This is a genomic window from Novosphingobium olei, assembly GCF_012927405.1.
Taxonomy (GTDB): domain Bacteria; phylum Pseudomonadota; class Alphaproteobacteria; order Sphingomonadales; family Sphingomonadaceae; genus Novosphingobium; species Novosphingobium olei.
Genome location: NZ_JABBGM010000002.1, coordinates 1 through 57,671, shown reverse-complemented (window position 1 = coordinate 57,671; position 57,671 = coordinate 1). Strand labels below are relative to the sequence as shown.

Genomic DNA, 57,671 nt, shown 5'->3' with positions numbered 1-57,671 from the left:
CGGTCCGCGGCGCGCGCCGCCTCTAGAGCGCCTTCGGGATCAAGCCGGACGACGGCGTTGAGAGCGGAATGTCTCGTCGCCGCTTCGAGCGCGGACGACGTTGCGGCCTCTGCCGTCACGTCTCCCGCGGCGATGGCATCTGCCAGCGCGACCAGGTCGAGGTCCGCCAGCGCGTCGCTCATCGGCGGACGAGCCCGTCGAACAGGCGCTGGGGCCGGTCGAAGAACGAAGGCGCGCCATCGCTTCCGGCTGCTTCGAGCGCCCGGGTGACGAGCGCCTGATCGGCCTGCCAATGCAGCCGCAGGCGCTCTTCGTCGCCGGGAAGCGCGGTTATCCCCAACGCTTCGACAAGCCAGGTCTTCGGTTCGGTCACGCCCGCATGCCCTTCAGGCTTACGAGGTACTTCCACGCGGCCGTAATTTCGTTGAGCGGATCGACCGGCTGGTCGAATTCGACGAAAGCATGCTCGATGCCGGCCTTCTCGCTCGCCGCGATGAGGCGGGGAAAATTCTCGACCCCGGTGCCTGGGATCGCGATCCGGCCGTCCGCCGTACGGTCCTTGAGGTGGGTCATCCGGTAGCGCCCCGGGAACCGCTCGAGATAGGCGACCGGGTCGGCCCCGGCGGCCGTCATCCACATGAAATCGAGCTCAAGCTTGACGAGGTCGGGGTCGGTTTCGATCACCATGCGGTCGTACCCGGGCATGCCGTCGATGACCGCGAATTCGAGGTTGTGGTTGTGGAACGCGAACTGCAGACCCGCGCTCCGGCACAGCGCCCCCGCCCTGTTGAACGCCGCAATGTGCTGCTTCAGTTCGGCAAGGCCGTATTGCTTCTGCCAGTTGGTCTGCCACGTGATGTATCGCTGGCCGAGCCTGGTGGCCCGCTCGATGGCCTCGGCGATGAAGCGGTCGACCTGGGCGAAGTCGAACGCGATCGCAAAGCGCCGGACGATCTCGTCCCACGACAGGCCGCCGCGATTGTAGAGCGAGAAGTCGCGATAGAGGTTACCCGGCATGAGGTGCTGGGAGGGCGTGGTCAGCCCGTGCCTTGCCAGCGCGTCGGCGACCTGGGCGGGATCGCGGTCAAATGCGCCGACCGTCTCCACTTCGCGGTAGCCGATCGCCGCAACCGCCGCGAGTGTTCCATCGAAATCCTGATCGAGGAGTTTCATCACCGTAAACAGCTGAAGCCCCGGACGCATCGGCGACGGCGCCGGCCCCGCGCCACCGGAAACAGCGGGCAAACTTGCACAACCGGGCAGCAGCGACGCCGCAGCCAAGGCAGCGCCGGATTGACAGGACAACGACAGGAAACGACGACGGTGCATGCAAACCCTCAAATGGAAACGTTTTCATTTTGAGGGTTGGATCGGTCAAGTCAAGGGCAATACGCGAGCGTCTTTAAAAGGGTTGGCCGGCAACCAACTTGTCGGCTGGCTCACATGCGAGGGGTTGGCGCGGCGGTGCTCCCCCGAACGATCAGCCGGTGCGGCACCACGACCTCGCGCCGCGCGCCGTCCGGATCGATCGCAAAGTCCAGCATAAGCCGCATCGCTTCCTCGCCGATCTGCTCGTTCGGCAAGGCAATCGTCGTGAGACCGGGATTGGCGAATTCGGCAAAGCGCAGGTTGTCGATGCCGGTGACGCTTATATCGTCCGGAACACGCAGGCCGCGGGCCGCGATCGCGTGGATCGCCCCAAGCGCCATTTCATCGTTCTCGCAAAGAATCGCCGTGAACTTGCGCCCGGAATCAAGCAGGGCGTTTGCGCCCGCGACGCCCGACCGGAGCGAGTAATCGCCCCCGACGACAAGTGCGTCATCCTCTTCGATCCCGGCGCGCCGCAATCCCAGCCGGAAACCGCGCTGGCGATCGCGGCTCATTCGCTGTGCCGATGGCCCCGACAGAATGGCGATCTGGCGATGGCCGAGCGATGCGACATGTGCCGCGATTTCGGCCGCGGCCTCGAGGTCGTTCACCCTGACGCGCGGCTGGTCGACCGCGCTGTCGTATTCGCAGGCAAGAACGATCGGCAACGGGTCGTCGCCCGGTGTCTGTCCTGCAAGGGCCGAAGGCGAGATCACGTCAAGCAGGATCAATCCATCCGCCTGCTTGCCCGCGATCATTTCGTAATGCCGGTCGAGCAGATCCTGCCGCCCTTCGGTCAGCGCGAGCAGCACTTTGGTGCCATTTTCGCGCGCGACGTTCTCGACACCCTGGACGAAGGCCGATGTGAACGGATTGTGGATGCTGGGCACCGCGATGATCACGGCATCGGCCTTCTGTCGCCGCAACGACGCGGCAAGCATGTTCGGCTTGTAATCAAGAGCTTCGATCGCATCACGGATCTTGAGCGCGGTCTTTTCCTTGACGAGATTGGGCTGGCGAAGGGCCCGGGAAACGGTCGCGATCGAGACACCAGCTTTGGCAGCAATGTCCTTGATGTTGGACATGCGCAGTCCTTCACATGAGAAAACGGAACTTCACCTTGCCGATTGCCGCTCGCCCCGCAAGCCTGCCGTGATCCGAAAAAGGAGGGAAGAACCAGGAATGAAAATGTTTACATTGCAGTTTTCCGGCCATAGCTTCGGCTCGCCATGACAAGCGTTGCCACTTCTGCTCCTTCGCCAGCTCATTCGCTTTCCCGCCGCGAATTGCTGTGCGGCACCGCGGCTGTTGGCGCCCTTGCCCTCGCCACGCCCCGAATCGCGCAAAACGCCGCGATCGATCCTGCCGATCTCACGCCGCTGATCGACGAAGTCTCCGATCTCGTCCTGCCCGGATCGCGGGTCGCAAGACCGGGCGCATTCATCGCTTCGGTCTTGCCCTCGCGCTGGCGCGGCCTGACCGTCGACGATGTCCAACGCGTAGGCAGGTGGCTTGATCAGGCCGTGCAAGGGCAGTTCCTGAGACGTGATCTCGCTCAGCGCTACGCCGCGCTGGCGTCGCTTGACGCCGCAGCCTTCGGAAGGGCGCCCGCGGCAAGCCGCGCGGTCGATGCAGAGACAGGGCAGTCCTGGCAGACCTTGAAGCGTGCCGTGCTGACGGCATGGTACACCTCCGAAAAAGGTGGCGCCGGCGATCTTGCGTTCCAGCTTGTCCCGGGCCGCTGGGACCCGGATTTGCCGATCGGCGATCATCCCCATCCTCTTTCCAACGACTGGCTGGCGATCTGGTTTTCATGACCGACACATTTGACGCGATCGTAATAGGCTCGGGCATCTCCGGCGGCTGGGCCGCCAAGGAGCTGACCGAACGCGGCCTGAAGGTGCTGATGATCGAGCGGGGCCGTGCCATCGAGCACCAGGCCGATTATGCAAACGAGCTGAAGGCGCCGTGGGAGATGCCGTTCCGCGGCTATGGCGATCAGGACCTTCTGGATCGTGAATATGCGGTGCAGCAGAAGGGCACCAATTTCGACGAATACACGATGGACCACTTCGTCAACGATGCGGACCATCCCTACCAGACCAGCAGCGACAAGCCCTTCCAGTGGCGGCGCGGCTACCAGCTGGGCGGGCGCTCGCTCACCTGGGGACGGCAGTGCCAGCGCTGGAGCGACTACGACTTTTCTGCCAACGCGCGCGATGGCCACGGCACGGACTGGCCCATCCGCTATGCCGACATCGCGCCGTGGTATGATCATGTCGAGCGCTACATCGGTGTGAACGGCAGCCACGAAGGCCTGCCGCAGCTTCCCGACGGGGAATTCCAGCCGCCCATGCCGCTAAGCGCGGGCGAGAAGGCTCTCGCGAGCCGGATCGCCGCAGCCTACCCCGACCGTCGGCTGATCCCGGGGCGTTCGGCCAATCTAACCGTCGCGAAGGAGGACGAAGGCCGCGCGCAGTGCCAGTACCGCTACCTCTGCGCGCGCGGCTGCAGCTATGGCGCCTACTTCTCGACGCAGAGTTCGACCCTGCCGGCGGCACGCAAGACCGGACGCCTCACGCTTCAGACCGACATGATCGTGGAACGGATCGAGCATGATCCGAAGACGGGGCGAGCGGTGGCGGTTCACTGCATCGACGCCCGCACGCGCGCGCGCCATCGCTATGCGGCGCGAATCTTCTTCCTCAACGCCTCCTCTTTCAACTCCGTCGGCGTGCTGCTGCGTTCGTCGAGCGAAGGCTTTCCGCAAGGGCTTGCCAACCGCAGCGGCGTGCTGGGTCGCTTCATCATGGACCACGCGACGGCCGTGGCCGGGATCGCGACGGCGCCGGGGCTCGAGGACAGGACGTACTTCGGCAACCGGCCATCCAACTTCGTGATCCCGCGTTTCCGCAACCTCGACACCGCCGATCCCCGCTTCGTGCGCGGCTACAGCTACCAGGGCGTCGGCATCCGCGCCAACTGGCCGCGCGGCGTGCACCTGCCCGGCGTCGGACCGTCCCTGCGGCGCGAGCTGGCGTCACCGGGTGAATGGCGGATCTTCATGGTCGCCTTCGCCGAGTGCCTGCCGCGCGCGGACAACCGGGTGACGCTGTCGAAGGCGACCGATGCATGGGGCATGCCGCAGCTCGATATCCGCCTGCACCAGGGCGAGAACGAACGCGCGCTTCTTTCCGACGCCGCGAGCGAGGCACGCGCGATGCTCGGCCTGCTGGGTGGCAGCATTCTCGCCAGCGTTGCCGAACCGGATCTTGCCGGGTCCGCCGTCCACGAGATGGGTGGCGCGCGCATGGGCCACGATCCGGCGACCTCGGTGCTCAACGCGCACAACCAGGCGCACGACGTGCCCAACCTGTTCGTCACCGATGGCGCAATGATGGCCTCGTCGGCCTGCCAGAACCCGTCGCTGACGTACATGGCGTTGACCGCGCGCGCCGCAGCGTACGCGGTCGAACAGATGCAGGCTGGCAGGTTGTGATCGCGCGCCCGTTCAAACCCTTCGCAAGAGCAGCCGGATGACCAGCATCGACCAGGCCTTCAAGCTCGCGATGCGGCGCCTTGCCGCAAGCGTGAACATCGTGACCATGGCCGGACCGCAAGGCCCGCTGGGAATGGCGGCGACGGCGGTCTGTTCGCTTTCGACACAACCCGCCAGCCTGCTCGTCTGCGTCAACACGTCGGCGTCGATGCACGCCGATCTGACGGCAACCGAGGCTTTCCGTATCGCGATCCTGCACCAGGATCAGCAGGCCATCGCCGGTGTCTTTGCCGATCCCGACCGCAAGGCGGAGCGCTTCGCCGGCCCCCATTGGCGCTTCGACGCAGCAGGCATCCCGCTACTCGAAAATGCGCAAGCTTCGATCCTGTGCAAGCGCGATGCGACTTTCGCCTATGGCACGCACAGCATCATCGTGGGACGCGTTGATTCTATCGAAATGCGGGACGATGTCTCGCCGCTCGCCTGGTGCGATGGCCGCTTCGCCACCGTCCACCCTGTGCATCCATAACGGCGCGACATTTCAGACATAGCCTGTCGCGGGGGCGAGCTTCGCTACGCTCGAAACTCTGTCCAGATCGAAGACAGCCGCCATCACAGGCATCTGGCGTCATGAGGCGCGCTCCCCAGAATCGAGCGGCGAGCAGTATGGGGGACCTGCTCGCCGCTGTCTGGCCGTCGGCCCACTCGTGCCGGGAGAGAAGCACGAGCGGGCCGTGGCCAGGAACCGTAATCAGAAGGCGTAGGAAAGCCGTACGCCCCAAGTCCGCGGATCGGCGAACTGCACCAGGTAACCACCGGCATAGCCGGCTTCTTCCGACGTCGTCAGGATAACCGAGTCCTCGATGTTGCGGACGTAGGCCGAGACCGACAGCCCCTTCTTCGCATCCGGCGTGTAGGTCAGCATGAAGTCGGTCTTGGTGTAGCTGTCCTGCTTCTCGGTCTCGAAGTTGCGGAAGGTGAAATACGACTTCGACTGGTAGCGGCTCTGAATGCGCGCGGTGACCTTGCCATCGCCGATATGGAAGTCGTGGCTGTAGCCGCCCGACAGCGACCACTTCGGCGCCTGTGGCAGGACGTTGCCCGCATACTGGACCCCACCAGTGTAGAAGTCCTTGTACTTCGCGTTGAGGTAGGCGGCCGTCAGGTCGATCTGGTCGTCTGGCGTCGCGCGCCATGTGGTTTCGAGCTCGCCGCCATAGATCCGGGCCTTGCCTGCGTTGAAGACGCGCGAGATCGCCGTGACGGGATCGTTCTGCTGCACCTGCAGATCGACGTAGTTGTACAGGAAGCCCGACAGGTTCACTTCGAGCGTGCGGCCGAAGAAGCGGTTCTTTACGCCAGCCTCGAACGCGCGAATGGTTTCAGGGCCGAAGGTGAAGCCGTTCTGGAAACCGCCCGCCTTGAAGCCAGTATCGTACTTGGCATAGACGAGATTGTCCGCCGTCGCCTGCCAGTTGATGCCGATGTGGTAGGTGTCCTTGCCGCCTTCATACTTCGCGTTCACCGCGGTGTAGGTTCCGGCAATGATGTTGTAGCCGACCTGGCTCTTCTTTTCCTTGGTGTAGCGCGCGCCCGCTTCGATCTTCAGCCCCGGGGTGATCTCGTACCAGGCCTGGCCGAATGCGGCATAGGACCGCGAGCCGGTGTCATAGTCGAATGTGTAGAAATTGAAGGGCGTCGCCCCGCCGAGGACCTGGAAGTAGGTCAGCGCCTGACCCTGCTCCTTGAAATAGTACAGGCCAGTCTGGAAGCCGAACGGTCCCGACAAATTGGAGGCAAGGCGCAGTTCGTGGTTCTGCGTTTCGGTCTTGCCGTCGGTCGGGAATGCATAGTTGAATGCCGTGCCGCCATCCTGATCGTTCGACCGGCGCAGCTTCTGGTCGCGATAGCCGCCGAAGTAGGACAGCGTGACCGGGCCCGCGTCATAGTTGAAGTTCCAGCGCGCATTCTTGATCGTCAGATCGATGTAGCCCTGGTTGTTGAGCTCCCACTTGCGGTCCGACCCGATCTTGAGTTCGCCATTCACCACGTCGCTGTACGGCACGCCCTTCAGCACCGCCCCTACCCCGCCGACGTGTGTGTATTCGCCGGTCAGCAGCGCAGTGAATCCGGTGCCGGCAGGTTCATAGGCGAGGTGGACGCGCGCGGCCTGGCTCACGTCGTCGTTGCCGCCCTTGGTCACCACGCCGCTGTTGGAACGCAGCGAGCCGTTGTCGCGGTAGGGATCGCGCTGGTGCACCGAGAAGGCGGCGCGCAGCTTCAGCGAGTCCGACAGCGGCAAGTTGATCATGCCCTCGCCGATCAGCAGATTCTTGTAGCCGTATTCCAGCGCAACATTGCCCTCGAGCTGGTCCTTCGGCTTGGCAGTCTGGATGTTGATCGCACCGGCAGTGGCGTTGCGACCGTAAAGGGTGCCTTGGGGGCCCCGCAGCACTTCGATCCGTTCGAGATCGAAAAAGCCGACGTTGAGTGCGGTCCCGTTCTGAAGATAGAAATTGTCGATACTGAGCGCGACGGCGGGATTGCCGGTCTCGGTGTAGTCGCGGCTCGAAACACCGCGGATCGTGATCAGCGTGTTCTGGTTGTTCTGCGCGATGTTCAACGTGGGCGCGACATTGGTCAGGCTGTTGACGTCCGACACGCCGTTCGCGGTCAGCTGGGCGCCGGTCGCCACCGTCATAGCGATCGGAGTCTTCTGCGCGGTGCTCTGCCGCTTTTCGGCAGTGACCACGATTTCACCCAGACCACCCTCGGAAGCGCCCACGGCTGCCTCCTGCGCGTGAACGGCAGGTGCGGCGAGCACGAGGGCTGCGGCCACTGCCGCTACCGACACGCTGTTTCCAACGAGAATTCTGGCAACCATCTTCGAGACCCCTTCTTCTCACGCGCAGCCAGCGCGCCCCTGCCTGTCTTGGCTTCACAATCGTCGTAAAACGTTTTTACCGCTTTATTTGACGCCGCCCACGGCGGCTGGCCAAACAGAGCTCATTGCCCCGAACGCATCCGCAATAACGCTGGCTCATCCGCGGCAATGTTCGATGATAACGTTTTCATTCTTGAAGCTATCGCGTTTGTGACGGATTGCAACATCCAATTTGGGGGACCTGCCACCCTTTTTATGTCGCTTACCTGCCCGAACCACTGGATGGGCCGCTTTCCATGAGGTCGCGCAGGTCGGTCGCGGTTGACAACGTCGAATTATGTAAACATTTACATCAAAACACTTCGGATGAGGGAACCATGCCACGCCAGCGCCTGTTCAGCCTGTCATTCGCGGCGATCACCGCAACGTCGTTCTGCTTCATCCTGCGGGCGCTGGTCGTCGACCAGTGGGGTAGCGCGTTTGCCCTGAGCGAGACGCAGAAGGGCGAGCTGCTCGGCGCGGGTCTGTGGCCCTTCGCCATTACCATCGTCCTGTTCAGCCTCGTCATCGACCGGGTCGGCTTCAAGGCGACCTTCTGGTTTGCTGCCCTGTGCCACGCAGGCGGACTGCTCGTCCTGCTAACGGCGACTGGCTACGGTCGGCTCTATCTGGGCACGTTCGTGATGGCTTTGGGCAACGGTGCGGTGGAAGCCGCGGCCAACCCGCTGATCGCGACCCTGTTCCATGAGGACAAGCCTCGCTGGCTCAATCGCCTCCATGCAGCATGGCCCGGCGGGATGATCGCGGGGGGCGTGCTCGCCATGGCTCTGGGTGACGCCACCGCCTGGCAAGTGAAGGTCGCGCTGATGGCACTGCCGGTCCTTGCCTATGCTGCGATGCTGCCATCGGCCCGCTTTCCATTGAGCGAGCGAGTCGCCTCGGGCGTATCCTATCGCGAGATGCTGGCAGAGGCCGGATGGGGCAGCGCCCTCGTGATTGCCACGCTGATCATGCTGGAGATCGGCCGCCTGCTCGCGCTCTCGCCCTTGGCCGTGCTGGCGGCAGTCGCGGTGCTAACCGGGGCGTTCGCCGCCTTTGCCCGCAGTGCCGGACGCCCGCTCTACATCGTGCTCGTGCTGCTGATGATCCCCCTCGCAATTACCGAGCTTTCGACCGACAGCTGGATCAGTTCGCTGATGGAGCCGCAGATGCACGCCCTTGGCCTTCAGGCCGGCTGGGTTCTCGTCTATGCGTCGCTGGTCGTGTTCGGCATCCGCCTCATTGCAGGCTCGGTGATCGCGCGCCTCACCCCGCTGGGCACCCTTGCGGCAGCTTCTGCGGTCACGGCCGTCGGCCTGCTTCTACTCGCGGGCGCGAACGGACCGGCGCTCCTTCTGGCGGCCACCGTGTACGGCATCGGCAAAAGCTTCTTCTGGGGGACCAGCCTTGCCATTTCCTCCGAGCAGTTTCCGCGCGGCGGGGCGGTGACGATGAACATCGTCGCCGGCGCCGGCATGCTTGCCGCCGGGATCATCGGTTCTGCCCTGCTCGGCACAGTGCAGGACATCGGCACCGCACGAGCGATCGAAGCTCACGATCTCGCGCAGGGAACCGCGCTGTCGCATCGATACCTCACTACCCGCGCCGGCGCGCTCACGGGAAGCTACCGCGCGCTAGACCCGACCGCTGCCGCGGCGGCACCGCCTCCCGACGCGGAACTGCTGGCGTCGATCGGCGGCGCGGCCAAGAAGGACGCGTTGCGCACGGTCGCGGTTCTCCCGGCCTTCATGCTGGCTAGCTATCTCGGCCTCATCCTGCTGTTCCGCCGCCGCGGCGGCTATCGACCGGTCGTCCTGCCCGCGAACGCGCCGGAAGCCGGATGATGACGGTACCGCCGACCTCTGGCCTTTCCGCGCCCGTCCGCCTCGCGATGGTGGGCGGTGGTCCCGGCGCCTTCATCGGCCCGGTCCATCGCATGGCCGCGGAGCTGGATCGCAAGGTCGAACTGGTAGCCGGTGCCTTCAGCCGCGATCCTGACCGATCCCGCGCTGCCGGCGCTGCCTGGGGACTTGATCCCGCAAGGTGCCACAGCGACTACCGCGCCCTTTTCGCGGCCGAGGCAACGCGACCGGACGGCGCGGAACTGGTCGCAATAGTCACGCCCAACGCAACCCACTTCGCCATCGCCAGCGCCGCGCTGGAAGCAGGCTTCCACGTCCTTTCCGACAAACCGGCGACGGCCACGCTCGATGAAGCGATCGCGCTGCGTACCCTCGCCGCACGCGCTCATGCGCACTACGGCCTCACCTTCACCTACACCGGATACCCGCTTGTGCGGAGGATGCGCGAACTGGTGGCGCAAGGCGCCATCGGCGCGGTGCGCAAGGTCGTGGTCGATTACACACAAGGCTGGCTGTGGCGCCCCCTCGAAGCAGAGCAGGACCAGAAGCAGGCAGGTTGGCGCACCGATCCCGGCCAGGCGGGCGTCGGGGGATGCGTCGCCGACATCGGCGTCCACGCATTCAATCTTGCCGAGTACGTCGCGGGGCTGTCCGTGACCGACCTGTGTGCCGACCTGTCCAGCATCGTTCCCGGCCGCACGCTCGATGACGATTGCAACGTGCTGCTGCGTTTCGCCAACGGTGCGCCCGGGGTGCTCCATGCATCGCAGGTCGCTACCGGTGCGCGCAACGGCCTAACGCTCAAGGTCTGGGGTGAAACCGGGGGGCTGATCTGGCGACACGAAGCCAGCGAGGAGCTCGTGCTCGAGCGGCCCGGGGAACCGACGGCGACCTATCATGCCGGCGAAACCAGTGCCGGCCTTGCCAGCCCGCGCCTTCCTGCCGGGCATCCGCAGGGCTTCATCGAGGCGTTCGCCAATATCTACAGCGATTTCGCTGCTGGCATTCGCGCGGGCTTACCCTCGCCCGACGTCCCGGGCATCGTCGATGGCGTGCGCAGCATGGCTTTCATTGCCAAGGCGCTTGAAAGCGCTCGCGCCCGTGAATGGCGCGCCCTGAGGGAGGACTGATGCGCACGATCAAGGGCCCCGGCATTTTCCTCGCCCAGTTTGCAGGCGATGCGGCCCCGTTCAATTCGCTCGACGCGATTGCCGACTGGGCTGCTGCGCTTGGCTACAAGGGTCTGCAGCTGCCATCGAACGATACGCGCCTGTTCGATCTGGCGCTGGCCGCGCAGAGCCAGGACTACTGCGACGAAGTGACGGGCAAGCTCGCCGCCAAGGGCCTTGCCATCACCGAGCTGTCGACCCACCTACAGGGCCAGCTGGTGGCGGTGCACTCTGCCTACGATGCGCTGTTCGATGGCTTCGCCGCTCCCGAAGTGCGCGGCAACCCGCAGGCGCGGCAGGCCTGGGCGGTAGAGCAGATGGGCCTTGCCGCCGTTGCAAGTCGCCGCCTTGGCCTTACCACCCACGCCAGTTTCTCGGGCGCGCTCGCCTGGCCCTATTTCTATCCCTGGCCGCAGCGCCCGGCGGGGCTGGTGGAGGACGCGTTCGACGAGCTCGCGCGGCGCTGGAAGCCGATCCTCGATGTGTTCGATGAAAACGGCGTCGACATCGGCTTCGAGATCCATCCCGGCGAGGATATTCACGATGGCATCACCTTCGAGATGTTCCTTGCGCGCACCGGCAACCACCCGCGCGCCAACATCCTCTACGATCCCAGCCACTTCGTGCTGCAGCAGCTCGATTACCTCGCCTTCATCGACATCTACCACGAACGCATCAAGTGCTTCCACGTGAAGGACGCCGAGTTCCGCCCCTCGGGCCGCATCGGCGTCTATGGCGGTTACCAGAACTGGGTCGATCGTCCCGGCCGTTTCCGCAGCCTGGGCGATGGGCAGGTCGATTTCGGGCAGGTCTTCAGCAGACTCGCCCAGTACGACTACGCCGGCTGGGCCGTGCTCGAATGGGAATGCGCACTCAAGCATCCCGAACAGGGCGCGGCCGAAGGCGCGCCGTTCATCGCACGCCACATCATCCGCACCACGGACCGCGCCTTCGACGATTTCGCCGACAGCGGCTCGTACCGCGCGCTCAACCGCAAGCTGATGGGCTTCTGATCATGGCTGTCGACTAGCCAGACAGCTTGCCCCTTCTCGCACAGGCGGCGCTCTGGCCTGATGCCACAGCAGTACCTCATGGTTGCGGCCCCGTGCGATCTGAAACCGCACGGGGCCGCAATATCCGCTGTCGTGGTCGGAGCCCTAGATCGCGGGAAAGTCCACTTCGGTTTCGGCCACATTGTTGATGAGGTTGGTGAAGAAGTTCTCGGCGACGACCGCCACGATCTCGACGATCTGCGCGTCGCTGAACCCGGCATCGCGGATCGCTGCGAGGTCATCGGCAGTCACCTTGCCCCGGGCCTCAGCCACCTTGCGGGCGAAGGCAGCAGCGGCCGCGGCGTGGGGATCATCCGACATGCCTTGGCGCGCAAGCTCCACTTCCTCCCGGCTCAGCCTGGCGAAGGTGTGGCCGGTGAAGGTGTGGGCTGCATCGCAGTATTCGCAGCCGTTTACCGCCGCCACGGCCAGGGCAATGCGTTCGCGGGTCTTGAGGTCGAGCGCCTTGCCGAGGCCCTGGTTCAGCGCTGCATGGGCAGTGATGACGGCGGGGCTGTTGGACAGTACTCGAAAGAAGTTGGGCACCCGGCCGAGCTTGGCGTTGATGGCCTCAAGCGTGGCTTGCGATCCTGCTGGAGCCGCAGCCGTTTCGGGGATGACGATACGGGACATGATGATTTCCTTTCGATTTTGGTGGAGCCGCCCGCCACTCAGGCGCCGGTCGGGATGGGGTTTTCGACAAGGCTCTGGTTGAAGGCTTCGAACAGGGCGTGCTCGCCCGCTCCGGGGTTGTCCCGCATCGCCTTGATGCCATCGACGATCACCTCGGGCGCATCGGTTGCCAGCGCTACCAGTGTCTGCTCGATGAAATCAGGCAGCGGCATCGCGCGCGGATCGCCGCTCCTGTAGATCAGGTCGGTATCGACCCACGGCGGTGCGATCTCCTGCACCCGCACCCCGGTGCCGCGCAGCTGGAACCGCTGCGACAGCGCGTAGGAATGGAGCGCGGCCTTGGTGGCGGAATAGATCGCATTGCTGGCGATGGGCACGAAGGCAAGCACGCTGCTGGTATATAGCACGGTCGCTTCCGCCTTGGTCTTCAAATGCTCGATCAGGGCGGAGGTCACCCGGATCGGGCCAAGCAGGTTGGTGGTAATCAGCTCCTGCGCCAGATCGTCGTCCACCGGCCCGCTCACGTCGTCGAACGGCATGAAGCCTGCGTTGTTGAACACGACGTTGAGGTCGGGGAAACGACGGGTCAGCTCGCTTGCGGCGTCCCGGATGCTGTCGAGGCTGGTCACGTCCAGCTGGATCGAGGCCATGCCCGGGTTGGCGGCGGTCACCTCGTCGAGCAAAGCGGTGCGGCGGCCCGAGATGATCACCTGGTTGCCGAGCTTGTGGAGCGCCTCGGCCAGGCCGCGGCCGATACCGCTGGTGCCGCCGGTGATGAAGATGGTGTTTCCGGTGAGTTTCATGGGATTGGACCTTTGATTGGGAGAGGATGACAGGGGGGAGGGATCAGGCCGCGACGCCGAAACGCGGGGCGGACCGGGTGGCGGAAAGCTGAGGGCCGAGCGCGGCGCGGGCAGCCTCGAAGGCGTTCCACAGTTCGATGTCGCGCAGCGCCGGGATCGTGGCGATCTCGCCCTGATCGAACCCGGCCAGCGCCGCATCCACCATGTCTTCGGCGTCCATGACGATCTCGGTCGGCAGATGCTCGACCGGCAGCCCGCCAAGCGCCCAGAAGTCAGTGCGGGTGGCGCCGGGCAGCACGGCCTGTGCGCGGATGCCCTTGTCGGCCAGTTCGTGGTTGAGCGAGGTGGTGAAGGCCTGGACGAACGCCTTGGTGCCGCCATAGACGCCGTTGAGCAGCTCGGGAGCGACCGCGACGATCGAGGCGATGTTGATCACCGCGCCGCCGCCGCGCGCCACGAAACCCGGGACCACAGCGTAAGTCAGCCGCATCAGCGCCGTGACATTGAGCTGCACCATCGCCGCCATCTTCTCGACATCGCTTTCCAGCAGCGTGGTGTGCGTGCCGATCCCGGCGTTGTTGACCAGCGCGGTCACGCTGGCATCTTCGCGCAATACCTTTTCCACCCGGGCGAGATCGGCTGCATCGCCGAGGTCAGCGGCCAGCACTTCGACCGATCGGCCGGTCTTGTCCGAAATCTGTGCGGCGAGCGCCTGCAGCTTGTCCTTGTTGCGGGCGACGAGGATGAGGTCGTAGCCGCGGGCAGCGAGGCGGTCGGCATAGATCGCGCCGATGCCGGTCGATGCGCCGGTGATGAGAGCGGTTCCCTTGGAAGCAGTGGTCATTTTCGTTGTCCTTTTTGGTGTCGGGGAGAGCACCATCGCTCTCGACACGAACCTTATGGACGCGAACCGTCATGGCTGATATGACGTATAAGCTACGTTTTTAGGACATTACGCACGGAGGTCGCATGCCACACGTTTCCATGGTGCTCACCCCCGGCTTCCAGTTCCTGGCATTGGGCGTGCAGGCCGCATTCGAACTCGCCAATGTCGTCAAGGGTGAGCCCTACTACACCCTGTCGATCGCTTCGGTCGCAGGCGGCCCGATCACCTCGTCCAGCGGCTTTGCCGTGCCCACCGTGCCACTGGCAGATGTCGGGCAGGTCGATACCCTACTGCTGCTCGCCGGCCTGCAGCCGCCGCCCCGGCAAGACGAAGCCACGCTTGAAACCCTGCGCACCATGGCACGCGAATCCCGGCGCGTGGCAGGGCTTTGTACCGGCGCCTTTCTGCTAGGACAGATGGGGCTGCTCGATGGCCGCCGCGCCACAACGCACTGGTCCTATGCCCGCCAGATGCGCGAGGACTTCCCCAACGTGCGCGTCGAGGACGATCGCATCTTCGTCAACGAGGGCTCGGTGTGGACCTCCGCAGGATTGACGGCGGGGCTCGACCTAGCTGTCGCCCTGATCGAGAAGGATCTGGGGCGCGACGTGGCCGGTGCCATCGCCCGCCGCCTTGTCATGCACCATCGCCGCGCCGGGGGCCAATCGCAGCACTCCGAGCTGCTTGAACTGGCCCCGAGCAGCGACCGCATCCAGAAGGCCGTGCTCTTTGCCAAGGCTCACCTTGCCAATCCGCTGACGGTGGAGGAACTGGCCGAAGTCGCGGCGCTATCCCCGCGCCAGTTCGCCCGCGCCTTTCGCGCGGAAACCGGGCAAACGCCGGCCAAGGCTGTCGAGCAGATGCGGCTCGAGGCTGCGCGCCTGATGATCGAGGAAACCCGCCACCCGATGGACCAGATCGCGCGCGAGGCCGGCTTCGTCGACATCCGCCGCATGCGCGAGGCGTTCATGCGCCAATATGGCCAACCACCGCAGACCCTGCGCCGACAGGCCAAGGTGGCTTGAACGGGCCTTGCCCTGTGCGGACCTGTCATCCGACAGGAGTAGGAAGGAGCGAGCGTTCGGGCTGCAGCCAGGAAGCTCGGCCGGGAAAGAGAGCTCACGGCGCACGTCCAGGAACTAGACTTGCGCTCCCCGGATTCAGGCCACGACAAGCCATCCGGCAAAGGGACATCGTGTTCGCCCAAGCACCCAAAGGTGCCCGAAGGCAAAGATCAGTGTTTCGTGCTGACTGTCTGGTGCGCGACGCAGTCTGTAGCGGACCGATCTCAGACGGCAAATTCCCTGATCTAGCGAAAGTTGCAGGGAATTTTCGGATTTTGCTGCTTTCGATCGGTCGAGCGGCATAACGCGCCCGCAGAAAACTGCAGCCTCAGCATCAAAATTCCCGCGATTGCGGCTAGGGAATTCGGCGCTCACTATAGGGAAACAGCACGTGCGGTAACGTCTCTTCTTCAAGCGCAATGGAGGGCCCGAATCTCAGCAATTGACGGAGACGTGGAAACGTGAGAGGCTAAATGTAATTCCACATTTGGAGCCGCGCGTGCCTCAGACCTTGCCCGATCTTGATTTGTCCTACGGCCAAATGCTCTGGGCGATCGGCGAAGGTCAGGAGCCAGACTCTGTTCGGCGCGACCAGTCACGCTATCTACGCCGGTTAGGGATACCATCAAGCGCACAAACCCCGAGCGGGTCGGGGTATCACCTGCGGTACAATTTCTACGACTTGGTCGAGACGGCTGTTGCTTTACGGGCGCTGAGCCTTCGCTCCCGGCCCAAGGACATAGCAGCTGTTCTTGTCAACGAGCGCGAAGAATTCCGCAAGAATGTCAAAAAGGCTTGGTTCAACCTCCCCGATAACGTGCTGAGCCAGCCCTGGGTCAAAAGCCGTGGCAAGCAGCGCCCATTGCTCGGGGATAGTTACTTTGTGCGGGTGCACGATCGGCGTAGCGAAAAGTGGGGCAAACTCGATGTCGCCTGGTTGGATGATAAGGCCCTTAAGGTGGAGCTCTTCGATCCAGTCGAACGATTTCCCGATGGCGAAAGTCGAGCTTTGATCCCGCTGAGCCGGCTGATGATCGTGTGTACCGCATGGGCCCTCGAGGTATCCAACAGCTAGAAAGATAGATCTATCCGCCGCCAGGACCGAGAGGCTTTGCACATATAAATGTAATTTTACACAAGGAGCACCGACTGTGATTTCTGCAGCATTCTCTGAGCTTCGGCAGAAGATTGAATATCTTCCCTTAGCTTCCCTAAAGCCCGATCCCCTCAACCCTCGCCTTCATCCTGCCAGTCAGATCAAAGCTCTTGCTCGAGCGATCGCCAAGTTTGGATTTCTCGGTCAGATCCTCGTCGATGACGAAAACACCATCATCGCGGGACACGGCAGAGTTGAGGCGGCGAAGTCGATCGGGATGACAGATGTCCCGACCGTGCGAGTCAGTCACCTAACGCCGGGCGAGCGCCGTGCATTCATGCTGGCTGACAACAAGCTCGGCGAGATGAGCAATTTCAGCGAAGACCTGCTGATCGAGAACTTCAACCTTTTGCAGCTCGAGCCAGACGTTTTTGATCTTGAGCTGACCGGCTTTTCGGTCGGGGAGATCGACGTCTTGCTCGATCAGCCAGCAGCCCCTGATGCGGCTGACCCGGACGACGCGCTGACAGATACCAAGCCAGTCTCACCAATTAGTCAGCTGGGCGATCTGTGGCAGCTTGGCGCCCATCGTCTCGCGTGCGGCTCAGCCCTTGAAGCGGACACCTGGACCAAGCTCATGAACGGCGAAAAGGCGGTCATGAGCATATCGGACGTTCCGTATAATGTACCGATTGCCGGGCATGTGTCCGGGCTCGGAAAAATTCGGCACGGCGATTTCGTTATGGCCAGCGGCGAGCTCGACAGCTCCGGCTTTCAAAGCTTTCTGGAAACAAGCTTTCACCACCTCGCAAAGAACTCTGTGTCCGGTTCGATGCACTACACGTTCATCGACTGGAGAAGCCTGGGAGAAATGCAAGCAGCCGGCAACGCAGCGTTCACCGAACTCAAAAACATGGTGGTTTGGGACAAAGGTGTTGGCTCGATGGGCTCGCTATATCGCTCCGCTCACGAGCTCATCTTCGTATGGAAATCTGGACGCGCCAAGCACATCAACAACGTAAAGCTAGGCAAATTTGGCCGAAATCGTGAGAACGTCTGGCGGTATCCAGGCATACGGTCCTTCCGTCATTCCGACGAAGGCGACCTCCTCGCGCTGCACAGCACGCCAAAACCTGTCAGAATGATTGCCGATGCAATCTTGGATGTGTCGAAGCGTGGCGATCTCGTTCTTGACGCCTTTATGGGCTCGGGCACGACCATCATAGCCGCCGAGCGCGTTGGTCGGCGCTGCTACGGTTGCGAGCTAGATCCCGCCTATGTCGACACAATTATGGCCCGCTTCCAACGTCACAGTGGCGAAGACGCGATCCACATCCCGACTGGTCTGACTTTCCAACAAGTCACTGCTGAACGTCGCTCGATCAAAGCTGGAGAGCAAAACCATGTCAGTCAGTGAACCTTACGCGGTGGGCTACCGCAAACCGCCCCTTCACACCCGCTTTCAGAAAGGAACCTCGGGTTTCAAAGGACGCAAACACCGGAAAAAGGCCTCGCTCGCAGAGCAGCTTGACGAGCTGCTAGCAGAAACGTTGGTGGTCAACGAAGGAGGAAAATCTAAGCGTATGACCACTGGGAAAGTCTTTCTTCGACTGCAAATGAAGAAAGCACTTTCGGGTGATCGTCATGCTGCAGCGCTGATCTTTGCCTTTATGCGTGAGCAGAGCAATGGGTCTTTCGATGTAGCCCAAGCAAGCTCGGTCGATGATCACTTGATGAGCGAGCTTATTCAGATGCTCAACCAGTCCGCTGAAACGGATCAAGATGGCTGCGCCTGATCTGAACCTTGCAACGGAACACCTGCGCGCTTTTTCGCGCAGGTCGTTTCCCTTCTTTTGTCGGGGCGCGATGAAGGCATTGCTCCCAACGACGACCATTCTTTGGCACCCTTATCTGGACCTCATTGCATCGCGTCTGCAGGACGTCATCGATGGAAAACGCCGACGACTGATCATCAACGTGCCGCCGCGATACGGCAAATCGTTGGTTTGCTCTGTAGCTCTCCCCGCCTTCTTGCTTGGTCGCAATCCGCACGCCCAAATCATCAATGCCACCTATGCCAATGATCTCTCCAAGAAGATGTCGCGTGACACGCGCAGACTGATGGAAACAGCCTGGTACCAGGAAACTTTTCCCACCCGCCTTGCCAGCAAGCGCGAGAGCCTTGGTGAACTGCAGACGTCCTGCGGGGGATCTCGGCTCGCCACGTCGGTCGAGGGGACCTTAACTGGCCGCGGTGGCAACCTAATCATCGTTGATGATGCCCTCAAACCGAGTGAAGCGCGTTCCTAGGCGCGGCGCCGATCAACCAACGATTGGTTTGATGGCACAGTTACCTCGCGGCCCAACAACAAGGAAACCGATGCAATCGTCGTGATCATGCAGCGCCTCCATGAGAACGACCTGGTTGGCCACCTGCTGGAACGCGGTAACTGGGAGATACTGTCTCTGCCCGCTATCGCTGAGGAGGACGAGGAGTGGGTCTACGATATTGGATTGGGGCCATGCACGTGGCGGCGCCAAACCGGCGAAGCTCTCCATCCGGCACGCGAGTCTCTGGCAACGCTTGCCGAACAGCGCGCCAGCATGACGAGTTATGACTACGCTGCGCAATACCAACAACGACCCGCACCCGCCGGCGGCGGAGAAATTCGGCCCGAGTGGTTCGGCACTTACAGCTTACAGAGCCCTCCCCCATTTATCCGCAAGATCCAGTGTTGGGACACAGCAGCAACGGATGGCGCTCGTTCTGACTATTCGGTGTGCGTGACCTTGGGAGAAGCGCGCGATCGCCAGTTCTATGTTGTGGACCTGTATCGCGGCCGGCTGCTCTATCCCGAACTTAAGCGCAAGGCACGTGAACTCGCCGAGCTCCACAGCGTTGACCAAGTCGTCATTGAAAAGTGCGCCGCCAGCGAGGCGCTCATCGAAGAATTACGCCGCGAAGGATACCAGCGGATTCACCCCGTCAAGCCCAAAGGCTCGAAATACGAACGGATCCTGGCACGCACGGCACTGATCGAGGCTGGCCGCGTTTGGCTACCCCAGCATGCCCATTGGACTGCTGATTTTCTACACGAGGCTGCCATGTTCCCTCATGGAAAGCACGACGACCAGCTCGACGCGCTAGCATACGGGCTTCAGTGGCTTACGGAATATTCAGGGGCAGCTCATTGGCTCGCAACCATGGAGGAAGTTGAAAGGCGCCGCGCAGAGCAGTGGTAGCAACCTATCTCTGCCACCTTCACTATTAACACAAATTTCACCGCACGAAAAGACGCGAATTACTTAACGACTAGATTTCGGAAGTAAAATTCATTTGCTAGTACATCGCATGTTTTAAAAAATACATTTTTATCGATTGAGCCTTACGCTTTTCCTTCCAAATTAAGTTTTATCCTTCAATACCAGCAGATGTGTCCCATTTTGGAACAGATGAAATTATCGGGCAAGGTGTTGGATCTTTTTGCAATTAATGCTTTTCTTGCCGCTTGAAGCTTGATCTGGAACGGCCCGACGCCCGCTCAAGGTCAACTTTAGAATGTTCTGTGGGGGCCTTCATGATATGGGCATTTAGGCGCATAGCTGCGCAGTTTCTGTTGTGCTCGATTTGCGCAGCGCCGTTTGCTGCCTACGCAACCCCCTTAACGCTCGCTCGCATAGAGCACTCAGGCACCATCAATGAAATTCCCTCTGGCTCGCGCACCAAAACCATCGGCCACTCCATTCCGGCGAACGTCAGCTATCAAAATCGGATCACAGGGTCACCCGCGCAAACTGACGGTAAAGGATCAGTCTCGGGTTCGAAAGAGCCGGTCAAATTCGGTCCGTTTGTCGTCTTGGGCGAAACTCAGGCCATTCTGACTCGCGAAACTGACACCGATAGTCCTCGGGAGTTTGCTGATATGCTCAAGCGATTCCCTGGGATAACCACGCTCGAGCTGTCGGATTGCCCAGGAACATTGGATGACAATGCCAATCTCCAATTGGCTCACATGATACATGATCGCGGAATATCTACCGATGTTCCCCGAGGTGGATCTGTCAGGTCGGGGGCGGTAGACCTCTTTCTTGCAGGCCTTCACCGCACAACTGCACCCGACGCGAAATTCGCTATCCACGCATGGATCGATGAAGACGGCCAACGCCCGTCCAATTTTCCCGCAGACGATCCGATTAACAGGCGCTACGTTCAATTTTATCATAATACAGCAGGCATGACTGAAGCAGTTGCGGTCAGGTTTTACGATCTCGCCAATTCTGTACCTTTTGAGAATGCTCTCTGGTTAACTCCATATCAGCTTGCCAGATTTGTTGATATTAAAATAGAATCGCAAGATGAAGTAGACACGATAGAGGGACTCGATCAAAAATAAAGTTAAAATGACAATATATTATTTGGCATAAATTAAAGTTATATGATGAAGACATTTTCACGCCTACTTAACCCCGCTACCAATAGAGTGATTTACAATCAGCTTTTCAGCACTTAACATACAGCCAATCCAAGACATGATTGACCCACGGCCTGCCCGAGGGCCTTGGTGAAAATTGGCCACCCTTCATATATTTGGCAACATCTAGCGGAACTACCGCCGTCTTTGATTGTATCTCAGTCGAAATGAGGCTGTTTTCCGCCTTTAAAGTGCAAAGCGGGAGATCCCTGAAAATGCTCTTAGCCTGCTTGTGCGCGTACAACCCGACGGGCCACCCGTCGTTATCGCGAAATCTGTCTTAGCCCTTTGGGAATGACATGCTCAGATTTCTCCTACGTCGGTGTCGACCCAGCGAGGGGTGTCGCACGCATCCATTCAAAGCTCGAAGCGTATGCCGATAGCCCTTCAAATTTTTATCGCACGCCATTTTCAATTCGACCAGTCTAATTACCGTCTCCTTTGCCGGACTTCTGTAGCATCAAGCAGTATAACTTTATTAATATTGCTATTGTTGTAGCACTATTATTCCAGGAGAAGAAGCATGGCACGGTTTACCAGTGGTGATGATGTTTTCTACGGCGGGTCTGATGAAAAGGTTATCTGGGCGCTGGGGGGCGATGATCAGGTCGAAATACAATTTGATCGCGACAGTGACCCGCTTGCCACCGGTGTGACGATTCATGGAGGAGCTGGAAACGACCTTTTAGTGGTCGGTGGGTTGGACAATTTTTCAACCATTTACGGTGACGCCGGCAACGATCGGATTTATCTTGATGGTGCATTCCAAGATGAAGATCCTATTGGAGGGCAAGCCTATGGCGGCGCAGGAGACGATACGATCACCGCCGGGTACGGCACCTTCGCCGAAGGTGGGGCCGGAAACGATCGGATCACGGGCTTCCACGTTAACGGCGGTGCTGGGGACGACACTTTACAAGGAAATCAGGTCTCCGGAGGTAGTGGCGATGACGTCGTCGTGGCCAACCTGTTTGCTTACGATCGCTATGGAGCGCAGCCAGCGGTCGGACTGGGGGATGATGGTTCAGACCAAGTGTCGGGTTACATAGTCGATGGCGGAGCTGGTGACGACACTGTCGATGCTCGGGGCTACTACGACTTCGAGTACGGGGTCGGAGGAGCAGCTAGTGGTGGTGCCGGCTCTGACGTCGTTTATGGCATTGACGTTGCTGGCGGCGCCGGCAACGACCTACTTCACACCTCATCAACCGCATCGGGTGGACAAGGGCACGACGTCTTTTTTGTCTTTGATCCGGCCGCATTCTATAATGAAGTTGGCGACGCGTCCTATAACTACAACCCTATCCTCAAGGATTTCACCCTCGGCGAAGACCGCATCGCCATCCCCTCATCCTACACGTTTGTCAAAGCGTTTACCGGACATCCAGGAGAGGTCCTCCTCGATCCGGTAGCTAACATCACGAATGTCGATGTCGATGGTGATGGCTTGAGCGATACGACCCTCAAGGGGGCTTCCCGCAACCTCTTTATCAACATCGCTTTCGACGGGAGCGAAGCGGACGACCAGGCGAGCGGCAGTGGATTGTTTCTCGGAGAAGGTGGCAACGACACGCTGACGGGCGCAATTGGGACGGATTGGCTGTATGGCGGACAGGGTAACGACGTATTGTCAGGTGCGAGCGGTGACGATCTGCTGGTTGGCAATAGCGGTGCTGACACCCTTAATGGCGGTAGCGGAAACGATGAGCTTGATGGAGGAGACGGCGCGGACACTCTATTGGGCGGCGCAGGAGATGATTTCATATACGGCGGGGCGGCAGCAGACCGCATTGTCGGTGGCTCAGGCAATGACCAATTGCTGGGTGAGGAAGGCAACGATCATATAAATGGCGGCGCTGGCGACGATATAATTACGGGAGGGATGGGCGACGACTATATTTTGGGCGGCCTGGGCGCCGACCGGTTCGTTTTTTCTGCAGCCGACTATGCGCGTGCCGGTGAGTTCCCTTACCCGGACGCACCTACGCGCGATACCATCGCCGACTTTACCATCGGCAAAGACAAGATCGACCTCACCGCTTTTGGCTCAAACGTCCCGATGTCGCTTACGCATCAGAGCGATTATGACTTGATCACGATCGACCTGAACCGTAACGGAACTGATGACTTGCGCATAAGAGTGCAGACCCTAGGCGGTCGACTTACGCTTACAGATATTGTCCACAACGACACGACGGTAGAAGGCACCGCTAATAGCGATCGTCTTTACGGCGCTTTCGGGAACGACACCCTGTCCGGGCTTGGGGGTGACGATCTTTTGGCCGGTGGTGATGGCAGCGATCAGCTAATTGGCGGCTCTGGAAATGATACGCTTAGAGGTGGAGCTGGCGCAGATAAGCTTACGGGTGGGCTTGGCCAAGACTTCTTCTACTTCGATACCGTCGAGACATCTGCCGAAAGCGATACCGTCGCCGACTTCTCGTCCGGCAAAGATAAGTTGCTCTTCGACAGCTCCGCGTTCGCGGCACTTGCCGGGCAGGTTAGCGGAAGGTCACTTTCTGCAGCTGAGTTTGGCACCGGCAAATTTGCGACTACAGCGAACCAACACATTATTTACAACAGTAGCAATGGCGCACTTTACTACGATCCTGATGGCAACGGAGAGTCAGATCAAGTCCAAATCGCCACCCTTACTTTCCATCCTATTGTTACCTCCTCAGACATTATTGTTATCTGAGAATTGAGTGGCCCTCAAATTCTAGGGTAGAGAGCTTTATCTTATGCAGCCGCAGATTGTATAGTGGACCTGCATTTGTAAATGAAACGAGCGCCGGCTCGGCGTACTGATTGACAATATTGAACGTGTTGTGATTTGGCCGCAACGAGATTTTGCGAATGTCTTCAATCAGGCAGGCCGTCTCTCCCTTCGCAATTTGCTTCTATCGATTTGCCTACCGTTTGCGCGGAGCCCTCACCCATGCGTTCCGATTATATATTTCGTCGGTGGATCTACGCGCAGTTTTAGAGCGGTTTTCGACCAGTTTGAATAGCGGGGGGATTGCCAGCGAAAACCGCTTTGATATTTCTGAGATATTGGATTGAATGGAAGCTGCAAAGGCTCGTCTTCACTGTTTGTGCGGCTTCCACCCTTGCGACCTCATTGTTTTCAGTTACTCTCGGTGAGTCTCCCGACGAGACCATCTGCGAGCTTCCCCGCTAGCGATGCCCTGCCCCGCCGACACCCCCAACTCACTTGCTGTCGGCGGGGCATTTTTCGTTCATCAGTGGAACCGGTTTGGTTACGAGAGGTTGGGAGACCGCATACTCTGTGTGCAACGATCCCAACTTGGCCCTCGCGCTCAATCGCGCGGGGGTTACTTTTTGGCCGACTTTAGATACACTTGTCGAGGCACTGTGGAGGTGCCGTGTAAGCGGGTTCCCGGCGACTCCTCCAGCCGAAGTCGCCGGGAATTTCCATCTTGGTAGTCGCACGTATTCCGCAGCGTTGGTCGAGGAAAGCATTGGCGGTGTGTGCGCTCTCCTCGATACGTGTGCTGCTTTGGCGGCAGCAAGTTGCACTCACGAGCAGGGCACGATGTCGACTGTCGGGGTGATCGGTGCAGTCGCGGGTAACGGGATGCATGCCAAAAGTTTGGAGCTCTTGTGTTGGATCGCTATCCAAGCGGACGCCCCGCCAGAGCCAAAGTCATGGCGACGCTACACGGTAGAGGGGTAATTCCGCCTCCAGCAAAGCGCCATCGGCGAGCAAATCGAATCTGACCCGCCCTCCCAGCGCACTCCCAAGCATGCGGCCGAGCGACTTGGTGCCAAACCCTCTCCGGCCGGTCTGAACGACTGGCGGGCCGCCCTCCTCGCGCCAGGAAAAATGGAGGACGCTTGCGTCTCGATCGATGCGCCAGCGAATACGCACGATACCTCCCTGGTCCCCCAGTGCTCCATACTTCACTGCGTTCGTGGCCAACTCGTGCAGCGTCATGCCGAAGGCGTGGACGGCGCTCGGTAGCAATTCCAGATGTTCGCCTTCGATGAGCACTCGGTCAGCACTTCCATGGGCGAAGATCTCGAGCTGGCGCTCGATCAACTTGTCGAGCGGGCCTCCTGCAGTAGCCTTCCCCAACAACAGATCATGCGAAGCAGCGATGCCCGCCAGTCGTTGCGATATGCTGCGTTCTAGCTCGGCAGCGCTTGAAGCTACCTTTGCGCTGCCGCTGACGATAGCGCCGACGACTGCGATCAGGTTTCTGACGCGGTGACCGCTTTCATCCAGGAGCAACTGCACCTGCTCTTGGGCTTCTTTGCGTTTGTGAATATCCGAGATGACAGAGATAAAGTTCAACGGGGCGCCCGATGCATCCCGCAACAGAGACACACTAAGTTCGGTCCAGACAGTAGTTCCGTCGGCTCGGATGTATCGCTTCTCCATGGTGTAGACATCCAAGGCGCCATTCAGGAGATCCTGGACGTAGCCAAGATCAGCATCCAGGTCGTCTGGGTGGGTGATGTCTTGGAACGAAAGTGCGAGCAGCTCTTGCTGGCTTCGACCCAGCAGACCTTCGAGGAAAGGGTTTACTTGCAGGAACCGCCCGTCGATCGAGACTTGCGCCATGCCAACGTTGGCCTTTTCGAAGGCCAAGCGATGAAAATCTGAATGCATATTTTCGACATCACCATGCTCTGACCAAACGCGTTCGTCAGTATGCAGGCGCGCATCTTTACGTTGACGGTGTTGCTCGCTATCCAGCTCGCACATCTGCCCCCCCCGTAGTCTCGCATCTCTGCATGCTGCAGACGTACGTCAACGTTATCACGGTAATAGGCAGATTGTCTCTGCCTAAGCGAGCGAGGCTTCTTGGTCCGTTTTCTTCGTAGGCCAAATCGAAAGCTAGAATCGCAAAGCAGTATAAAATCGAACGAAAGTTATAATGCCGAAAACGGCTATGCACCAAAGGGCAGTGTTTGTTTAACCACACACTAACTTGTTCCTCCGTGGACAGCGCCGCAATCGATTACAATTTCTGCAAGCGACCGATTTTAAACGAGCAATCCGTGTTGGTCGCGCGTGACACGGAGTCAGCGACCCGCGGAGTTCGCCATGCTGCTTTGGTTCAAGAAGGTCGCCCCCATTCGGCTTAAGTTTCGCGTGTTAAGCGTCGCACAGCTCGCGCTGGGCCTGGTCACAGCAATCCTGACGGTGATGTCTGTCGAGGACATCGTGACCAGCCATCTGGCGACGCTGGTGGTCTTGGGTTGCGCAATAGCGGGACCCATCATCATCTCATACGCTGGCAAGCTTATTAGCGACCCGTATGTTGCAACGGTCGAGCGGATCGAGGCGCTTGTCGCGGGCGACCTTACATCGCCCATTGCCTACACCGAATACGAGGATTGCGTCGGAAGGCTTACAAAAGCGCTGGCAGTGTTCCGTGATCAGGCTCTTGAACTGCACCGGTCTTCCATCGCACAGGCAGAAGTGGTCCGCGCCACCTCCGCAAGCCTTCGGCGACTGGCAGCAAACGAACTGGATGCCCGCATGCGCGAGGGGCTCCCCGCTGAATACGCTGACATCCGAGACAACTTCAACTCGGCAGCAATCGCCTTGGACCGCACGATGTCCAGCGTCGCGGGAGCAGCTGCGGACATCCTTGGTGGCTCCCGAGAAGTCCAGACTGCGTCAAACGATCTCGCGGCCCGGACCGAAGAACAGGCCGCATCGCTCGCACATAGTGCGTCAAGTCTATCCTCCGTTTCGAGCGCTATCGCCTCGAATGCCGAAGCTGCGGTGGCGGCGTCGCACGCCGTCCGGGATGTGCAGAATCAAGCCAGCGGCGGGAACGATGTCGTGAGCCAGGCAATCGATGCAATGGCGAAGATCCAGGGATCATCCGAGGAGATTTCCCAGATCGTCGCAGTGATCGATGGCATCGCGTTCCAGACCAACCTTCTTGCGCTCAACGCGGGCGTAGAAGCCGCACGCGCTGGAGAGAGCGGCAAAGGCTTCGCCGTCGTAGCAACCGAAGTTCGCGCGCTGGCGCAGCGGTCAGGGGAGGCAGCCACGCAGATACGACGGATTATCCAGGCCAGCACTGCGCAAGTTCAGGAAGGTGTAGGACTGGTCGATGCCACGGGCCGGGCACTGACGGCCATTGCCGCCCGGATTGACAGCACTGTCGACTCCATCAACGTCATCGCTTCGACCTCGACCACCCAGTCAGAAGCGCTTGCGAGTGTCATGGACGCAATCCACCAGATGGACGTGATGACGCAACATAACGCCGCGATGGTCGAGGAAAACAGCGCAGCGTCACGCCAGCTTGCCGAGCAATCCGCGAACTTGTCGCGGCTGGTCAGCGAATTCAGAATATCGCCGTCGAACGTCGTTTCGCTTGGCGATAGTAGCGCGCACGCCAAGCGCGCTGCTTTGCGGTCGGTGAAGGCCGGCGCGGGTTAGGCTGCGCTCGCGATTGCTGACGATTGGTCCAGCTTTTAGTGGTCATGGCCTCCGCGCTTTTCAATCGGCTCAACCATCACTGCCACATCCTGGAGACCGGAAACGACAGCTTCCGCTTCACGGCCGACAGCGCCGCAACCCCTAAATCATGAAAAGCCAAATTACCCGCTTGACCCTTACCCCTGCACCGGGGGGCACATGCCCACCCGGGTCAATTCTCGGCTCTGACTCACTTTTGCTGGTGGTATGGTAGAGTTTGGTCCCGCAATCGAAGGGATCAGCCATGCATGGTCGATTTCAACGCGCGGACCTTGCACCGGAAGATTTTGCGGTCGTATCGGTTCATACCGTTGGAGAGCATCTCCAGATATTGCTGCGCGCGCGATGCGCGATGACGTTTTGCCCGGACTGTGCAGGCCCCTGTCGGCGCGTACAAAGCCGGTATTTGCGTCGTCCCTGGGACCTTCCCATTGGCGGCAGGCGCGTTTCGCTTGTGATCGAGGCGCGCAGGTTCTGGTGCGACAGCGTCGTGTGCTCGCGACGCGTCTTCTGCGAACCGTTCGATCGAGATGTGTTGGCGCGTTACGCTCGGCGAACTGCGCGACTTGAGACAATCGTTCATCAACTTGGGCTGGCGCTGGGTGGAAGGCCTGGAGCCGCCTTTCCCAGGCGGCTGATGATGCCTGTGAGCAAGGATACGTTGTTGCGGGTCGTACGCAGGCGTGTCTCCCAGCAATCCGGCGAGCTCACTGTGATCGGAATTGACGACTTCGCCTTCCGACGAGGCCAGACTTACGGACCGATTGTCTGCGATCTGGAACGGCGCAAGCCGGTCACCCTGCTACAGGATCGCGCCCTTGAGACCTCACGCACCTTTCTAGCAGCACACCCATCGATTGCGGTCGTCGCACGCGACCGCGGCGGTGGGTACGGCGAGGCTATTGCCAGAGGTCTGCCAAATGCCGAGCAGGTCGCGGACAGGTGGCACCTGATGGAGAATTCGAGCAGAGCATTCCTCGATGCGGTCGGCAAATCCATGCGCCAGATCCGGCATGCCCTCGGATGCAATGTCATCGATCCCAAGCTTCTGACTTGCGTCGAGAAACTGCAATATGAAGGCTATCTGCGCCGGCAGGAAACCAACGAAGCCATTCAGCGCCTGGCGAAGGCCGGGACGTCCATCCGACAGATCGTCCGGCAAACCGGGCATAGCCGAAAGCTGGTTCGAGATGTGCTGCGCGGCCAGCGCCTCGACGTGTTCCGCACCCGGCCGAGCTTTCTCGAACAATGGTTGCCTTGGTTGAACGACAGATGGGATGCTGGTGCCCGCAATGCACTGGCACTCTGGCGGGGAATGCGCAGCGAAGGCTTCACGGGACAAAGCGGTGTCGTATCGCAAAGGGCCCAGCGGCGGCGCCTGGCCGAGAAGGCTAACCAAAGCGGGCTCGCCCGATCACGAGACTGAAGCTCATCAAACGGCAAATGTACGGCCGCGCCAAGCTCGATCTGCTGCAAGCCCGACTAATCGGTGCCAACTGATGACACCCACCAGCAAAAGTGAGTCAGAGGCAATCCTCAGTGGAAATCAACACGCTCGCGCTCAATCGCGCTTGTCATGTCCACGCAAATCGCTTGCCCTGCGCGATTGAATGGTTCGACTTGCGCCCCATCTAATCAACGATTAGATGCTGTGCGCGCTTTGATTCGGGCCAGAGGCAGGTGATCGAGCGCAGGGAGCTTCCTAGTGATGGGTTCATTTAAATACGGCGTTTCGACCTACAGCTATGTCAACGACTACGGCTCGATCATGACGCTGGACGATGCGTTCGACCACATCGCCGATACCGGGGCGACCGGGATCGAGATCCTCGGCGAAGGGCAAGTCGAGGGTTATCCCAATCCCTCCTCTGCGTGGCTCGACAGATGGTTCGGCTTGCTTGACCGGTACAAGCTCGAGCCGACCAACATGTGTTCGTGGGTCGACATGCGCCTGACGCTGTCTCGCAACCTCACCATCGAGGAGGGCGCGGCCGAACTGGAGCAGGACTTGCGTCTGGCGCACCAGCTCGGCTTCAAGTTCTTGCGGCCCAAGTTCGGCGTGATGTCGCACGACCTGATCCCGGAGGCGAACTGGGAAGGCTATGTCGAGCGCAATCTCGATCTGGCGCACAAGCTTGGCATCGTGATCTGTCCGGAAATCCACGCGCCGACACCGATCCGGCACCAGGTGGTCGATGGCTATATCCAGTTCATCGAGCGAACGGGCACAAAGAATTTCGGGCTGATGATCGATACCGGCATCTTCCAGGATCGCCCCCTCATCCATTGGGGGTCGCACCAGATCACCGACGAGATGCGCGCTCACATGGACTTTCTCAACGGGATCAGGGTCAACCCGGAAGAGCTTCTCGATATCGCCCAGTACGTCGTATTCGTGCAGGCTAAGTTCCACGACATCGACGAGCATCTCGAAGACCAGAACATTCCGTGGAAGCCGGTCATTTCGGCACTCAAGCGCGCCGGCTATTCGGGCTACCTGTCCAGCGAATACGAGGGCCTGCGCGCACCTTGGCGGGCGATCGATCAGGTGCGGCGACAGCAGGTGCTGCTGCGCAAGCTCGAACGCGAATACGATCAGGGCATGTTCGCCTGAGAGGCCGTACCAGCAGGACATCGGAGAATATCATGCTCGAACATCAGCTCATCCAGAGCACCGGCTTTCGCAATTTCGGCCCCGTTGGTGCGCGCGAAGGATTTGCCGTGCGGATCAGGATTCCCAACTATCATGGCACCCGCCTGTCCCAGCTCGACGGGTTCGACGTGACGGTGGACGGCGAATACTTCGATCACGAAGTCAACAGCTTCGGCATCCGCGACGAGGTCTACACCATCGCCGAGATGCGCGAGGAGACTACCGCGCGCTGGGGGCTGCTCGAATGGGGCGAAATCCTGGTGCGTAAGCCGGGCGGACTTGCCCCCGGCGTGCACAAGATCGAGGTCCTAGCCCGAATTCGCTACTCCTATTTCCCGCCCGACATGCACATCTTCCCGATGCGCGAAGAACGGTTCGCCACGATCTGCCTTGCCTGATCGCAGAAGGGTGTGCCGCGCGGGGCCCCGAGGCTATCCATCCGGCCGCGCGCCAACCGGATGGTCCGCGCGAAGCGGACGGGCCTGTAATCGCATAGTGGCCTCAAGCGTCTCGCCGGGTTGCAAGTTCGCCATCGCGTCTACCGATGCCGGGTGGTTCAGGGCATTGGTCATATGGCTCACCGGCTCGACACAGAACCAGTCCGCATCCGGCGGCACATAGACCGCGGTGCAGGACAGGTTCGGCGTACTCGCGATGACGAGCGCGAGATTTCGGTCAGGCCAGATCACCTGCAGGACGCCTTCCCGGCCGCTATAGACCGTATCGACAGGGCGTGAGCCCACCGGCTCACCGCACCACCAGTCGGCCGCGCCGTCTTTCACCTTCAGCTTGGTCGGCAGCCCACCACTGTCGGTTTGCCATTCACCGCGATGAAGTCCCAGATACCGGGTTGCGTCGCTGCGCGGGAAGTAGGGGTGGAAACCGAGGCCCGCGGGCATTGGGTCGCTGGCAAGGTTGGTCAGCGCAAGCCGAGCCGTCAATCCATCATCATCCAGCGCGTAGGACAAGGCAGCGCGATAGCGCCAGGGCCAATCGCCGCCAGGGTAAGTGTGCTCGAGCAGCAATGTGGACGGGGTTCGCCCGGCTATTGTCCAATCTGAAAGCCAGCCCCTACCGTGGATTGGGTTGTGCGGATCGACCGCTGGAAAGTTCGGCGCAATCGTGACGTGGCGCCCATTCCAGATGAACTGTCCGCCGCCAATCCGGTTCGAATAAGGCACCAGCGCAAAGCAGCCAGCATCGAGAATGCCCAACCCCTTAGCTTCGCGCAGCAGATGCTGACCGCCCCATGTGAAGGCCAGGATCGAACCTCCGCGAGACGGTTCGGCAATCAAGCCGTAGTCACTGCAACAAAGCTCGATCCTGTCGGCGTCAGACATCGTCCCTGGCAGTCAAAGCGCCGAGATGAGTTTCCCAGCTGATGGCATCATTGTGCGAGTGGGTAAAACCGATCGAGCGTTCGAAATCAACACAGGCCTTGCTGCGAAAGGCTGCAATATAGGTCCGGCGCCAGCGCGTCGGAGAGCTGTTTCCGCCCGATCCGTGGATAATCATCTCGTCGTGCACGGTGATGTCGCCGCGCTTCAGCGGCAGTTCGACCACTGGATCGTTCGCGGTCAACTCTACACTGAGGATGTGCGAATTCTCGCGATCCTCGCCCATCAAAGGGCGATGCGGGCGCAGGCCCTTCTTTTGCGATCCCGGCACCACCCGCAGGCAGCCATTCTCGCTGTCGGCGTCATCGAGCGCAAGGCTGCAGGTGGCGGTAAGCGGCTCAGGAGTGCCGGTCGGCCAGTAGCCCAGGTCCTGGTGCCAGGTGAACACCGCGTCGGGCTTGGCCGGGCGCTTGGCGAGAAACTGGTCGTAGTCGAGCGTCGCGCTCTTCCCGATCAGTTGGCGCGAGATCGATGCCGCTCGCCTTTCATAGATGTTGCCTTCAAGCTCCGGCTTGTACCGGCGCGGCAGCACCGCGTTGACCAGGCTGAAATCCTCGAACCTGCGGTCATAGGGGCCGGACATGTCGCAGAAATCGCGCCCCATGCCAGGCACCTCGCCGCGGATGAAGCGTTCGAATTCGGGTTCGATCGCGGCGAGTTCCTCTTCGCTCAGCACCGCGCGCAAGATGACGTAGCCATCGCGGTGGAACTGCTCGATCTGTTGCGCCGAAAGGCGGTACTCGTCGCCTTGCCGGCCCAAGGTTGGTTCAGTCATTTCTTGCCTCCAACGGAGAGGATACGCGGGAGCCGGGTGATCGGCGTGAGGGTGATGTCGCGAAGATAGGTTTCGGCGCCCTCCGACTGCAGTTGAATGCGTCCTTCGGTCAGCGGGTGCCTGCGTCCGGCTTCGTCGGTCGTGCTCAGCCCGCTGGCGGCCAGAACTGGAGTGCCGTTGACGACGTGGATCGACCGATCGCCCAGGGTATAGATGTCGAGCGTGTTCCATTCGCCCAGCGGGCGTTCGGCGTCCACCGCTGCATCGACATTGAATGCGGGCATCTGGATTGGCGACAGCCGACCGCCCGGCATGTAGCGCCGGAACGGATACGCAATGGAACGATCTCGCGCGACACTGACATTGGCGCCGACCCGCCAGTCGACGGTCTGGAACGAATGGGTCCCTTTGGAATCGCCGACCGTCAGCAGCATTCCCACCGACTTTGGCACGATCTCGAATTCCAGCGCCGACATCCAGGTGCCAAAGAACGCGCCGTATGCCCCGTGCGAATGATATAGCACGCCATTGTTGCGCGGCATCGGGAACCAGGCGTTCTTACCCCACTTGAACTGCAGGTGGAGGTGATAGTTGCGATAGTTGGCCTTGGTGATCAGCCCGCCCCAGATCTTGCCGCTGGTGAAGATTGCCGGACGGCCATCCTCCGTTACAACCCGGAACACGCCGGTGGTATCGTGGTTCAGGCCGATCGGCCCACCCGAAGGGCTGCCGTAAGTATCGCGCGGATCGGCATATCCAAGCCAGCTGTCCCAGCCTGCTAGGCTGCGGCCGTCGAAAAGCCGCTGCGTCCCGCGGCCGTTTGCCGGCAATCCCGCAAGCTTGAGGTGGGGCACCCGGTACGGTGGATCGTTGGCAATGACCGCCTGCTGTTCCGGAGTCGAGCCGTCTGGCGGGCCTTGCTGGGCAGAAACGGCGCTTGCTGTGGTCAGCAAGGCAACAGCCAGAAGCGTGGGAGATATGAGCTTCATCGAAGGTTCTCCTGAGACTGCGTTTCGCGGCAGCCTCTGTTGTATTCAGTGGCCTGCATCGGCAGGATCGAAGTCGAACGGCGAAGCCGTCAGCGCGATCAGCGCTGCGTCGTCGACCGGATCCAGCGGTTCGGGGCGCGCGCAGGTGGTGGTGAGGTCGACGGCGTGACGGGTGCGCGCAGCGATCGCGATAGCTTCCATCACCTCGACCGAATGGACGATGAAATCCGCCGTCTTCCGGTTCGCCCTGCCGGTGCGGATCGCCAGCGCCAGATCGATGAGGCCCACCCCGCGGTAGTCCGCCACCGGCACGCCGAGATGATTGCGGCGGTTTGGCTCGGCAAAGGGCAGGCCGGTCGTGTCGAGTGGCTGCGGAGCGCTCCCTGCGATTGTGAGGGACGCGGAGCCGCTGAAGAACATCGGATCAGCCAGAGCAAGGCTCCCGACGCTACCGAAGAGCTCGCCCGGCCGCAGCGTGGGCGTGACCACATCGAGCGACAGGACCAGGCTGACCGAGGCGGTCTCGAATTCGAGGATCGCATTGAAGGTCGTATCGACCTGCACGGCAAAGCGGGTTCCGGCGAGCGGCCCGCGACGGACTTCGCGCATATCCTGACCCGATGCCGAGGTAGCGTGTACGCGCCGCACGGGCCCCAGCAGATTGATCCACATGGCGATGTAGTACGGGCCGACGTCGAACGGCGGCTCGCCGCCTGGCCGATAGAACGCCGACGGATTGGGGTGAAACATTTCCAGACCCGGCAAGCCGATAAAGGACATGCCAAATACTTCGCGCCCGATCGCGCCCTGATCGACGGCACGCCGCGCAGCCTGATGGACACTGCCATAGAGCGTGTCCGGCGCGGATCCGACAAGCACCCCCTTGCGGGCCGCTGATGCAGCCAAGCCGCTTGCAACCGCTTTTGAGAGCGCGAATGGCTTTTCGGAATAGAGGTGTTTGCCGGCGGAGATGATCGCTTCGTTCAGGTCGTCATGCGCGATCGCGGGGGTCAGATTGACGACCATCTCGATCGACGGATCGGCCAGCACGCTCGCAACATCGCTCGGCTCGGCGTCAAACTGCGCGCCCACATGCTGCGCTCTCGCAGAACTGCGCGAAGCCACGCGGCACAGATCGACCGCAGGCGAGCGGGAGATCGCGTGCAGATAGACCCCGCTGATATCGCCGAGCCCGATTACCGCTGTCCGCACCGCTTCCATCGCCATCCCGCCCATCGATTCTATTTAATCACTGATTAAATAGCAGCTTCAGCCAAGTCAACTGCCCGCGGGGGGAGATCCTGCGAGGGTTGCTTGCGGCAACGACGCGTCCAAGTTCCAGGTTTGCGCAAGCCAGCAATCAAGCACGGGCGCGTTGGCCTGGCTGTCGTCCTCGCTCATGCCGGGACCGGCGCTGTGACCATGCCCGTTGGCGAGCCCTGCGCTCCGCGCAGAAACACTCGCGCAATTCCAGTTGCGCCCCACAATTTCCCAACGGACAAATCTGGCATCATTGCCCATTACCACCATTTAATCACCGATTGGTGGTGAGGTCTGACCTTCAGTTCAATGCACGGTTTGGTCCGGTCATGGCGGTCAACTTTATCCGGCGCGCCGCGCTGGGCACCAGGGGCTGGCAAGCCAGCAGAATGGTGTTAGGGCAATCTAATCACTGGCAAGGTCACCATGAAGCCCAAGAAGCCCTATCACAAAGAGAACCTGCGCCAGGATCTGATCGACGCAGGGCGTGAGTACGTGCGGATCAACGGCCATCAGGGTCTTTCCATTCGCATGCTGGCTCAACAGGTCGGCGTCTCGCCCGGGGCGCCTTATCACCACTTTCCAGACCGGCGTGCGTTCCTGCTTGCGCTGGCCATCGACCAGTTCGAGGGTTTGTTGCAGGAAGCTTCGGCGAAGGCGGAAGATGGCCTCTCGGCGGTAGATGTGGTCAAATCGCGGGCGATGAACTTCGTCCGTTTCGCGCTCGACAACCCTCACATGCTCGAGCTGATGTACGAGAGCGATCTCACCCGCCCCGAAGTCGCGCCGCAACTTCAGCACTATCAGGAATTGAGCCATCAATCCGGTGCTGACTCGATCAGGCGCTGCCTTCCCGACATTAACGAGAAGGAAGCCGGCCTGCGCAACATCGGACTGTGGACCTCGATCTACGGGTTAGTCTCGATGATCAACAAGGGCATAATTCGTCCCTTCGACGATGGCAGATACAGCATCGAGGAAATCTGCGACTGGGTGGTGGATCGGGCTGTCGGATCGGCGCTCGCGGCGTAGCAGGTGCGGGCATGCGCGCCTCAGCGAAATGATGTTGGGCCGAGCAGCGATCGACCGGCCTTGGCCGAGCGAGAATGGCGGCGTTAGCGCTCGCTTCGCTCGATGTGCAGAAGCACCATCGCATAGCCATCGCTTTGGCCGAGGACCTGTTCGGTCATCACGTCGATGCGGGCGCATTCACGCGGCGAGAACCAGGTCGCAGGTTCGCACTCTTCGGTGTCGCTGTGATCTGCCCCCTTCTGAGTGGCCCATCGACTATCATAGTCTGGACCACGAAGGAGGAATGGAATGGCGCGGAAGCACAAGCCCGAGGAGATCATCGGCAAGTTGCGTGAGGCGGAGATTGTGTTGGCGCAGGGCGGGACGGTGGCCGACGCCTGCCGGCGGATCGGCGTCACCGAACAGAGCTACTACCGCTGGCGCAAGGAGTACGGCGGACTGAAGATGGATCAGGCGCGGCGGATGAAGGATCTCGAGCGAGAGAACGCCCGGCTGCGGCAGGCGGTGTCGGATCTGACGCTCGATAAAATGGTCCTGCAGGAGGCGGCGCGGGGAAATTACTGAGCCCCGCCAGGCGCCGGCGCTGCATCGATCACATCAGAGGAATGATGGCTGTCTCCGAGCGGCGGGTGTGCCGCGTGCTCGGACAGCATCGATCGACGCAGCGCAAGACGCCACGCGGGGCGTACGACGAAGCAGCCCTAACGGAGGACATCATCGCTCTCGCCCGGCAATATGGCCGCTACGGCTATCGCCGGGTGACGGCCCTGCTGCGCGATGCCGGTTGGCATGTGAACCGCAAGCGGGTCGAGCGCATCTGGCGGCGCGAGGGGCTCAAGGTGCCGCAGAAGCAGCCGAAGCGCTCCCGCCTCTGGCTCAACGATGGATCGTGCATCCGGCTGCGGCCCGAGTATCCTGGGCACGTGTGGTCCTACGACTTCGTCGAGGGGCGCACGCACGATGGCCGCAAGTTCCGCATCCTGTCGATCATCGACGAGGCCAGCAGGGAGTGCCTGGCCCTGCCGGTAGCTCGACGGCTCAGGAGCGAGGATGTTCTGGCGGCACTGGCCGAGTTGTTTGTCACGCGCGGCCCACCGGCGCATATCAGGTCCGACAACGGCCCCGAGTTTATCGCCAATGCCGTGCAGCAGTGGCTGGCCAGAATCGGCGTGAAGACACTCTACATCACGCCGGGCAGCCCATGGGAAAACGGCTACTGCGAGTCCTTCAACGCTCGATGCGTGACGAGCTCTTGAACGGCGAGATCTTCTACACCCTGACAGAAGCCCGTATACTGATCGAGGCCTGGCGGCGGCACTACAACACCGTCAGGCCGCATAGCTCTCTGGGTTATCGCCCGCCGGCCCCGGAAACCGCGACGGCGCCATGGCCGCCCTCCGGTTCCGCTTCGCTACACCTGCGGCCAGCCATGGCGCCGGAGGCAATCTTACACTAACAAACAACCCGGACCACTCGGTGGGGGCCGATCATGCATGGCTGATCCCTTCGATTGAGGGACCAAACTCTACCATACCACCAGCAAAAGTGAGTCAGAGCCAAATGGAAATCAACAATAACATCGTCTAAGATTCCGCCGCTTATCATATCATTTTTGGGGGTTTCCGCTGAGATCTGCCATGATTTGTGTCCCGTTGGCACCGTCCAGTGTGAAGCGGCATCCGACTAACTGCCTTAACCCGCCTCAATCGGCACCGTTCCACGCGTGGTTGAGCACAATTTGCTCAACTTTGGACTTTTGCAAGTTACGCTCAGAAATCAGGCATTCAGGTGCATACCTACCTTGGTAACCGCCGAAATAATAAGCCGCGTAGCTGAATGACACAGCTTGCCGCTTGAGCTACTTACTCCGTGCAAGTAGTAGCTGTAAAACGGGGCTCGCCGAAAAAAAGTAGCCAGCCTCGCTCAGGCGGCCATCAGCAAGTCAAATGCCTCACTTTCGGTAAAGAAGCTGACGCGGCTCTTGCCAGCCGCCTTCGCCTGATAGAGCGCCTTATCGGCACAGGACAAGAGCAGATCGAAATCTGCTATCAAAGAACTTCGTATGGCAACACCCACGCTTGCTGAAATCGTAATAACATTTTGTCCGAGAGCATATGGTACACTAAGTCGCTTTACAATACGACTCGCCAATATTTCAGCGTCACTTTTATTGGTAACATCCACTTGCAATACAACAAACTCGTCACCACCGAGCCTTGCCACTGTATCAGACGAGCGAACCGTAGATTCCAGTCGACGCGCAACTTCAGTTAGAAGTGCATCTCCGGCCAAATGCCCATATGTATCGTTGACGGGCTTGAAGCCGTCGAGGTCGATGTAGTGCAGGGCAAAAGGTAAGCTCCGATCCTTTTTAGCCCTATTTGCACCGTGAAAATGCTCCCTCAACAGCAAACGGTTTGCAAGCCCAGTCAAACTGTCACGTTTGGCGAGGTTTGCCATATCGTGTTCATGCACGTGATGGATCACGGCCTTCTTATAAAGGTGCGACAATGTCTGGAGACTCATTACCGCAATCGTACCAATAAGGATCGCCAGCAATAGGTAGAGTTCCGCGTACAGCGATGGCGATCCGGCAAGGCGGCGCGAGACGATAATAGCAGCTACCGTTGGAAGAGTTGCTATTATAATTCCGGTTGAGCATATTCTTGGTCTTATCGATATGCGCGAAACCAAACCGGCACCGAACGAAAAATAGATACTGAGCGATAATAGCTGGACCACAGGAGCGCTCGATACAAAAGCTAGCACGTTCAACAAAGCAACCAGCAAAGCGAACGCTGCCACGCCGATGCCATATTGCAGCTCCCATCGACGCAGGGACGCATATTCGATGTTGGCTCGCGCCCGGCTGTAAGCAAGCAAGTGCAGAGACCGCAAAATGGTGACGGCACCGCCAGCTAAAGCGAGCCAGCCCATCATCGCATCGTAGCTGGCTCGAGCGACCAGCGCGGCGACCAAGGAGTAAACCAGCCCCAAACCCGCGATCGGCAGGTGCATACTGAAAAGCGTGTCTACAAACTGTCGGTAGACTGCAATCGGTAGCGGCGATTGCACATTGCCTGTACCAGCAAAATTCAATCGATCGGTGTTCGCAGAGCTTCGCATGGCCGCATTGTAGAGGCAAAATTCTTATAAAAAATCAAAGGCTCTCCGGGTGAAGGCCTATGAGAGCGACGGCACCGGCTGACCGCCTGCCTGACCGCATCTTTGAGCCAATGAGCGTTACGGTGGGGAAACTTCAACCTGCCATGCCTTCGGGCACAAGGTTACAATGCCACTGGAACCTAAACTTCTTTTTTTACAATTTCTGAGGCGCAGACCCATATCGGCGCCGCAGCTGCTATTGTCCTCACGCCAAGCTTATTAAGTACGCTCAACGGTGGCTTTTAACAGTACGATGACCTATTCCAAGAATATCGGCCACGATCTTATTGGGCTTACCCTCCATAAGAAGGTTTAATATTTGCCTTTGCCGATCAGACAGTTTACTAATTGCACTAATATACTTTGCGCGCTTGAAAATGATACGCTGGCGATGTGATCTTTCCTCCCTGAACCAGCTTGAATGCGCGCTGGATCGAGGTTGGTTCGAACGGAAAGTTAACGTAATTGGACGCTCCGCCTTTGATCGCGGCAACCACCTTATCGACTCCAGGATCGTGGGAAAATGCCACGATCTCTAGCCCTAGACCATCTCGCGCAAGTTGGGACATCGCCTCCCTTAACCGCATCCCGTGGAGGTCATCCTGAAAAAAATGAAACCAGATTGCGGGCCGTATGCCAACAATTCATCGATGGCGCTATAAAGCTAGTAGGAAATCACTGCTTCGCAGAAGGCCCTAAATATCTCAGGCTTTCGGTGATCGTCGCCCTCGACGACGTGAGCACAGACGTGATGATTATCGGCACTATTGAAGTTCGAAAACTTGGCATGACCATCGCACCCACCGTTTTTCTCAGCATTATCCCAATCTAAACTCTCTCACAGCGACACCAATCCTCTATTGCATCGCGTTGCTTACATCACAATTATTTATTAGATTAAGACGTCTGCTCATCTACAAATTTTTGACAAAATAAACTGAATTTCGTTGGACAATCAAATGCGTACCCGACGGATATCTTAAAAATGGCGCTACCGTCTGCCGCCTTCGTATCGCCTGTCGAGCGCCCCCGCCGCATAACGTCTACGTTTTGCTGCTTGTGCCAAAGCAAGATGTCATCCGGTATCCGATGCACTGAAAGAGCATACCTCGCCACGTCATCGTCACTCCATTCGTCTTCAGACGGGTGAATTTTTTGGACAACATTTTGCAACCAAACAACCTTAATCGGCATGACTTCTTTCATATTTGATTTAAACATACGCACTACGCCTCAAAAAAACTCTCGACTTAGTCGAGCACATTTTCTTAAGATCGGTGTAATACGATGCCTGTATCGCGCTAATTGACTAACCATCGACAATTTTCCAATGTCAAAAAATATAATTTTTGGCCAATCCATCCTCTACAACCATTCGAAATTTCTATAATTTCATCAGAGCGTGACATTACTTCCGATGAAATTTGGCAGATTAAGACATCTGGTCTGTAAGCTTATTTCTTTTAGTTCTATCAATTCCAAATTAATATTCATTATAGATATATTCAAACAATGTAGAATGTGGTCAAATTACGTTCGCAGGTTAATAACCGTCTGGGATATCTGTGAGGCGGTATCGATCGCCTTCGCATTTGCTTGAAAGTTTCGCTGCGCGGTAATCAGGCCCACCAGCTCCTCAGCGATATCGACATTGGAGCGCTCCAGGGTTCCAGACATGAGCGCGCCGAATTTCCCAGTGTTAGGTTGGCCATAAGACGCGGCTCCGGAGATTCCTGTAGCGGCCCAGTTCGATGAGCCCAACTGGCGCAATCCATTTGGAGAAAGAAATGAAGCGACCGCCACACAACCTACTACAATATTTGTACCGTCATCATATGATGCTGTAACCTTACCGTCATCAGCGACGGTAAGACCCGCGAATTGTGCGCCAGCTACATCGGTTGCGGGTATTGTGCAATTGGATAACGTTGTGCTCGTTATTGCACCCGTAGCGTCGGTCGGGAATACTTGCAGAATGTTATTGGACCCGTCCTGGACATTCCCATTTCCGTCTAAAGCAAAGGCTCCGTTGCGCGTATAAAAGGTCTGGCCCGATGTCGCAGATACCGTGTTGAAGAAACCATCTCCGCTGATCGCTAGGTCCAGTGCGCTTCCTGTCTGCTGCAGCGCGCCTTGTGAAAAATTTTGCGAAATCGCCTCGAGCCGCGACCCTATCCCTTGAATAAGCTTCGGGTTGGCGAGGGCACCTCCAGCAACGATGTCGGCGAATTGCGTATGGCTTTTTTTGAAACCTGTCGTTTCGGAATTTGCAATGTTGTGGCTAATGACATTCAAGTCCGTCTGCGCATTCTTTAAACCATTCAAGGATGTGTAAAACGACATGAATTCAGCTCATTTCTGTCAGATTCCTGACCCATTTGTGCAATGCTGCTGCACGTTATCAAAATCGAATTTTTCATAGCAATTTCAGTGCCAAACTCGGTTAAATCTTTGGCAATCGATTGAGTTGACCGCGCAGCGGCAAGGAACTGCCCATTCGGCAATCTCGTGCCGGCCCGGAAACAGCACCAAGACCGCGGATGCACGGCTTTCGGCGTCGTGCAGCGAGGTCAGCGCTGTACGCTGTTGATTGCCACTGAGAAGTGACCCTGGATTTACACTGAGAATTGGCTCTGACTCACTTTTGCTGGTGATGTGATAGGCTGCGGCTGTTCCATTGGGAGATCAGCCATGCATGGTCGATTTCAACGTGCGGACCTCGCACCCAGAGCATTCCTCGATGCGGTCGGCAAATCCATGCGCCAGATACGGCATGCTCTCGGATGCAATGTCATAGATCCCAAGCTTGTCAATCGGCGTCCAATCGGGACCCCCTATCGGCGCGCAAAAGGGCCCCCCTTTGCGGTTGCGTGGATCGGTTGATGCTGGGCGCAGGTTTTGCGCTGCTGGCGGCGTGGGGAGGGCGTAGCCCGACCGGAGGCGGCAGCAGCGCAAAGGCGTTTTCTGGGGTGTCTCAGCTGCGGTGCTTGAAGCGCCAGCTGTCGTTGCCGGTCTCGACGATATCGCAATGGTGGGTGATGCGGTCGAGCAGCGCGGTGGTCATCTTGGGATCGCCGAAGACGGTTGGCCACTCGCCGAAGGCAAGGTTGGTGGTGATGATGACCGACGTCTTCTCGTAGAGCTTGCTGATGAGGTGGAACAGCAGTTGTCCGCCCGATCTGGCGAACGGCAGGTAGCCCAGTTCGTCGAGGACCACGACGTCGAGCCGGCTGAGTTGGGCGGCCATGGCGCCGGCCTTGCCGATGGGTGTGCTGCTAGAAAGGTGCGTGAGGTCTCAAGGGCGCGATCCGGTAGCAGGGTGACCGGCTTGCGCCGTTCCAGATCGCATACAATCGTTCCGTAAGTCTGGCCTCGTCGGAAGGCGAAGTCGTCAATTCCGATCACAGTGAGCTCGCCGGATTGCTGGAGACACGCCTGCGTACAACCCGCAACAACGTATCTTTGCTCACAGGCTATCATCAGCCGCCTGGAAAAGGCGGCTCCAGGCCTTCCACCCAGCGCCAGCCCAAGTTGATGAACGATTGTCTCAAGTCGCGCAGTTCGCCGAGCGTAACGCGCCAACACATCTCGATCGAACGGTTCGCAGAAGACGCGTCGCGAGCACACGACGCTGTCGCACCAGAACCGGCGCGCCTCGATCACAAGTGAGACGCGCCGGCCGCCAATGGAAAGGTCCGAGGGACAACGCAAATACCGGCTTTGTACGCGCCGACAGGGTCGCGCACAGTCCGGGCAAAACGTCATCGCGCATCGCGAGCGCAGCAATATCTGGAGATGCTCTCCAACGGTATGAACCGATACGACCGCAAAATCTTCCGGTGCAAGGTCCGCGCGTTGAAATCGACCATGGATGGCTGATCCCTTCGATTGAGGGACCAAACTCTACCATACCACCAGCAAAAGTGAGTCAGAGCCAATTCTCAGTGGAAATTTCCGACCCTCCAGGGTCAATCCTCAGTGGAAATCAACACCTCCATCTCAGGACGCAAGCTGGTGCGCGAACTGGCCGATCTGATCGCCGAGCGCGGCAAGCCCGGCATGATCGTCAGCGACAACGTCCTAGGTCGGGAAGCAGCGGCGGAAAACGGCCAGCAGGTCTCGTTGCGCCGATTGCGATCGGCGCTGATTGCGTTCTGATCCAGATGGCTTCCATCGTCAAGGAATGCGCTCTCGGCCATAGCAAACACAGGATCCAGCGGCCGTGCCGGTCGTGGTCCTCACCGTCCTTAAAATGAGATGCGGATGCCAGATGGAAGGCCCGAACATTATCTAAAGGGTCGCCGCAGCGCCCTCACGGCACTACAGAGAGGGGTCCTTCCATCTGGTGTCCGCCCGTTCGACGAACAGACGGTACTCGGCTCCCGTCTTGATGACGGCGTGCGCGACGCGCGCCATCTTGGCGGTGAGTGCAGTCATCGCCTTGCGGCGGCGATCGGGGTCGTTGCCATGGCCGGCAACATAGCGGCCAAGCTTATCGCGGAAACTGTTGTCGCGCTGGCGGATGGCGACTTGGGTCGCCATCCAGAAGGTGCGGCGTAACCGGGCGTTACCGTACTTCGACAGCTTGGTCCGCCCGCGGAAAGTGCCCGACTGGCATGTGGCCAGGTCGAGCCCACAAAACTTCAGGAACTGGCGATGATGGTTGAAGCGCCGCAGATCGCCGGCCTCAGCGAGGATTGTGAGTGCATTGATCGGGCCGATCCCAGGAATTATGCGCAGGAGCTGGTAGTCGCGGTTGTCGGCGAGCAAGGCATGGGCGGTTCGTTCAATCTCGTCGCGCTGCCGGATGAGGCTGCATGCTTGTGCGATGACCATGCGGAACATGGCGATCGCGACGGCATCCTCGTCGACCGGTAGTGCGACCGAAGCGCAAGCGGTCTCGTAAATATCGTTGATTAAGCGAGCCTTGGAGACCTTGCGGCCGACCAGCGACCAGGCCTCGCGCGTAAATGCCTCCAGGCCGAGCGATGTCATGCTCACCGGGGTAGGAAACCGCTCGAGCAAGGCCAGGAACCAGTCCGACCGGCTGTTGCCGGCGAACCGCTCGATCTCCGGGAAGTACAGCGGAAGGTAGTGCGTCAGGATCCGGTGCCAGGTCTGGGTCTTTGCCTTGGAAATGGCTTCGTGTGTCTTCGACATCTCCTGCAGATCGTTGATCCCTGCGGCAAGCGGATCGACATAGCGCTGGGTGGCGCCGATCCGCAGCATATGCAGGATCACTTGCGCGTCTTTGGAATCGTTCTTGTCCCAGCCGTTGTGCAAAGCCTCACGGGTTCGGGCTAGCGCAACCGACGAAATCAACCGCAGCTCGAAACCTGCGGCCAGCAGACGGTGCGCCAGGGTGCCATGGTAGTTACCGGTGGCTTCAAAGCCGACGACAATCGGCCGCCCAATCTCTCCGAGGTCCGCTGCGAGGCGATCATAGTCCGCCTTGGTTGCCATCACAGTCATCCGCTGCCGGCGGCCGCCTTCCGGACGTTCGATCAGTACTTCTTGGCGGTGCTTGGACATATCGATGGCTACCAGCACGGCGTTGGCGGGAGTAAGGCTTCGCTTGGTCATGGTCGGTCAGTCTCCAAAGGGTTGAGTCGACAACTTCACTTTAGAGACCTGCTGGCCGGTCATGGCCGCCTTGATGAAGCCTGCGGGCGCTACGCGCCCTTGCCTTCATCAAGGCAATCCGGCTCTTCGAGGGACCGGTTCCCAATGTGCTATGGCACGGAACTCACCTCTAATGCCGTGCTCGTTCGGAGCGCTGAGGCCGAGGTGGAGTGGCACTACATCGCGCCAGGCCAGCCGATGCAGATTGGCTATGTCGAGAGCTTTAACTGCCGCATGCGGGATGAACTACTGAACGAGACGCTGTTCCTCAGCATGGACCACGCTCGCGTTCAGATCGCGGCGTAGGTCAAGGACTACAACCAGGAGCGACCGCACTCAGCCCCTGAGCCCCCGGTAGCATTCGCCGCCAAACTGCATAAGCAACGGCCTGCTCCGCTACGCCCTACGGGCTCCGCTGCACTTGCCATTGCTTACCCCGCGCTCATGCGCAACAAAACTACCCCGGTCTAATCCCAACTGGTGGAAAGCAGGACGTTACGCCAAGGCCGAAGAACAGATTCCAAGGAAAAAGTTCCCGGCCGGCGCTTAGAAAGAGGGGGGTGCCGTCCGGGCAGTGTGGTCGGGTGGCAGCCGCTAGGCGGTGCCGCGTCTACAAATTCCGCTATTGCTAGAGAGTTCCGTCCTAGTTGCCGGATGACGGAAATTTCTCACCGGTCAACCCTCAAGACAAGTCCGCCCTCTCGCACCTTCAATAGCGCATGAGGCTCCTTTTCGGACATAACAATCTCTCTTATTTAATCCATCTTACAGGATGTATGTTTTGTACGATAAAGACCACATACTCCGACCAATCACCCATTGTTAATGATTTTCTCATGACTTCCTAATTCGAACCCAGCACGCTCTCCAGCGCCGTCACAAGCTCGGCGGCCCTAAATGGCTTTGCCAATCGAGGAATATCGGCGGGAACGCCATCTATTTGGGCGTAACCAGATACCATTAGAACCGGCATGCTCGGCCGAAGTGCACGAACATTGCGGATGAGTTCCGTCCCGGTCATGCCCGGCATCAAATGATCTGTGATCAAAATATCGATCGAACTGCGGTCATCAAATATATGCAGCGCCTGTTCGGCCGACTCGGCTTCCACGACTTCGTAACCAAGATCAGTGAGCATGTCGGCAGTGCTCATCCGCACCAGAAATTCGTCATCGACCAAAAGCGCAACGCCTCGATTCAAAATGCCGTCGCCGCCTTTGTCGGTCAACAAGGTCGCCTCAGCTACATCAGGGCTAGTGGGCAACCACAGGGCAACGGTCGTTCCCATGCCAGGTCGGCTTTCGATGGTGAGGTTCCCGCCCAGCTGGGCCGCCAAACCGTGGACCATCGACAGGCCCAGGCCCGTCCCCTTCCCGACTCCCTTGGTAGAAAAGAAGGGCTCGATTGCACGGGAAAGCGTTTCCTCGCTCATGCCGTTGCCGGTGTCTGCCACCGAGAGGCGCACATAAGTGCCTGGATGAAGTGGGGAGAAATCATCTTCCCCCACGCTTTCGGCGGTGGCCGCGATGCACAACTCTCCTCCGCGCGGCATCGCATCGCGAGCGTTTACCGTCAGGTTGAGCAGCGCCATCTCGAGCTGGTTCGGATCGGCCCGCGCGAGCGGAAGCTTGTCCGCCGCCTGCAGGGTTACCTTGATTTGCGGGCCTGTCGTGCTTTCGACGAGATCCCCCATGCCTTTGACCAGATCTGCGATATCGACCGGGACCGGCTGAAGCGGCTGACGGCGGGCAAATGCGAGGAGCCTTTGAACCAGCAACCGCGCGCGCTCCGCCGACTGAATCGCCCCGGCGATCAGGCGCTGCTCTCGTTCGTTGCCGATCCCCCGCCGCTGCAGCAGATCGAGCGAACCGACAATGGGAGCGAGCAGGTTGTTGAAGTCGTGGGCCACGCCGCCGGTCAGCTGCCCCATCGCCTCCATCTTCTGACTTTGCCGAAGCGCTTCCTGGACTTGCTCGCGCTCCGCGATGGCCTGCTCGATCCTGGCCTCCAGGGTGGCGTTCAACTCGTTGAGTGCTGCTTCGGCCGTCTTGCGGACGGTGATGTCGAGTACGGTGCCGGCGACGCGGAGGCAACGGTTCGAGGCATCGAAAATGCCCCGTCCCTTGGCTGCGACCCAGCGCACGACCTTGTCCTCCTTGCCGACGGTGCGATACTCCACATCGTACAGCGCGCGGATCTGGGGATCAGCAGCCTCGGCGTAAGCTTTCGCGGTCTTCTCCAGATCGTCGGGATGCAGCCCCTGGTAGAAGTCGTCCATCGTGACGGGAACATCTGGCGAAATACCGAACATAGCCTTCGTTCGGGCAGGCCAGATCAGCTTGTCGTTTACTTCATCGACATCCCAGAAGCCGACCTCTGCATTTTCCACTGCAAGGCGCAGGCGCTCTTCGCCTTCCCGAAGACGCGCTTCCGCGCCGGCCCGCTCAACATGAGCCCAGCAGCGCTCCGCCACCTGGCGCACGAGCTCGACCTCGGCGGCTGACCACGGGCGCGGCTTGTTCTGATGAACCGCCATCATGGCCGTCAAGCGGCCATCTTTAATCAAAGGGCACGTGATGATCGCGCGAATGCCGATCGAGCCGAACATTTTGCCGCCGTCGCCCGGCGCCAGCTCTTCATCGATATCGTGAACAACAAGGAGGGAGCCGGCGCGAAGTTCAGCCGCTGCGCGGGAGCCGAACAGATCAAGGCTGTAGGCACCGACGGAACTGGGAACGCCATCAGCGCAGTAGTCCTCACGGATCCAGAACCGATCGCTGTCCGTGCCGACATCGGCATACGCGCAGCGCGAAGCCCCGAGATGGACGGCGAGCATTGCCACCGCAGCACCCATGGCGTCGGTCGCGGTGGAAGCACCGAACAGCATCTCTTCGAGTTGCGCCAGAAAGCGCAAGCGGGTCTCGCTGCCGCGCGTGCGGGTCTCGCTCTCGCTAAGAGCTTCGAGCCGAGCCCTCGCTTCGTATTGTCGCCGCCTTCCCCTGAGCGCCGAGCGGGAAAGGCTGACCAGTGTTGTAGGATGAAATGGCCGCTCGACGAAAGTCACGTTGCCCAGTGTTTCGAGATGACGGGCGGCTGCGGGGTTGCGCTCCAGTCCGCCACCGCGGTGGGTGAGCAGGACGAATGGGAAATCCGACCATTCGGGCTGACGCTCAATCCAGGCGTCGAGCTGTCGCAGGTCTGCTGTCGTGAACGCCTCCTCCGTGACGATGGCAAATCCCGCGCCCGCGTCCAGCTCCTGTACCAGACCTGGGATGTCCGTGCAGACCGTACTGTCGATCTGCGTCTCCGCCAGCATTGCGGCGGCTACTTGTGCATCTCTGCCGACAGGAGCGAGGATCAGCGCACGCTCAGACAAACTGCGGATCAAGAGCCTAACTCATCCAAGAGCTTTGTCTCACCCCCGGCGAGAACCGGAACCCCACGCAACACTCCCTGAAACTCTATCAAGGGCTCCCCAACTGAAATTGCAGCGCCTCCGATGCGATACTCGCGAATGGTGTCTTCATGCTGGCCTGTGCGCTTTTTCACGACGGAGATCGCCCGGCGAACCCGACCAAGCGCCTCAAAATAGCGAAGGAGGATGACCGTATCTGCGAGATACGTAACATCGACTGGCGCCTTCATGTCCCCGACCAACCCGTGCTGGGCGACCGTCAGCAAGGTGGTGGCGCCGCGCCGATTGAGGTACTGCAGAAGCTCATGAAGATGGAGAATGAGCGCATTCTCCTCGGGCATCGCCGCCTGGTAACCATTCAGACTGTCCACAACGACCGTCTGCGCGCCCTGCAGCTCGACGCACCGACGCACCCGATCCGCAAATTCGCCTGGCGTAAGTTCAGCTGCGTCGACCTGCTCGAGAACAAGATGGTCGTTATCGATCATGTCCTGCAGATCGATACCCAATTGTTTGGCCCGCTGGATCAGCAGGCCAAGTTCTTCATCGAAGACGAACATCGCAGCCTTCTCGCCGCGCCCCACCGCGCTTGATATGAAAGTCAGCGCGAGCAGCGATTTCCCTGTCCCTGCGGGCCCAAGGATGAGAACGCTCGAACCCCGCTCGATTCCTCCGCCAAGCAAAACGTTAAGCGGAGCGATGTCGGTGGTTACGTTGTCGCGCAGCATTGGTCGGTGATGCTCGGCAGAAACCAACCGTGGGAAAACTCTCACCCCCCCGGTTTCGATCGTGAAATCGTGGAAGCCGCCGCGAAACCGCCGCCCCCGATATTTGACCACGCGCAAACGGCGTCGTTCTGGACCATATTCGCGTTGTAGTTCCTCCAGCGTAACCACGCCATGTGCGACGCTATGAACCGTTTTGTCGGTCAATTCTGTTGTCATGTCGTCCAACATCAAGACTGTTGCCTTCTGCCGGGCAAAGTAATGCTTCAGCGCAAGAATTTGACGTCGATAACGAAGCGAGCTTTGCGCTAGCAGACGGATCTCGGACAGGCTGTCCAGCACCACGCGGTCAGGACGATAACGCTCGAAGGCTTCAAATATCCGCCTAGTGGTTTCTCCCAATTCCAGATCAGAGGAATAGAGCAAGCTCTGTTGCTGCTGATCGTCTAGGAGGTTCTCCGGCGGCACCAATTCGAAAATATCGACGCCATCCAAAGACCAACCATGTGACTGGGCGCTCTCGCGAAGCTCCTCTTCGGTTTCGGAAAGAGTGATGTACAGGGTCTTTTCGCCTGCAGCAGCACCCGCCAGCAGGAACTGAGTGGCGATGGTTGTTTTTCCGGTCCCCGGGCTCCCCTCCAGAAGGAAGACGCGGCCGCGCAGAAACCCACCGGCCAGCACATTATCCAGTCCGGCGATGCCAGTGCTTGCCATCGTCGATTTGGTATCGTCCATAATTCGTCCGTGACCCGACCAATTCGCCTTCTGCCCCCCAACAGCGACCTGCCGGTTGAGAGTGCGCGGACGCCGATACACAAACGCTTGACGCTTAAGTTCGTTCCAACCTTAACGGATGCGCATGCTCTTTAGCAGACAGGGAAATAAACTTGCGCGAGTATGCAATGATGGTGTGGTCGCCATAACCTCGCTGCGGTGCAAAGCGGCGCACTGAACTATAATTCATTTAAGTTTTACAATATAAATGCGGGTTGCCCATTCCGCACATTAACGCCGCTAAATACGAAGGTCGCTTGACGACTGAAGCGCTTGGCAATCTTAACTCGAGCGTCGGCGTTTTATGATTATGCCAAAGGGGTGCTCTTAAAGTATTTCTGACCTCTTCCAGCGACGAAAAAGCCTACTTTTCTACCACAAACCACAGGGCTGTGCTTTCGGCATGAAGGGCCAAGGAGGTTCTCTTCGCCCGACGAGGCAGCCGAAGACGTTCACGACCCGATCGCGCCCTTAGTTCCCTACGAGACCTTTCTCGCCCCCGCCAGGTTCACTGACCCTAGTGTGGTTGACCATGCAAATTTATGATCAAACGGGCCACAGCCTTTTTTGTTCGTGCGGAAATGTCGTCGCCGGATGTGCCGCCCGACGGCATAGCTTCCGCCTCCCCGTCGAGTTGATGATAAATGACCGCTGCATCCATGGCTTCAAGGCAAGCACGAACCAGCTCCTGGATTAAGCAATTAACACCATCTTCGACATCGAAGGCAAAATCGATCGGCCGCTCGCCTATTCTCTTGACTGCACCGTCTGTACCGACTTCGGCGGTATGAAGCGCAACGTAGTGTCCGTGATGCACAACTCGATATGTCCAGACCATGTCGCTGACTTTCCGAATCCCCCGGCCGCCGCGCACAAATTGCCCCAAAGGGTATTTTGTTCCCCAACTTTGGCCTGTCGCAATCGCAGCGCGGGCCAGACCCGCTCGTTCCAATCAGCGACCCGTCACTTAAGCTTTTCAGCATGCATACGGCGGTCGCTCCGCCCAGTTTCCGATATGATGGACGATGGGGATGGACATGCGCACTGCGCCGCCATTCCGGACGATCGCAGCCCTTAGTCAGAGAACTGGAACCGGCGATACATTCCCCCTGGCCCCTGCACTGCTGAAAGACTGAGGCTGGGACTTACCGGTCATTAGACACAGCGCCTTCGGGCGGCAGCTTTCGTTTGTACCAGACAATATCCGAGCCGCCTCAGCTTAACGAAAATGGAGGCTTGACGATAAATCAATCTAGGTAGAGTAAATGATACATGCCCCGAAGACGCGCGCTTTCCCCCCATGCAAAGACGGTCCTCGCCGTTCTCCTCGACGCAGCCGACCAATGGTCGCACGGCTATGAACTGGTGCGGCTTGCGGGCGTGAAATCCGGGACGCTTTATCCGCTCCTGATCCGCCTGGAGGCGCAAGGCTATCTCGAAGCGGAATGGCAGCAACCGCTGGAAGGCGGGCGTCCGCCGCGACATGCGTACCGACTGACGGCAAGTGGCGTGCAGCTTGCCCGCGCCAATCTACCCGCCCAAGCGCTGGCGCCCGCCTCGCCACGTCGGGAAGCGACGACATGAGCACCGGCCTTCGCCGCTCGCTCGCCAATCTCGCGTGCCGCACGCTGCAAGCGACGCTGCCCCCCTCGCTGCAATCCTGGGGATGGGCGATCCGATACGAGACGGCAGGCATCTCCGACGACACGACGGCGCTGCTGTTCGCGCTCAACAGCCTGTGCGGGCTGTTCCCCCGCGTGATCGCAGCGCAGGTATTTCACCCAGTCGCCGCCTTGTTCGGCGGTGCTGCGATGCGCAGCCCTCGCGCGCTTGGCATCCTCTGCGCGACTGGTGCCGTCCTCCTTGGCCTCGTCTATATGGCGGCCGCCGGCGCACCGACGCGCTATCTTTGGGTCAACGCCGCCGCGCTGGTGATCGGCCTAACGATGCTGGCGGTGCTTGGTCGCGCGGTCACGGCAGAACGATGTTCGGCGGAGGCCGCCATCATCGCCATGGCGGGTGCCTTGCTGGCAACGGCGTTGCTCGGTGCCGACGTCGAGGGGGCTGTGCGTTGGGTCTATATCGGCGGATTGAGCGTGCAGCCCAGCCTTGTTCTGCTGCCGATGATGCTCGCCCTGTTCGCGAGAACCCGAAGCACGCCCGCGACGTTGGGCATCATCGCGGCCGCTCTTGCCATGGCCCTTCAGCCCGACCGGTCGATGGCTGCAATGCTCGCATTATACCTCGCAACGCTCGCGGCCATACGCCGGGACCCGTACGTTCTCACCGCGCTTGCGGCCAGTGTGATCGGTTTCGCGCTAACGCTTGTTCGCGCCGATCGGCTGCCGGCGGTCCCGTATGTCGATCAGATCCTGTATTCGTCCTTCGACGTGCATGCCGTCGCCGGCCTGGCGGTGCTGAGCGGTTCGGCCCTGCTCCTGGTTCCGGCGATCGCCGGTTGGCGCCGCGACCCCGACAACCGCGCGACCTATTCTGCCTTCGGTGCGATCTGGTTGGTCGTGATTCTGGCCGCTGCCCTCGGCAACTATCCAACGCCGGTTGTCGGATACGGCGGCAGCGCCATCATCGGCTACGCATTGAGCCTTCTGGCCCTTCCGAAACGCGCAGGCGCCCGTGCCGGGGGCGCTGCCTGGGCGCGTGACCCGGCGGATGGGACAGCGTCCGATCGACACCTTCTCATTGCACTGGCCTGATCGCATGTCTCTGCCCGAAACCCGCGGCAAGCTCCGCCGCATGGTCGCCAACATGGTGCGCCGTCCCTACCGATACTGGCTCGTCGCCGCGTTGATCGTGAGCCTGCTCACTTACGCGTGGGGCCAGATCACGCAGCGGCGTGGCGATCAGGTCGTTTCCTTCGATCCTGCGACACAGACGTGCGGCACGGATGGATCGCTTCGTTACTGCATCTATCGGGACAGGCGGGGGACGAACGGCGACATCCTCTACCATCTCCATGGCAGGGGCCTCGACGAACGCATCTGGAACGACGACACATACCTCACCGCGATGGTGCAGAGCGAATGGCAACGGAACGCCGCGTTGCCCCCAACCGTGGTCGAGCTGTCCTACGGATCTACCTGGCTGCTGACCCCGAAGGGCGAGAAGGCCGACAGCGGCTTGCTGGACGACATGATGCGTCGCTTGCCGGCGATAGAGGCGAAGGTCGGCCGTCCTCAACGACGCCTGCTGCTGGGGGAATCGATGGGCGGCCTCAACGTCTTGATTGCGGGCCCGTCCTATCCCACGCGCTTCGCCAAGGTCGCAGCGCTCTGCCCCGGCGTCTACACGGTGTCACCATTCGCCACATTCTCGGAGATCCGCGCGTCGGCAAAACGGACGGGGGCCGACCCCAAGATGATCTTCGGAGTTTGGATGTTGGCGCGCAAATACGCGGCGAACAACGCGGAATGGCAGCGTGTCTCGCCGCTCACGCTGATCGAGCGCGCAGGCCCGAGCTACCCAGCGCTCTACCTTTCGAACGGCCTGTACGACGCCTATGGCAATTTCGAAGGCACCCAGCGCCTTGCCGACAGAGCGCGGGGTCGCGGCGTCAGGACGGAGTGGCATCCGATCTATGGCGGACACTGCGGCACCGATGCAGCATCTCTCGCAGCATTCCTTGTCTCGGACTGACCTGCATCAACGCAACTTGGCGGGTTCCAAACCGCTGATTGCCATTTCGAATCGGAGATCGAAGATCGCTACGCTTCCAGCTCGTCGTGACGTGCTCGTTGGAGGAACGCGTTGACGGTTACAACTGGGGGCGAACTGCCAGAGCGGAACAACGGTTTCAGGCCGCTGCCGCCGACGGAGCGACTAGGGCTGCCTATGGCCGCTTTCAGCCCGAGCGGTCGTTCCCATCCGCTGACAGGAAGGGCGCATTCTGGTCGGAAGCTGCCAGGTCGGGTTTATCTCCACCTAACGTCTGCACGCGACCAATTGAAGCCATTCCACGCGGTGCTCTAGAACAGCAGCTTTTGCCAAAACGTGCCGTTCGATCACACCGCGATTTCAGCCAGTTCGCGCTAAGCTTTTTTCCGTGACAATAGGTACACTCCAAGTGCATGCGTTCTGCAGGCTGCAGGGGTACGAGTTTCGTGGTAATGAAGTGGTTCGCGGATCAAGCGCAGCAGGCGAAATCCCTGTGGGAGCAGATCTTAGTTTTTTTCACCGGTAAAAAAATAGCAGTATTAGGTCCCCGCGCTTCAGGCAAAACAACGCTTATCACCTTCCTCTTGAACGGGGAGTTGCCCGAAGAGTACTTCGCCACTGCAAAACCTGAGAAGATCGCGGGTCGGAAGGTACGTCTCGGTGATCTTGCTCTGACGGTTCAGGCGGTTACTGATGTGCCTGGGGATACCCAATCCCATGCGGAATGGGAGCGGCAGTATAATGCCGCAGATATCGCTTTCTATATGGTGGACGCCAGTAAGATCCATGCAGGCGATGACACGTATATCAAGCTTATAACAGGCGAAATGAGGCACATTGGTGAGTGGCTAGAGAGCCGCAAGCAGAAGCCGCCTAAGTTCTTTTTGGTGGCGACGCACTGTGACCTTATTCCGGATTATGCCTCTCTCGCCTCTAGCCGTGTAACCGGATTCAAAGATGCGTTCTGGAAAGCGCCAGTACTGCAACAACTTATTTTTCTCGCCGGAGGCTCGAAGCACGTGAAATGTGCAGCAGGCAGCTTGAGGGACGCCAACGGGAGCAATGAACTCGTAGGTGAGATCCTGCACCAGGTGATCGCATGAAGGGGGCTTTGAGCTTCAAGGCACAAGCTTTGGACAACACCTCGCCCGATTTCTATCAGCACGGGGATGATCTTCTAATTCCTGAAGAACAAGTTTCCCGTCAGAAAATCACCAATGCCATATCTGATGTATCTCTTTCCGGAAATCATCATCTAAAGGATGATGGTGCTGAATTGATTGTAGATGGCCGGAGATTTATGGCGCAGGTATCTTGCCAAGAGCGCGACATAGTTGGTCGTAGAGCCTCAATAATTTGCTGCGGCGAGTTTACGGATGATGAAGACCCGGCGTATCAGACGGAAACCATTATCGGTGCCATTCACGCATTCGCGACAAGGATCGGGCGCACGGTTGAACCCTTCCATCTCGAAGCGATCCGAAACGAACTCGCAGTTTTAAAAAAAAAGCGCTCGATGGGCACCCCGATCGTTCTTTTAGGTCTGATCGTCAGCCTGATCATACTTATTGCAGCCCTGAACTACTGAAACCTGTCGGCCAAGCTACTTACCAACCTAATGGCGCGACGCGAGCACCTGACACCGAGGAACCAACTTTGCCTAGCGATCTTTGCACTGGAGACCCAGCCAGCCGACGTGTCGTAGCAGTGCTGGAGCAGCATGATGTTGAGAGGTGCTCTCGGACAGGCGACACTCAGCTATTTAACAATCCGCAAACCCACGTGCTTATGTATCCTAGCAGCGGCCCGTCAGACAGCCGAGCATTGGCGAACATCCTAGACGCCGGCCTTTACGTCCCGGGCACTATTCTGGTGCAAAGCCCGTATGATTTGGATGATTATGTTGATGCCGCCGAAGCCGCTGAGCGGTTTGCGCTGGCCAAGCACATGCTGTTCTCGAACTTTTGTCAGCTACTCGGAGCCACTCGAGTAACAGTCACACAGATGGATGTGATCACAAGCGACACTGTGCAGACGATGAAGGCAGACGGTGGTCGATTAATGACGAAAGGGAAGCTGGGGATCAGAAGGGCGGCAAACGACAGCCTAAGCTCTCAGCTCAGTTTAGTTGATGAATACGACGGTGGGTCTCCTGACTTGGAAGCGGCTGAAAATTTGTTGCGAACACATCGTCTTGCAGGGGACAGCAACATGAAGTCGTTGCTGCAGGCCCGAGCAAGTACCGTCAATCCGATTACGAAGCGTACACTCACCCTTAACTTATCTGCTGAAGGCAACAAAAATCTGAAGGTGGTAGCTCAACTCAAGCTACCATCCGCTACGTTTGATGCCGAATATCAAAGCACGCTAAAGCAAACGAAGGAATACGCTCTGACTTTGGAGGTCGTTTTCCCATAGACCGCATTGCACTCTTCTAAGCCTCGGGTGGGTAGCACGAACGCTTCCACTGGACCTTCTTGAGGGCTCACTGAATGTCTGATCATGTAGACAGGTGCCGTTGGAAGGATCGATGGGGAACGCCCAAAAAGTCCCAAACCAAGTCATAGCATAGCGCTGGACTTCACCTGCAAAGCAAGCATCAATCCTCCAGCGCAGCGTTCGTCACCCGCGCTGAGCCCTGCCCCGCCGCGGGGCTTGTGGTGGTGGGACCGGCATCTTGCCGCTCCTGCAAGGAACACCACACATGCAACATATAGAGCAAAGCGCCAAGATCGCTCCAGCGGCCGCAAGACGCCGCCGAAGAATGACCCGCGAGCCGATCGAAGACTTGGGGGCTGCTCGGTCTCCGCGCAGCCCGACCAAAGCATCGCTGGTCGAGCAGCTGCTGGCCGCTGAGGCAGGGGCAACACTGGCATCGCTGTGCGAAGCAACTGGCTGGCAACCTCACACCTGCCGCGCGTTCCTCACGCGTCTTCGCAAGGCGGGCAAGCCTCTGGCGCGGCAGGTGCTCGACGATGGCACCAGCGTCTATTGCCTGCGCGTTGGGGCAGGCGCGCAATGACCCGCCGCTATATGACGATCGAGCGCATCGGCGCGATGTCGGTTGACGAGCTTCAGGTCGAGTGGGCAGCGCGGTTCGGATTAGATGCCCCAGCCCTCGGCACTGATCAGCTGCGCTTGGGGCTTGCCTATCGCCTGCAGGAACAACGCCATGGCGGCTTGTCCCGATCGACCCGCAACCTGCTGCTACAGACCATCGCGCTGAAATCCAAGCGGGCAGTTGCACCGCCCCCTGTTCGCAAGCTGACAGTCGGGACACGACTCATCCGCGACTGGCATGGTGTAGGGCACACCGTGACCGTGCTTGAAGATGGCTTCGAGTACGAAGGCAAGCGTTGGGGTTCGCTCTCGGCCATCGCGCGCGCGATCACCGGCAGCCGGTGGAACGGCCCGCTGTTCTTCGGCCTTGGGAGCCGAAACAAATGAAGACGCTGCGATGTGCGGTTTATACCCGCAAGTCCACTGAAGATGGACTGGAGCAGGAGTTCAACAGCCTCGATGCCCAGCGCGAGGCTTGCGAGGCGTATATCGTGAGCCAGCGCCACGAAGGCTGGAGCCTGGTTCCAGACAGCTACGACGATGGCGGCTTCTCGGGCGGTAACATGATGCGTCCCGGACTTGTTCGGTTGCTCGAAGAGGTCGATGCCGGCAACGTCGACATCATCGTCGTCTACAAGGTTGACCGCCTGACTCGCAGCCTTGCCGACTTCGCCAAGATCGTCGAACGCCTCGATGCTCGCGAGGCAAGCTTCGTCTCGGTGACGCAGGCGTTCAATACTACGACCAGCATGGGACGGCTCACGCTCAACGTCCTGCTCTCGTTCGCCCAGTTCGAACGCGAGGTCACCGGCGAGCGCATCCGCGACAAGATCGCAGCCTCCAAGCGTAAGGGACTATGGATGGGCGGCCCCGTGCCGCTCGGCTACGAAGTGATCGAACGCAAGCTGGTGCCTGTGCGTGAAGAAGCCGAGCGGGTGCGATCGATCATGCGCTCCTACCTCGAGGTTGGCACGGTCCCTGCCCTCATCGATCGCTTGCGCGAACAAGGCGTGGTGACCAAGGTACAGCAGCGGGTCAGCGGGCCGCATCGCGGTGGCATTCCGTTTGCTCGAGGCAGCCTGTTCCACCTGCTCAAGAACCCGGTTTACCGCGGCAAGATCGTGCACAAGGGCAATGTCTACCACGGCGAGCATCCTGCGATCGTGGACGAAGCCCTGTGGAATGCTGTCCAGGCTCAGCTGAAGCAGAAGGCGCCGCCCAGACGGCGCTGCACCAATACGGCCCAACCAGCGCTGCTACGAGGTCTGCTCCGCGATCCGGAAGGTCGTCCGATGGTGCCGACCTACGGCGCCAAGGGGTCACGGCGCTACACTTACTATGAGACGCGCAAGGACCTGGCGCGGCCAGAGGATGCAAAGGCGACCCGCATCTCGTGCGGTGCTATCGAGCATCATGTCGTTGACCACCTCGTGGAACTGCTGCGCGATCCTCATGCGCTGCGGCACCAGTTGGGTATCGACAATGGCGAGCAGCTGATGGCGGTGCTGGGCAAGGCTTATTCGCTCGCCACACAGCTGAACGACTCAGGCGAGCGTGAAGCGGTGGTCCAAAGCCTGATACGTTCGATCGAGGTCGGGAGGGACATTCTGCACATCGACCTCGCTCGCACGGCACTCGGGATCGACAGCGACGCTCCATGGCAGTGGAAAATCCCTGCGCCAGCCAGGAAGCCATTCCGTGAAGCCAAGCTGCGTGCGGATTCCGACGATGCCGCCCCCCCATTCCGATCTGATCGCGCCCACCGTTCCGATTTGATGCCGCCCGGGTGGGGAGCAGATCGCGGGCCGATATTCACATGTGATATTTCAGTCGGTC

The 57,671-nt window shown here is 59.7% G+C and carries 47 protein-coding genes and 7 pseudogenes (1 of these 54 running past the window's edge); 32 read left to right on the top strand and 22 right to left on the bottom strand.

The features are described 5' to 3' along the window. The 4 genes from HHL27_RS04290 to HHL27_RS04275 form a co-directional block, all read right to left on the bottom strand. On the bottom strand, window positions 1–182 hold the 5' portion of the coding sequence (locus tag HHL27_RS04290; RefSeq protein WP_169492169.1) for an amidase. Its footprint begins 1,201 nt before the window's first position; the window shows 182 of its 1,383 coding nt (coding positions 1–182); it begins with the start codon at window positions 180–182; the stop codon falls past the left edge of the window. After that, entirely contained in the window at window positions 179–373 is a 195-nt protein-coding gene (locus HHL27_RS04285; RefSeq protein ID WP_169492168.1) for a hypothetical protein, read from the bottom strand. The genes HHL27_RS04290 and HHL27_RS04285 overlap by 4 nt, the downstream gene beginning before the upstream one ends. Continuing rightward, a complete protein-coding gene (locus HHL27_RS04280) occupies window positions 370–1,173 on the bottom strand; it encodes a sugar phosphate isomerase/epimerase family protein (RefSeq protein ID WP_169492167.1) in 804 nt (267 codons plus the stop codon). Before HHL27_RS04280 ends, HHL27_RS04285 begins: the two co-directional genes overlap by 4 nt. 266 nt (window positions 1,174–1,439) lie before the next feature. Beyond that, complete coding sequence (locus HHL27_RS04275) at window positions 1,440–2,453, bottom strand: LacI family DNA-binding transcriptional regulator (RefSeq protein WP_169492166.1); 1,014 nt, start codon at window positions 2,451–2,453, stop codon at window positions 1,440–1,442. 144 nt (window positions 2,454–2,597) lie between these two features. Between HHL27_RS04275 and HHL27_RS04270 the strand changes: the two genes are divergently transcribed. The 3 genes from HHL27_RS04270 to HHL27_RS04260 are packed head-to-tail and all read left to right on the top strand — an operon-like array spanning window position 2,598 to window position 5,396. Further along, window positions 2,598–3,185 (top strand): gluconate 2-dehydrogenase subunit 3 family protein, encoded by a 588-nt coding sequence (locus HHL27_RS04270; RefSeq protein ID WP_169492165.1) that lies wholly within the window; start codon window positions 2,598–2,600, stop codon window positions 3,183–3,185. Next, window positions 3,182–4,867: a GMC oxidoreductase gene (locus HHL27_RS04265; RefSeq protein ID WP_169492164.1), complete on the top strand. Its 1,686-nt coding sequence runs from the start codon at window positions 3,182–3,184 to the stop codon at window positions 4,865–4,867. Before HHL27_RS04270 ends, HHL27_RS04265 begins: the two co-directional genes overlap by 4 nt. 37 nt (window positions 4,868–4,904) lie before the next feature. Beyond that, complete coding sequence (locus HHL27_RS04260) at window positions 4,905–5,396, top strand: flavin reductase family protein (protein WP_169492163.1); 492 nt, start codon at window positions 4,905–4,907, stop codon at window positions 5,394–5,396. 222 nt (window positions 5,397–5,618) lie between these two features. Here the strand turns inward: HHL27_RS04260 and HHL27_RS04255 are convergent, their stop codons facing one another. Continuing rightward, window positions 5,619–7,751 (bottom strand): TonB-dependent receptor, encoded by a 2,133-nt coding sequence (locus tag HHL27_RS04255; RefSeq protein ID WP_169492162.1) that lies wholly within the window; start codon window positions 7,749–7,751, stop codon window positions 5,619–5,621. Between the two features lie 377 nt (window positions 7,752–8,128). Between HHL27_RS04255 and HHL27_RS04250 the strand changes: the two genes are divergently transcribed. From HHL27_RS04250 to HHL27_RS04240, 3 genes are read left to right on the top strand one after another with little or no spacing between them, the layout of a single operon-like run. Next, window positions 8,129–9,634 carry an MFS transporter gene (locus HHL27_RS04250; RefSeq protein ID WP_169492161.1) on the top strand — a complete coding sequence of 502 codons (1,506 nt, stop codon included), beginning with the start codon at window positions 8,129–8,131 and terminating at the stop codon, window positions 9,632–9,634. Beyond that, a complete protein-coding gene (locus HHL27_RS04245) occupies window positions 9,634–10,782 on the top strand; it encodes a Gfo/Idh/MocA family protein (protein ID WP_169492160.1) in 1,149 nt (382 codons plus the stop codon). The genes HHL27_RS04250 and HHL27_RS04245 overlap by 1 nt, the downstream gene beginning before the upstream one ends. After that, the gene (locus HHL27_RS04240; RefSeq protein ID WP_169492159.1) at window positions 10,782–11,834 is read left to right on the top strand and encodes a sugar phosphate isomerase/epimerase family protein; all 1,053 of its coding nucleotides are present in this window, start codon (window positions 10,782–10,784) and stop codon (window positions 11,832–11,834) included. Before HHL27_RS04245 ends, HHL27_RS04240 begins: the two co-directional genes overlap by 1 nt. Before the next feature lie 144 nt (window positions 11,835–11,978). On the opposite strand, the gene HHL27_RS04235 is transcribed toward HHL27_RS04240, so the two are convergent. From HHL27_RS04235 to HHL27_RS04225, 3 genes are read right to left on the bottom strand one after another with little or no spacing between them, the layout of a single operon-like run. Further along, window positions 11,979–12,506 carry a carboxymuconolactone decarboxylase family protein gene (locus tag HHL27_RS04235; protein WP_169492158.1) on the bottom strand — a complete coding sequence of 176 codons (528 nt, stop codon included), beginning with the start codon at window positions 12,504–12,506 and terminating at the stop codon, window positions 11,979–11,981. 38 nt (window positions 12,507–12,544) lie between these two features. Beyond that, complete coding sequence (locus HHL27_RS04230) at window positions 12,545–13,309, bottom strand: SDR family oxidoreductase (protein ID WP_169492157.1); 765 nt, start codon at window positions 13,307–13,309, stop codon at window positions 12,545–12,547. Window positions 13,310–13,352: 43 nt separating this feature from the next. Beyond that, the gene (locus tag HHL27_RS04225) at window positions 13,353–14,153 is read right to left on the bottom strand and encodes an SDR family NAD(P)-dependent oxidoreductase (RefSeq protein ID WP_169492156.1); all 801 of its coding nucleotides are present in this window, start codon (window positions 14,151–14,153) and stop codon (window positions 13,353–13,355) included. A gap of 125 nt (window positions 14,154–14,278) precedes the next feature. On the opposite strand from HHL27_RS04225, the gene HHL27_RS04220 reads away from it, so the two are divergent. The 8 genes from HHL27_RS04220 (at window position 14,279) to HHL27_RS04185 (ending at window position 23,525) form a co-directional block, all read left to right on the top strand. Next, complete coding sequence (locus HHL27_RS04220) at window positions 14,279–15,220, top strand: GlxA family transcriptional regulator (protein WP_240959373.1); 942 nt, start codon at window positions 14,279–14,281, stop codon at window positions 15,218–15,220. A 538-nt stretch (window positions 15,221–15,758) separates the two neighbouring features. Continuing rightward, window positions 15,759–16,334: a hypothetical protein gene (locus HHL27_RS04215; protein ID WP_169492155.1), complete on the top strand. Its 576-nt coding sequence runs from the start codon at window positions 15,759–15,761 to the stop codon at window positions 16,332–16,334. 76 nt (window positions 16,335–16,410) lie between these two features. Beyond that, on the top strand, window positions 16,411–17,772 hold the full coding sequence (locus HHL27_RS22755; protein ID WP_206069396.1) for a DNA methyltransferase: 1,362 nt from the start codon (window positions 16,411–16,413) through the stop codon (window positions 17,770–17,772). Then, window positions 17,759–18,151 (top strand): DUF5681 domain-containing protein, encoded by a 393-nt coding sequence (locus HHL27_RS04205; RefSeq protein ID WP_169492154.1) that lies wholly within the window; start codon window positions 17,759–17,761, stop codon window positions 18,149–18,151. Before HHL27_RS22755 ends, HHL27_RS04205 begins: the two co-directional genes overlap by 14 nt. Beyond that, on the top strand, window positions 18,138–18,665 hold the full coding sequence (locus HHL27_RS04200) for a terminase large subunit domain-containing protein (RefSeq protein WP_169492153.1): 528 nt from the start codon (window positions 18,138–18,140) through the stop codon (window positions 18,663–18,665). The genes HHL27_RS04205 and HHL27_RS04200 overlap by 14 nt, the downstream gene beginning before the upstream one ends. Window positions 18,666–18,752: 87 nt before the next feature. After that, window positions 18,753–19,598 (top strand): phage terminase large subunit, encoded by an 846-nt coding sequence (terL, locus tag HHL27_RS04195; protein ID WP_240959469.1) that lies wholly within the window; start codon window positions 18,753–18,755, stop codon window positions 19,596–19,598. A 266-nt stretch (window positions 19,599–19,864) separates the two neighbouring features. Next, on the top strand, window positions 19,865–20,749 hold the full coding sequence (locus HHL27_RS04190; RefSeq protein ID WP_206069395.1) for a hypothetical protein: 885 nt from the start codon (window positions 19,865–19,867) through the stop codon (window positions 20,747–20,749). 601 nt (window positions 20,750–21,350) lie between these two features. Beyond that, the gene (locus HHL27_RS04185; protein ID WP_169492150.1) at window positions 21,351–23,525 is read left to right on the top strand and encodes a calcium-binding protein; all 2,175 of its coding nucleotides are present in this window, start codon (window positions 21,351–21,353) and stop codon (window positions 23,523–23,525) included. Between the two features lie 969 nt (window positions 23,526–24,494). On the opposite strand, the gene HHL27_RS04180 is transcribed toward HHL27_RS04185, so the two are convergent. After that, window positions 24,495–25,559 (bottom strand): PAS domain S-box protein, encoded by a 1,065-nt coding sequence (locus tag HHL27_RS04180; protein ID WP_169492149.1) that lies wholly within the window; start codon window positions 25,557–25,559, stop codon window positions 24,495–24,497. A 342-nt stretch (window positions 25,560–25,901) separates the two neighbouring features. Here HHL27_RS04180 and HHL27_RS04175 point away from each other — a divergent pair, with 342 nt between their 5' ends. The 5 genes and pseudogenes from HHL27_RS04175 (at window position 25,902) to HHL27_RS04155 (ending at window position 30,347) form a co-directional block, all read left to right on the top strand. Further along, window positions 25,902–27,257, top strand: a complete 1,356-nt coding sequence (locus HHL27_RS04175; RefSeq protein WP_169492148.1) for a methyl-accepting chemotaxis protein — start codon at window positions 25,902–25,904, stop codon at window positions 27,255–27,257. Between the two features lie 44 nt (window positions 27,258–27,301). Next, window positions 27,302–27,409: pseudogene (locus tag HHL27_RS04170) on the top strand (ATP-binding protein); the annotation flags it as partial. A 131-nt stretch (window positions 27,410–27,540) separates the two neighbouring features. Continuing rightward, window positions 27,541–28,689 (top strand): annotated as a pseudogene (locus HHL27_RS04165) (ISL3 family transposase); the annotation flags it as partial. 315 nt (window positions 28,690–29,004) lie between these two features. After that, a complete protein-coding gene (locus tag HHL27_RS04160) occupies window positions 29,005–29,910 on the top strand; it encodes a sugar phosphate isomerase/epimerase family protein (RefSeq protein WP_169492147.1) in 906 nt (301 codons plus the stop codon). 32 nt (window positions 29,911–29,942) lie between these two features. Beyond that, on the top strand, window positions 29,943–30,347 hold the full coding sequence (locus tag HHL27_RS04155) for a C-glycoside deglycosidase beta subunit domain-containing protein (RefSeq protein WP_169492146.1): 405 nt from the start codon (window positions 29,943–29,945) through the stop codon (window positions 30,345–30,347). A 33-nt stretch (window positions 30,348–30,380) separates the two neighbouring features. On the opposite strand, the gene HHL27_RS04150 is transcribed toward HHL27_RS04155, so the two are convergent. Genes HHL27_RS04150 through HHL27_RS04135 form a run of 4 tightly spaced genes read right to left on the bottom strand, consistent with a single transcriptional unit; the run spans window position 30,381 to window position 34,346 of the window. After that, on the bottom strand, window positions 30,381–31,289 hold the full coding sequence (locus HHL27_RS04150) for an aldose 1-epimerase (RefSeq protein WP_169492145.1): 909 nt from the start codon (window positions 31,287–31,289) through the stop codon (window positions 30,381–30,383). Further along, window positions 31,282–32,121: a phytanoyl-CoA dioxygenase family protein gene (locus HHL27_RS04145; RefSeq protein WP_169492144.1), complete on the bottom strand. Its 840-nt coding sequence runs from the start codon at window positions 32,119–32,121 to the stop codon at window positions 31,282–31,284. The genes HHL27_RS04150 and HHL27_RS04145 overlap by 8 nt, the downstream gene beginning before the upstream one ends. Beyond that, on the bottom strand, window positions 32,118–33,110 hold the full coding sequence (locus tag HHL27_RS04140; protein ID WP_169492143.1) for a 3-keto-disaccharide hydrolase: 993 nt from the start codon (window positions 33,108–33,110) through the stop codon (window positions 32,118–32,120). Before HHL27_RS04140 ends, HHL27_RS04145 begins: the two co-directional genes overlap by 4 nt. Before the next feature lie 45 nt (window positions 33,111–33,155). Further along, a complete protein-coding gene (locus HHL27_RS04135) occupies window positions 33,156–34,346 on the bottom strand; it encodes a Gfo/Idh/MocA family protein (protein ID WP_169492142.1) in 1,191 nt (396 codons plus the stop codon). 450 nt (window positions 34,347–34,796) lie between these two features. On the opposite strand from HHL27_RS04135, the gene HHL27_RS04130 reads away from it, so the two are divergent. Then, on the top strand, window positions 34,797–35,402 hold the full coding sequence (locus tag HHL27_RS04130; protein WP_169492141.1) for a TetR/AcrR family transcriptional regulator: 606 nt from the start codon (window positions 34,797–34,799) through the stop codon (window positions 35,400–35,402). A 288-nt stretch (window positions 35,403–35,690) separates the two neighbouring features. After that, window positions 35,691–36,858, top strand: a pseudogene (locus HHL27_RS04125) (IS3 family transposase). Between the two features lie 467 nt (window positions 36,859–37,325). Here HHL27_RS04125 and HHL27_RS04120 read toward each other — a convergent pair. The 5 genes and pseudogenes from HHL27_RS04120 to HHL27_RS22855 form a co-directional block, all read right to left on the bottom strand. Beyond that, entirely contained in the window at window positions 37,326–38,501 is a 1,176-nt protein-coding gene (locus HHL27_RS04120; protein ID WP_169492140.1) for a GGDEF domain-containing protein, read from the bottom strand. A gap of 295 nt (window positions 38,502–38,796) precedes the next feature. Next, complete coding sequence (locus tag HHL27_RS22860; protein ID WP_169492139.1) at window positions 38,797–39,060, bottom strand: LuxR C-terminal-related transcriptional regulator; 264 nt, start codon at window positions 39,058–39,060, stop codon at window positions 38,797–38,799. 1,037 nt (window positions 39,061–40,097) lie between these two features. Beyond that, window positions 40,098–40,910 carry a flagellar hook-basal body complex protein gene (locus tag HHL27_RS04110; RefSeq protein ID WP_169492138.1) on the bottom strand — a complete coding sequence of 271 codons (813 nt, stop codon included), beginning with the start codon at window positions 40,908–40,910 and terminating at the stop codon, window positions 40,098–40,100. Window positions 40,911–41,541: 631 nt separating this feature from the next. Further along, window positions 41,542–41,850 (bottom strand): annotated as a pseudogene (locus HHL27_RS04105) (ATP-binding protein); the annotation flags it as partial. A 41-nt stretch (window positions 41,851–41,891) separates the two neighbouring features. Then, window positions 41,892–42,047 (bottom strand): annotated as a pseudogene (locus HHL27_RS22855) (hypothetical protein); the annotation flags it as partial. Window positions 42,048–42,545: 498 nt separating this feature from the next. Here HHL27_RS22855 and HHL27_RS04095 point away from each other — a divergent pair. Continuing rightward, entirely contained in the window at window positions 42,546–42,725 is a 180-nt protein-coding gene (locus HHL27_RS04095; RefSeq protein ID WP_169492125.1) for a hypothetical protein, read from the top strand. A gap of 128 nt (window positions 42,726–42,853) precedes the next feature. Here HHL27_RS04095 and HHL27_RS04090 read toward each other — a convergent pair. Continuing rightward, window positions 42,854–44,150, bottom strand: a pseudogene (locus tag HHL27_RS04090) (IS110 family RNA-guided transposase). Between the two features lie 153 nt (window positions 44,151–44,303). Between HHL27_RS04090 and HHL27_RS04085 the strand changes: the two are divergent. Further along, window positions 44,304–44,660, top strand: a pseudogene (locus HHL27_RS04085) (integrase core domain-containing protein); the annotation flags it as partial. Window positions 44,661–45,033: 373 nt separating this feature from the next. Here the strand turns inward: HHL27_RS04085 and HHL27_RS04080 are convergent. The 3 genes from HHL27_RS04080 to HHL27_RS04070 all read right to left on the bottom strand — a co-directional run bounded on the left by HHL27_RS04080 (window position 45,034) and on the right by HHL27_RS04070 (window position 49,941). Continuing rightward, window positions 45,034–47,577, bottom strand: coding sequence for an ATP-binding protein (locus HHL27_RS04080; RefSeq protein ID WP_169492136.1), 2,544 nt, complete (start codon window positions 47,575–47,577; stop codon window positions 45,034–45,036). Next, entirely contained in the window at window positions 47,574–49,064 is a 1,491-nt protein-coding gene (locus HHL27_RS04075) for a DUF7125 family protein (protein ID WP_206069393.1), read from the bottom strand. Before HHL27_RS04075 ends, HHL27_RS04080 begins: the two co-directional genes overlap by 4 nt. 556 nt (window positions 49,065–49,620) lie before the next feature. After that, window positions 49,621–49,941 carry a hypothetical protein gene (locus HHL27_RS04070; protein WP_169492135.1) on the bottom strand — a complete coding sequence of 107 codons (321 nt, stop codon included), beginning with the start codon at window positions 49,939–49,941 and terminating at the stop codon, window positions 49,621–49,623. Window positions 49,942–50,375: 434 nt separating this feature from the next. Between HHL27_RS04070 and HHL27_RS04065 the strand changes: the two genes are divergently transcribed. From HHL27_RS04065 to HHL27_RS04025, 9 genes are all read left to right on the top strand, one after another. Further along, window positions 50,376–50,687, top strand: coding sequence for a PadR family transcriptional regulator (locus HHL27_RS04065; RefSeq protein WP_169492134.1), 312 nt, complete (start codon window positions 50,376–50,378; stop codon window positions 50,685–50,687). After that, window positions 50,684–51,817 carry a hypothetical protein gene (locus HHL27_RS04060; protein ID WP_240959371.1) on the top strand — a complete coding sequence of 378 codons (1,134 nt, stop codon included), beginning with the start codon at window positions 50,684–50,686 and terminating at the stop codon, window positions 51,815–51,817. Before HHL27_RS04065 ends, HHL27_RS04060 begins: the two co-directional genes overlap by 4 nt. A gap of 40 nt (window positions 51,818–51,857) precedes the next feature. Next, window positions 51,858–52,757, top strand: coding sequence for an alpha/beta hydrolase-fold protein (locus HHL27_RS04055; protein WP_169492133.1), 900 nt, complete (start codon window positions 51,858–51,860; stop codon window positions 52,755–52,757). A gap of 470 nt (window positions 52,758–53,227) precedes the next feature. Then, window positions 53,228–53,878, top strand: coding sequence for a Rab family GTPase (locus HHL27_RS04050; protein WP_169492132.1), 651 nt, complete (start codon window positions 53,228–53,230; stop codon window positions 53,876–53,878). Then, window positions 53,875–54,363: a hypothetical protein gene (locus HHL27_RS04045; RefSeq protein ID WP_169492131.1), complete on the top strand. Its 489-nt coding sequence runs from the start codon at window positions 53,875–53,877 to the stop codon at window positions 54,361–54,363. Before HHL27_RS04050 ends, HHL27_RS04045 begins: the two co-directional genes overlap by 4 nt. 236 nt (window positions 54,364–54,599) lie before the next feature. Continuing rightward, window positions 54,600–55,193, top strand: a complete 594-nt coding sequence (locus HHL27_RS04040; RefSeq protein WP_169492130.1) for a hypothetical protein — start codon at window positions 54,600–54,602, stop codon at window positions 55,191–55,193. Window positions 55,194–55,539: 346 nt separating this feature from the next. After that, entirely contained in the window at window positions 55,540–55,797 is a 258-nt protein-coding gene (locus tag HHL27_RS04035; RefSeq protein WP_169492129.1) for a DUF3489 domain-containing protein, read from the top strand. An 11-nt stretch (window positions 55,798–55,808) separates the two neighbouring features. Continuing rightward, entirely contained in the window at window positions 55,809–56,222 is a 414-nt protein-coding gene (locus tag HHL27_RS04030) for a DUF2924 domain-containing protein (RefSeq protein WP_206069392.1), read from the top strand. Next, a partial coding sequence (locus HHL27_RS04025) for a recombinase family protein (RefSeq protein ID WP_169492127.1) occupies window positions 56,219–57,671 on the top strand: 1,453 nt, incomplete at its 3' end. The genes HHL27_RS04030 and HHL27_RS04025, both read left to right, overlap by 4 nt.

Excerpts from the sequence above, each read along its gene's own strand:
- HHL27_RS04070 (WP_169492135.1), bottom strand. The coding sequence starts at position 49,941 with ATGGTCTGGACATATCGAGTTGTGCATCACGGACACTACGTTGCGCTT.
- HHL27_RS04145 (WP_169492144.1), bottom strand. The coding sequence starts at position 32,121 with ATGACTGAACCAACCTTGGGCCGGCAAGGCGACGAGTACCGCCTTTCG.
- HHL27_RS04150 (WP_169492145.1), bottom strand. The coding sequence starts at position 31,289 with ATGTCTGACGCCGACAGGATCGAGCTTTGTTGCAGTGACTACGGCTTG.
- HHL27_RS04065 (WP_169492134.1), top strand. The coding sequence starts at position 50,376 with ATGCCCCGAAGACGCGCGCTTTCCCCCCATGCAAAGACGGTCCTCGCC.
- HHL27_RS04060 (WP_240959371.1), top strand. The coding sequence starts at position 50,684 with ATGAGCACCGGCCTTCGCCGCTCGCTCGCCAATCTCGCGTGCCGCACG.
- HHL27_RS04140 (WP_169492143.1), bottom strand. The coding sequence starts at position 33,110 with ATGAAGCTCATATCTCCCACGCTTCTGGCTGTTGCCTTGCTGACCACA.
- HHL27_RS04245 (WP_169492160.1), top strand. The coding sequence starts at position 9,634 with ATGACGGTACCGCCGACCTCTGGCCTTTCCGCGCCCGTCCGCCTCGCG.
- HHL27_RS04110 (WP_169492138.1), bottom strand. The coding sequence starts at position 40,910 with ATGTCGTTTTACACATCCTTGAATGGTTTAAAGAATGCGCAGACGGAC.
- HHL27_RS04155 (WP_169492146.1), top strand. The coding sequence starts at position 29,943 with ATGCTCGAACATCAGCTCATCCAGAGCACCGGCTTTCGCAATTTCGGC.
- HHL27_RS04180 (WP_169492149.1), bottom strand. The coding sequence starts at position 25,559 with ATGTGCGAGCTGGATAGCGAGCAACACCGTCAACGTAAAGATGCGCGC.
- HHL27_RS04275 (WP_169492166.1), bottom strand. The coding sequence starts at position 2,453 with ATGTCCAACATCAAGGACATTGCTGCCAAAGCTGGTGTCTCGATCGCG.
- HHL27_RS04255 (WP_169492162.1), bottom strand. The coding sequence starts at position 7,751 with ATGGTTGCCAGAATTCTCGTTGGAAACAGCGTGTCGGTAGCGGCAGTG.
- terL (WP_240959469.1), top strand. The coding sequence starts at position 18,753 with ATGCAGCGCCTCCATGAGAACGACCTGGTTGGCCACCTGCTGGAACGC.
- HHL27_RS04250 (WP_169492161.1), top strand. The coding sequence starts at position 8,129 with ATGCCACGCCAGCGCCTGTTCAGCCTGTCATTCGCGGCGATCACCGCA.
- HHL27_RS04175 (WP_169492148.1), top strand. The coding sequence starts at position 25,902 with ATGCTGCTTTGGTTCAAGAAGGTCGCCCCCATTCGGCTTAAGTTTCGC.
- HHL27_RS04030 (WP_206069392.1), top strand. The coding sequence starts at position 55,809 with ATGACGATCGAGCGCATCGGCGCGATGTCGGTTGACGAGCTTCAGGTC.
- HHL27_RS04205 (WP_169492154.1), top strand. The coding sequence starts at position 17,759 with ATGTCAGTCAGTGAACCTTACGCGGTGGGCTACCGCAAACCGCCCCTT.
- HHL27_RS04055 (WP_169492133.1), top strand. The coding sequence starts at position 51,858 with ATGGTCGCCAACATGGTGCGCCGTCCCTACCGATACTGGCTCGTCGCC.
- HHL27_RS04280 (WP_169492167.1), bottom strand. The coding sequence starts at position 1,173 with ATGAAACTCCTCGATCAGGATTTCGATGGAACACTCGCGGCGGTTGCG.
- HHL27_RS04185 (WP_169492150.1), top strand. The coding sequence starts at position 21,351 with ATGGCACGGTTTACCAGTGGTGATGATGTTTTCTACGGCGGGTCTGAT.
- HHL27_RS04200 (WP_169492153.1), top strand. The coding sequence starts at position 18,138 with ATGGCTGCGCCTGATCTGAACCTTGCAACGGAACACCTGCGCGCTTTT.
- HHL27_RS04135 (WP_169492142.1), bottom strand. The coding sequence starts at position 34,346 with ATGGGCGGGATGGCGATGGAAGCGGTGCGGACAGCGGTAATCGGGCTC.
- HHL27_RS04265 (WP_169492164.1), top strand. The coding sequence starts at position 3,182 with ATGACCGACACATTTGACGCGATCGTAATAGGCTCGGGCATCTCCGGC.
- HHL27_RS04235 (WP_169492158.1), bottom strand. The coding sequence starts at position 12,506 with ATGTCCCGTATCGTCATCCCCGAAACGGCTGCGGCTCCAGCAGGATCG.
- HHL27_RS04160 (WP_169492147.1), top strand. The coding sequence starts at position 29,005 with ATGGGTTCATTTAAATACGGCGTTTCGACCTACAGCTATGTCAACGAC.
- HHL27_RS04050 (WP_169492132.1), top strand. The coding sequence starts at position 53,228 with ATGAAGTGGTTCGCGGATCAAGCGCAGCAGGCGAAATCCCTGTGGGAG.
- HHL27_RS04230 (WP_169492157.1), bottom strand. The coding sequence starts at position 13,309 with ATGAAACTCACCGGAAACACCATCTTCATCACCGGCGGCACCAGCGGT.
- HHL27_RS04260 (WP_169492163.1), top strand. The coding sequence starts at position 4,905 with ATGACCAGCATCGACCAGGCCTTCAAGCTCGCGATGCGGCGCCTTGCC.
- HHL27_RS04075 (WP_206069393.1), bottom strand. The coding sequence starts at position 49,064 with ATGGACGATACCAAATCGACGATGGCAAGCACTGGCATCGCCGGACTG.
- HHL27_RS04220 (WP_240959373.1), top strand. The coding sequence starts at position 14,279 with ATGCCACACGTTTCCATGGTGCTCACCCCCGGCTTCCAGTTCCTGGCA.
- HHL27_RS04240 (WP_169492159.1), top strand. The coding sequence starts at position 10,782 with ATGCGCACGATCAAGGGCCCCGGCATTTTCCTCGCCCAGTTTGCAGGC.
- HHL27_RS04035 (WP_169492129.1), top strand. The coding sequence starts at position 55,540 with ATGACCCGCGAGCCGATCGAAGACTTGGGGGCTGCTCGGTCTCCGCGC.
- HHL27_RS04225 (WP_169492156.1), bottom strand. The coding sequence starts at position 14,153 with ATGACCACTGCTTCCAAGGGAACCGCTCTCATCACCGGCGCATCGACC.
- HHL27_RS04130 (WP_169492141.1), top strand. The coding sequence starts at position 34,797 with ATGAAGCCCAAGAAGCCCTATCACAAAGAGAACCTGCGCCAGGATCTG.
- HHL27_RS04045 (WP_169492131.1), top strand. The coding sequence starts at position 53,875 with ATGAAGGGGGCTTTGAGCTTCAAGGCACAAGCTTTGGACAACACCTCG.
- HHL27_RS04270 (WP_169492165.1), top strand. The coding sequence starts at position 2,598 with ATGACAAGCGTTGCCACTTCTGCTCCTTCGCCAGCTCATTCGCTTTCC.